General features: G+C 73.1%; 46 protein-coding genes (1 of these 46 cut by a window edge). 18 read left to right on the forward strand and 28 right to left on the reverse strand.

Annotation, left to right across the window (positions count from 1 at the left end; all coding sequences use genetic code 11):
- Positions 1–32: 32 nt before the first annotated feature.
- The 12 genes from ACF1AL_RS36350 to betA all read right to left on the reverse strand — a co-directional run bounded on the left by ACF1AL_RS36350 (position 33) and on the right by betA (position 18,198).
- Positions 33–635 carry a sarcosine oxidase subunit gamma family protein gene (locus ACF1AL_RS36350; RefSeq protein WP_366837370.1) on the reverse strand — a complete coding sequence of 201 codons (603 nt, stop codon included), beginning with the start codon at positions 633–635 and terminating at the stop codon, positions 33–35.
- Positions 628–3,915, reverse strand: a complete 3,288-nt coding sequence (locus tag ACF1AL_RS36355) for a sarcosine oxidase subunit alpha family protein (RefSeq protein WP_391828578.1) — start codon at positions 3,913–3,915, stop codon at positions 628–630. Before ACF1AL_RS36355 ends, ACF1AL_RS36350 begins: the two co-directional genes overlap by 8 nt.
- Positions 3,916–3,926: 11 nt before the next feature.
- A complete protein-coding gene (locus ACF1AL_RS36360) occupies positions 3,927–5,159 on the reverse strand; it encodes a sarcosine oxidase subunit beta family protein (RefSeq protein ID WP_366837368.1) in 1,233 nt (410 codons plus the stop codon).
- Positions 5,156–6,439 carry a serine hydroxymethyltransferase gene (gene glyA / locus ACF1AL_RS36365; protein ID WP_384205281.1) on the reverse strand — a complete coding sequence of 428 codons (1,284 nt, stop codon included), beginning with the start codon at positions 6,437–6,439 and terminating at the stop codon, positions 5,156–5,158. Before glyA ends, ACF1AL_RS36360 begins: the two co-directional genes overlap by 4 nt.
- Positions 6,436–7,296 carry a bifunctional methylenetetrahydrofolate dehydrogenase/methenyltetrahydrofolate cyclohydrolase gene (locus ACF1AL_RS36370; protein WP_391828580.1) on the reverse strand — a complete coding sequence of 287 codons (861 nt, stop codon included), beginning with the start codon at positions 7,294–7,296 and terminating at the stop codon, positions 6,436–6,438. Before ACF1AL_RS36370 ends, glyA begins: the two co-directional genes overlap by 4 nt.
- A 22-nt stretch (positions 7,297–7,318) precedes the next feature.
- Complete coding sequence (locus tag ACF1AL_RS36375; RefSeq protein WP_391828582.1) at positions 7,319–9,757, reverse strand: FAD-dependent oxidoreductase; 2,439 nt, start codon at positions 9,755–9,757, stop codon at positions 7,319–7,321.
- Between the two features lie 220 nt (positions 9,758–9,977).
- Positions 9,978–10,940 (reverse strand): ABC transporter substrate-binding protein, encoded by a 963-nt coding sequence (locus ACF1AL_RS36380; RefSeq protein WP_391828584.1) that lies wholly within the window; start codon positions 10,938–10,940, stop codon positions 9,978–9,980.
- Positions 10,941–10,952: 12 nt separating this feature from the next.
- Positions 10,953–12,929, reverse strand: coding sequence for an ABC transporter permease (locus ACF1AL_RS36385; protein WP_391828586.1), 1,977 nt, complete (start codon positions 12,927–12,929; stop codon positions 10,953–10,955).
- Entirely contained in the window at positions 12,929–14,020 is a 1,092-nt protein-coding gene (locus tag ACF1AL_RS36390; RefSeq protein ID WP_366837362.1) for a glycine betaine/L-proline ABC transporter ATP-binding protein, read from the reverse strand. Before ACF1AL_RS36390 ends, ACF1AL_RS36385 begins: the two co-directional genes overlap by 1 nt.
- Before the next feature lie 20 nt (positions 14,021–14,040).
- On the reverse strand, positions 14,041–15,510 hold the full coding sequence (locus tag ACF1AL_RS36395) for an aldehyde dehydrogenase family protein (RefSeq protein WP_366837360.1): 1,470 nt from the start codon (positions 15,508–15,510) through the stop codon (positions 14,041–14,043).
- A gap of 181 nt (positions 15,511–15,691) precedes the next feature.
- On the reverse strand, positions 15,692–16,525 hold the full coding sequence (locus tag ACF1AL_RS36400; RefSeq protein ID WP_386585106.1) for a 5,10-methylenetetrahydrofolate reductase: 834 nt from the start codon (positions 16,523–16,525) through the stop codon (positions 15,692–15,694).
- A 2-nt stretch (positions 16,526–16,527) separates the two neighbouring features.
- On the reverse strand, positions 16,528–18,198 hold the full coding sequence (betA, locus tag ACF1AL_RS36405; protein ID WP_391698521.1) for a choline dehydrogenase: 1,671 nt from the start codon (positions 18,196–18,198) through the stop codon (positions 16,528–16,530).
- Positions 18,199–18,356: 158 nt separating this feature from the next.
- Here betA and ACF1AL_RS36410 point away from each other — a divergent pair, with 158 nt between their 5' ends.
- Positions 18,357–19,154, forward strand: coding sequence for an IclR family transcriptional regulator (locus ACF1AL_RS36410; RefSeq protein WP_366837357.1), 798 nt, complete (start codon positions 18,357–18,359; stop codon positions 19,152–19,154).
- A gap of 169 nt (positions 19,155–19,323) precedes the next feature.
- Here ACF1AL_RS36410 and ACF1AL_RS36415 read toward each other — a convergent pair whose 3' ends face one another.
- The 5 genes from ACF1AL_RS36415 to ACF1AL_RS36435 all read right to left on the reverse strand — a co-directional run bounded on the left by ACF1AL_RS36415 (position 19,324) and on the right by ACF1AL_RS36435 (position 24,129).
- The gene (locus ACF1AL_RS36415; protein WP_391777666.1) at positions 19,324–20,457 is read right to left on the reverse strand and encodes an aromatic ring-hydroxylating dioxygenase subunit alpha; all 1,134 of its coding nucleotides are present in this window, start codon (positions 20,455–20,457) and stop codon (positions 19,324–19,326) included.
- A 170-nt stretch (positions 20,458–20,627) separates the two neighbouring features.
- Positions 20,628–21,788: an NAD(P)/FAD-dependent oxidoreductase gene (locus tag ACF1AL_RS36420; RefSeq protein ID WP_391828588.1), complete on the reverse strand. Its 1,161-nt coding sequence runs from the start codon at positions 21,786–21,788 to the stop codon at positions 20,628–20,630.
- Positions 21,785–22,147, reverse strand: coding sequence for a bifunctional 3-phenylpropionate/cinnamic acid dioxygenase ferredoxin subunit (locus ACF1AL_RS36425; protein ID WP_366837353.1), 363 nt, complete (start codon positions 22,145–22,147; stop codon positions 21,785–21,787). Before ACF1AL_RS36425 ends, ACF1AL_RS36420 begins: the two co-directional genes overlap by 4 nt.
- Positions 22,148–22,411: 264 nt before the next feature.
- Positions 22,412–23,044, reverse strand: coding sequence for an MBL fold metallo-hydrolase (locus ACF1AL_RS36430; RefSeq protein WP_391828590.1), 633 nt, complete (start codon positions 23,042–23,044; stop codon positions 22,412–22,414).
- A complete protein-coding gene (locus tag ACF1AL_RS36435; RefSeq protein ID WP_384205300.1) occupies positions 23,044–24,129 on the reverse strand; it encodes an S-(hydroxymethyl)mycothiol dehydrogenase in 1,086 nt (361 codons plus the stop codon). The genes ACF1AL_RS36430 and ACF1AL_RS36435 overlap by 1 nt, the downstream gene beginning before the upstream one ends.
- Positions 24,130–24,341: 212 nt before the next feature.
- On the opposite strand from ACF1AL_RS36435, the gene ACF1AL_RS36440 reads away from it, so the two are divergent.
- A complete protein-coding gene (locus ACF1AL_RS36440; protein ID WP_391828592.1) occupies positions 24,342–25,526 on the forward strand; it encodes a hypothetical protein in 1,185 nt (394 codons plus the stop codon).
- Positions 25,527–25,957: 431 nt separating this feature from the next.
- Here ACF1AL_RS36440 and ACF1AL_RS36445 read toward each other — a convergent pair whose 3' ends face one another.
- The 3 genes from ACF1AL_RS36445 to ACF1AL_RS36455 all read right to left on the reverse strand — a co-directional run bounded on the left by ACF1AL_RS36445 (position 25,958) and on the right by ACF1AL_RS36455 (position 27,770).
- A complete protein-coding gene (locus ACF1AL_RS36445; RefSeq protein ID WP_391828594.1) occupies positions 25,958–26,845 on the reverse strand; it encodes a N,N-dimethylformamidase beta subunit family domain-containing protein in 888 nt (295 codons plus the stop codon).
- A 34-nt stretch (positions 26,846–26,879) separates the two neighbouring features.
- Positions 26,880–27,053 (reverse strand): hypothetical protein, encoded by a 174-nt coding sequence (locus tag ACF1AL_RS36450; protein WP_391828596.1) that lies wholly within the window; start codon positions 27,051–27,053, stop codon positions 26,880–26,882.
- 72 nt (positions 27,054–27,125) lie between these two features.
- Entirely contained in the window at positions 27,126–27,770 is a 645-nt protein-coding gene (locus ACF1AL_RS36455; RefSeq protein WP_391698506.1) for a CatB-related O-acetyltransferase, read from the reverse strand.
- A gap of 296 nt (positions 27,771–28,066) precedes the next feature.
- Between ACF1AL_RS36455 and ACF1AL_RS36460 the strand changes: the two genes are divergently transcribed.
- The 3 genes from ACF1AL_RS36460 to ACF1AL_RS36470 all read left to right on the forward strand — a co-directional run bounded on the left by ACF1AL_RS36460 (position 28,067) and on the right by ACF1AL_RS36470 (position 30,513).
- Positions 28,067–28,795, forward strand: a complete 729-nt coding sequence (locus tag ACF1AL_RS36460) for a GNAT family protein (protein ID WP_366837347.1) — start codon at positions 28,067–28,069, stop codon at positions 28,793–28,795.
- Between the two features lie 68 nt (positions 28,796–28,863).
- Positions 28,864–29,958 (forward strand): PP2C family protein-serine/threonine phosphatase, encoded by a 1,095-nt coding sequence (locus ACF1AL_RS36465; RefSeq protein ID WP_391821918.1) that lies wholly within the window; start codon positions 28,864–28,866, stop codon positions 29,956–29,958.
- 171 nt (positions 29,959–30,129) lie between these two features.
- Positions 30,130–30,513: an ANTAR domain-containing protein gene (locus ACF1AL_RS36470; protein WP_391828598.1), complete on the forward strand. Its 384-nt coding sequence runs from the start codon at positions 30,130–30,132 to the stop codon at positions 30,511–30,513.
- 91 nt (positions 30,514–30,604) lie between these two features.
- Here ACF1AL_RS36470 and ACF1AL_RS36475 read toward each other — a convergent pair whose 3' ends face one another.
- Entirely contained in the window at positions 30,605–31,561 is a 957-nt protein-coding gene (locus ACF1AL_RS36475) for a helix-turn-helix transcriptional regulator (RefSeq protein WP_391828600.1), read from the reverse strand.
- 282 nt (positions 31,562–31,843) lie between these two features.
- On the opposite strand from ACF1AL_RS36475, the gene ACF1AL_RS36480 reads away from it, so the two are divergent.
- Together ACF1AL_RS36480 and ACF1AL_RS36485 are read left to right on the forward strand one after the other, a co-directional pair.
- Complete coding sequence (locus tag ACF1AL_RS36480; protein ID WP_391828602.1) at positions 31,844–32,197, forward strand: STAS domain-containing protein; 354 nt, start codon at positions 31,844–31,846, stop codon at positions 32,195–32,197.
- A gap of 389 nt (positions 32,198–32,586) precedes the next feature.
- Positions 32,587–34,569: a beta-N-acetylglucosaminidase domain-containing protein gene (locus ACF1AL_RS36485; protein WP_391828604.1), complete on the forward strand. Its 1,983-nt coding sequence runs from the start codon at positions 32,587–32,589 to the stop codon at positions 34,567–34,569.
- Between the two features lie 70 nt (positions 34,570–34,639).
- On the opposite strand, the gene ACF1AL_RS36490 is transcribed toward ACF1AL_RS36485, so the two are convergent.
- Positions 34,640–35,122 (reverse strand): (2Fe-2S)-binding protein, encoded by a 483-nt coding sequence (locus tag ACF1AL_RS36490; RefSeq protein ID WP_384205313.1) that lies wholly within the window; start codon positions 35,120–35,122, stop codon positions 34,640–34,642.
- 9 nt (positions 35,123–35,131) lie between these two features.
- On the reverse strand, positions 35,132–37,462 hold the full coding sequence (locus ACF1AL_RS36495) for a molybdopterin cofactor-binding domain-containing protein (RefSeq protein WP_391828606.1): 2,331 nt from the start codon (positions 37,460–37,462) through the stop codon (positions 35,132–35,134).
- Positions 37,463–37,661: 199 nt separating this feature from the next.
- Between ACF1AL_RS36495 and ACF1AL_RS36500 the strand changes: the two genes are divergently transcribed.
- Both ACF1AL_RS36500 and ACF1AL_RS36505 read left to right on the forward strand, forming a co-directional pair.
- A complete protein-coding gene (locus tag ACF1AL_RS36500; protein ID WP_386419850.1) occupies positions 37,662–38,876 on the forward strand; it encodes a PucR family transcriptional regulator in 1,215 nt (404 codons plus the stop codon).
- Positions 38,877–38,993: 117 nt separating this feature from the next.
- On the forward strand, positions 38,994–39,746 hold the full coding sequence (locus tag ACF1AL_RS36505) for a hypothetical protein (RefSeq protein ID WP_386914809.1): 753 nt from the start codon (positions 38,994–38,996) through the stop codon (positions 39,744–39,746).
- A 44-nt stretch (positions 39,747–39,790) separates the two neighbouring features.
- On the opposite strand, the gene ACF1AL_RS36510 is transcribed toward ACF1AL_RS36505, so the two are convergent.
- Entirely contained in the window at positions 39,791–41,434 is a 1,644-nt protein-coding gene (locus tag ACF1AL_RS36510; RefSeq protein ID WP_391828608.1) for a sigma-70 family RNA polymerase sigma factor, read from the reverse strand.
- A gap of 508 nt (positions 41,435–41,942) precedes the next feature.
- On the opposite strand from ACF1AL_RS36510, the gene ACF1AL_RS36515 reads away from it, so the two are divergent.
- Entirely contained in the window at positions 41,943–43,451 is a 1,509-nt protein-coding gene (locus ACF1AL_RS36515) for an MFS transporter (RefSeq protein ID WP_391658451.1), read from the forward strand.
- A gap of 180 nt (positions 43,452–43,631) precedes the next feature.
- Here the strand turns inward: ACF1AL_RS36515 and ACF1AL_RS36520 are convergent, their stop codons facing one another.
- The 3 genes from ACF1AL_RS36520 to ACF1AL_RS36530 are packed head-to-tail and all read right to left on the reverse strand — an operon-like array spanning position 43,632 to position 48,689.
- Positions 43,632–46,388, reverse strand: a complete 2,757-nt coding sequence (locus tag ACF1AL_RS36520) for an alkaline phosphatase family protein (protein WP_391698491.1) — start codon at positions 46,386–46,388, stop codon at positions 43,632–43,634.
- Positions 46,389–46,392: 4 nt separating this feature from the next.
- On the reverse strand, positions 46,393–47,751 hold the full coding sequence (locus tag ACF1AL_RS36525; RefSeq protein ID WP_386419854.1) for an ABC transporter permease: 1,359 nt from the start codon (positions 47,749–47,751) through the stop codon (positions 46,393–46,395).
- Positions 47,748–48,689, reverse strand: a complete 942-nt coding sequence (locus tag ACF1AL_RS36530) for an ABC transporter ATP-binding protein (protein ID WP_391698489.1) — start codon at positions 48,687–48,689, stop codon at positions 47,748–47,750. The genes ACF1AL_RS36525 and ACF1AL_RS36530 overlap by 4 nt, the downstream gene beginning before the upstream one ends.
- Before the next feature lie 373 nt (positions 48,690–49,062).
- On the opposite strand from ACF1AL_RS36530, the gene ACF1AL_RS36535 reads away from it, so the two are divergent.
- The gene (locus ACF1AL_RS36535; protein WP_391698487.1) at positions 49,063–49,599 is read left to right on the forward strand and encodes a VOC family protein; all 537 of its coding nucleotides are present in this window, start codon (positions 49,063–49,065) and stop codon (positions 49,597–49,599) included.
- A 140-nt stretch (positions 49,600–49,739) separates the two neighbouring features.
- On the forward strand, positions 49,740–50,234 hold the full coding sequence (locus ACF1AL_RS36540; RefSeq protein ID WP_391698485.1) for a hypothetical protein: 495 nt from the start codon (positions 49,740–49,742) through the stop codon (positions 50,232–50,234).
- A 73-nt stretch (positions 50,235–50,307) separates the two neighbouring features.
- Here the strand turns inward: ACF1AL_RS36540 and rpmG are convergent, their stop codons facing one another.
- Positions 50,308–50,472 carry a 50S ribosomal protein L33 gene (gene rpmG, locus ACF1AL_RS36545; RefSeq protein WP_366841512.1) on the reverse strand — a complete coding sequence of 55 codons (165 nt, stop codon included), beginning with the start codon at positions 50,470–50,472 and terminating at the stop codon, positions 50,308–50,310.
- 181 nt (positions 50,473–50,653) lie between these two features.
- Here rpmG and ACF1AL_RS36550 point away from each other — a divergent pair, with 181 nt between their 5' ends.
- From ACF1AL_RS36550 to ACF1AL_RS36575, 6 genes are all read left to right on the forward strand, one after another.
- On the forward strand, positions 50,654–51,913 hold the full coding sequence (locus ACF1AL_RS36550) for an MFS transporter (RefSeq protein ID WP_391828610.1): 1,260 nt from the start codon (positions 50,654–50,656) through the stop codon (positions 51,911–51,913).
- A gap of 316 nt (positions 51,914–52,229) precedes the next feature.
- A complete protein-coding gene (locus ACF1AL_RS36555; RefSeq protein ID WP_391698481.1) occupies positions 52,230–53,495 on the forward strand; it encodes a diacylglycerol/lipid kinase family protein in 1,266 nt (421 codons plus the stop codon).
- Positions 53,488–54,114, forward strand: coding sequence for a phosphatase PAP2 family protein (locus tag ACF1AL_RS36560; protein WP_391698479.1), 627 nt, complete (start codon positions 53,488–53,490; stop codon positions 54,112–54,114). The genes ACF1AL_RS36555 and ACF1AL_RS36560 overlap by 8 nt, the downstream gene beginning before the upstream one ends.
- 445 nt (positions 54,115–54,559) lie before the next feature.
- Positions 54,560–55,867 (forward strand): uracil-xanthine permease family protein, encoded by a 1,308-nt coding sequence (locus tag ACF1AL_RS36565; RefSeq protein WP_391828639.1) that lies wholly within the window; start codon positions 54,560–54,562, stop codon positions 55,865–55,867.
- Between the two features lie 53 nt (positions 55,868–55,920).
- The gene (locus tag ACF1AL_RS36570) at positions 55,921–57,378 is read left to right on the forward strand and encodes an amidohydrolase family protein (RefSeq protein ID WP_391828612.1); all 1,458 of its coding nucleotides are present in this window, start codon (positions 55,921–55,923) and stop codon (positions 57,376–57,378) included.
- Positions 57,375–57,671, forward strand: partial view of a TSUP family transporter gene (locus ACF1AL_RS36575; protein ID WP_391821904.1) — the start only. The gene runs 414 nt beyond the window's last position; 297 of the gene's 711 nt are visible here — the first part of the coding sequence; the start codon lies at positions 57,375–57,377; its stop codon lies beyond the right edge, outside the window. Before ACF1AL_RS36570 ends, ACF1AL_RS36575 begins: the two co-directional genes overlap by 4 nt.

Here is a 57,671-nt window from a genome sequence, read left to right on the forward strand (position 1 = left end):
ACCGCCGGGTCGGTTCGGTGCCGGTGGCGCGGTCAGCGGTATTCGACGGCCGCGTCCAGCAGCCAGTCGGTCAGATAGCCGGCGAACGAGGAACGCACCAGGACCCAGAAACCGGCCCGGGGCTCGTCGCGGGCCACCAGCACCACCTGGGCGCGGGCCAGCATCGTCTGGGCGCTGCGGCCGGGCCCGAAGGCACGCGGGTGCAGGTCCAGCGAGCAGCCGTGGGCCAGCAGGTCCCGGGCGCGGGGCCCGCCGACCAGCAGGGTGGTGCGCTGGGCGGAGACGTCGGTGACGGAGACGTGCTCGTCCCCGGCCGCCGCGCGGATCCGCTCCTCCAGCGCGCGCTGGGTGCCGGGACGGCCCACCACCAGCCATTCGTCGGGGCCGAGCCACACCACGGTGACCTCACCGGCGTGCACCACGGTGTTGGGTTCCAACGGCAGCTGGAGTCCCAGGGCGAGCCCGACGGCGTCCGCCGCCGGACTCTTGGCGTCGAGCCGGACGTTCACCTGGGCCAGCAGGGGCAGTTCGGCCAGGCGGATCGCGCCCTTGGAGGCGCGGGTCGCGGCAGCCAGGCGGTGGGCGGCGTGCGCCAGGGGGCTGCGCTGCCGTGCGGTCAGGGCGGTGTCAGCCATCGCGGCGGGCTCCCTCGGGGTCGTAGAGGACGGGGCTGGCGACGGTCACCGGGACAAGCCGGTCGCCGACGGGCGCGTAGAGGCGTTCGCCGATGCGCTCCCGGCCGCCCTTGATCAGGGCGAGCGCGAAGGTCCGGCCCAGTGCCGCGCTGCGGTAGCTGGAGGTGACGTGCCCGAGCATCGGCACGGGCGGGGCGGGCAGTTCGCTGTCGGCGACCAGGTGCGTGCCCTCGGGCAGGAACAGGGCCGGGTCCTCGGGGAGCAGGCCGACCAGGTGCTTGCGGTCGGGCCGGGCGGCGTCGGCGCGGGCGTAGGAGCGCTTGCCGATGAAGTCGCGCTTCTTCTTGGACACCACCCAGCTCATGCCGAGGTCGTGCGGGGTGACCGTGCCGTCGGTGTCCTGGCCGACGATCGGGTAGCCCTTCTCGGCGCGCAGCACGTGCATGGTCTCCGTGCCGTACGGGGTGATGCCGTACGGGGCGCCGGCCTCGTACAGCGCCTCCCACAGGGCGACGGCCTCCCACGGCGACACGTTGATCTCGTAGGCGAGTTCACCGGAGAAGGAGATCCGGCACACCCGCGCCTCGATGCCCGCGACGGTGGTGTCCCGCCAAGCCATGAACGGGAAGTCGTCGTTGGCGACGGCCAGCCCGGGTGCGAGGGACGCGAGGACCTCGCGGGACTTCGGGCCGACCAGGGCCACGGTGGCCCACTGCTCGGTCACCGACGTGCAGTGCACCCTCAGCTCGGGCCACTCGGTCTGCAGCCACTCCTCCATCCAGTCCAGGACGGTGGCCGCGTTGCCGGTCGTGGTGGTGACCAGGAAGCGGTCCGCGGCGAGCCGGATGACCGTGCCGTCGTCGAAGACCATGCCGTCCGGGCGGCACATCACGCCGTAGCGGATCATGCCGACCTTCAGGGTGCTCATCATGTTGGTGTAGAGCAGGTCGAGGAAGACGCCCGCGTCCGGGCCCTGGACGTCGATCTTGCCGAGGGTGGAGGCGTCCATGAACGCCACGCCCTCCCGGGCGGCGCGGCACTCGCGCAGCACGGCGCTCTCCATGTCCTCGCCGCTCAGCGGGTAGTACCAGGGCCGCTTCCACTGGCCGACGTTCTCGAAGAGCGCGCCGTGCTCGACGTGCCACTCGTGCAGGGCGGTCGTGCGGACCGGGTCGCTCAGGACGCCGCGGTCACGGCCGGCCAGGGCGGCGAAGGAGACCGGGGTGTAGGGCGGCCGGAAGGTGGGCAGGCCGAGCGCCGAGACGTCCACGCCGAGGAGTTCGGCGACCACGCCGCTGGCCAGAACGCCGGCCGTGCGGCCCTGGTCGCCGCCGGTGCCGGCGGTGGTGTAGCGCTTGGTGTGTTCCACCGAGCGCAGGCCCGCCCCGGTGGCGCGCGCCAGGTCGTCGACCGTGACGTCGCGCTGGAGGTCGACGAACCGGGGGGCGCCCGAGTCGCCGGGGACGGTGAAGACCTGCATGGGCGGGGTGTACGGCTGGGCCGTGACCGCCGGCAGCTCGGGCGTCCGGGCGGTGTAGCCCTGCGCCTCCACGGCCCGGGCACCCGCCGCCGCGCCCTGGGCGAGCGCGGTGGCGAGGTCGAAGGCACCGTTGGCGCTGCCCGCGACCTCGACGGCCTGACGGCCGCTGTCGGGCACGAACGTGCCGAGGGCGTCGTCGTGGCGGAGCTTGCCACCGGACTGGCTGAACAGGTGCGCGACCGGGTTCCAGCCGCCGGAGACCAGCAGCAGGTCGACGGCGAACTCCCGTTGCCCGGCGCTCTCCCCGAACGGGGCGACCGTCACGGCGGTCAGGCGCTCGGCGCCCTCCGTGCCGGTGACGGCGTGTCCGGCGAGCACCTGGATCCCGGCGGCCCGGGCCCGCTCGGCCCACTCCCCCGGCTCGGGCCGGGTGTCCACGATCGCCTCGATGGCCACGCCGGCGGCGGCCAGGTCCAGGGCGGCGGGGTAGGCGCTGTCGTTGGTGGTGAACACGACGGCGTGCCGGCCGGGGACGACGGCGTAGCGGTGCAGGTAGGTGCGGGCCGAGGACGCCAGCATCACGCCGGGGCGGTCGTTGTCGCCGAACGCCAGGGAGCGCTCGTGGGCGCCGGTCGCGAGCACCACGCGGCGGGCGCGGATGCGCCAGACGCGCTCGCGGGAGACGTTCCGGGGGGCGTCGGCGCCCAGGTGGTTGGTGCGGCGCTCGACGGCGAGCAGGTGGTTGTCGTCGTAGTAGCCGAAGACGGTGGTGCGGCGCAGGACGCGCACCTCGGGGGCGAGGTCGAGCCGGGCCCGCGTCTCGGCGACCCAGTCGAGGTGCTCGCCGGTGCCGAGCAGGCTGCCGCCCGCCTCCGGCTGGTCGTCGGCGAGGATGACGCGGGCGCCGCTGTCCGCCGCCGCGGCCGCCGCGGCGAGGCCGGCCGGGCCCGCGCCGACCACCAGCAGATCGCAGTGGGCGTGCAGGGCGTCGTAGCGGGCGGGGTCGGGTTCGGTGGCGAGGCGGCCCTGGCCGGGGAGGCTGCTGGCGACCAGGCCGTCGTACAGCTCGACGGCCGGGGCGGGGAGCATCGGCTCGGGGAAAGGGGCCTCGATCTGGACGACGGCGTTGGGTTCCTCCACGCCGGCGGAGAAGATGCCTCGGGGGCGGCCGAGCTTGATGCTGGTGCCGGCCTGGATGACGCCGTTGGCCAGGAGGGCGGAGGCGAGGGTGTCGCCCCGGTAGCCCTGGTACGCGGTGCCGTCGAAGGTGAAGGTGAGGGGTTCTTCGCGGTGGATGCGGCCGCCGGTGGGGCGGCGGAAGGGCTGGGTCGCGGCGGAGTCGCTGCCGCATGGGATCTCGCCCCCGCCGCCCCTGCCCGTCCCGTCCTGAAGGGGCTCCGCCCCTTCGGCCCCGCCAGGGGGCTCCGCCCCCTGGACCCCCGTCGGCCCTGGACGGGCCTCGTTCTCAACCGCCGGACGGGCTGGATGTGCCGCGCTCGGCTGGGACGCGGCCGGGCTTTGTGCGGGGGTTCTCGGGCGGGGTTCGTCCGTCTTGTAGATCGCCAGGATCTCGTTGGTCGCCGTGTTCCGGATGGCGTTGAACCACCTGCGGCAGCCGGCCGAGTGGCTCCAGCGCTCGGCGAACGGGCCCTTGGGATTGTCGCGGAAGAACAGGTACCGCGCCCACTCCTCGTCGGTGAGGGCCGCGGGGTCCTCCGGGTAGGGCACGTGGGCCTGGCCGCCGTAGTGGAACTCGGCCTCGTCGCGGGGCCCGCACCACGGGCAGGAAATGAGCAGCATGGTTCGGCTCCCTAGTGGGCCACCGCGGCAGCGCCGTGCTCGTCGACGAGCGCGCCGGTGGTGAAACGGTCGAGCGAGAAGGGGGCGTTCAGGTGGTGGGGCGTGTCGTGGGCGATGGTGTGGGCGTAGACCCAGCCGACCCCGGGGGTCGCCTTGAAACCGCCCGTGCCCCAGCCGCAGTTGAGGTAGAGGTTGTCGACCGGGGAGAGGCCGACGATGGGCGAGGCGTCGGGGCTGACGTCGACGATGCCGCCCCAGGTGCGCAGCACGTGGGCGCGGGCGAACACCGGGAAGAGCTCCAGGGCGGCCGCCATCTGCTCCTCGATGATGTGGAACGCGCCGCGCTGGGTGTAGGAGTTGTAGGCGTCGATGCCGGCGCCCATCACCAGCTCGCCCTTGTGGGCCTGGCTGACGTACACGTGGACGGCGTTGGACATGACGACCGTCGGGTGCACCGGCTCCAGGAGTTCGGAGACCAGGGCCTGCAGGGGGTGGCTCTGGAGGGGCAGGTCGATGCCGGCCATCGCGGCGAGGACCGAGGTGTGGCCCGCCGAGCACAGGGCGACCTTGCCGGCGGCGATGGGGCCACGGGTGGTCTGGACGCCGACGACCCGGCCGCCGATCACGTCGAGGCCGGTGACCTCGCAGTTCTGGATGATGTCGATGCCGGCCGCGTCCGCGGAGCGCGCGAAGCCCCAGGCCACGTAGTCGTGCTTGGCGATGCCGGCGCGCGGCTGGTAGGTGCCGCCGAGGACCGGGTAGCGCACGTCGGGCGAGGTGTTGACGATCGGGCAGACGTCCTTGACCCCGTCGGCGTCCAGCCATTCGGCGTCGACGCCGTTGAGCCGGTTGGCCTCGACGCGGCGGACGCTGTCCCGGACGTCCTGCAGGCTGTGGGCGAGGTTCAGCACGCCGCGCTGGGAGAAGAGGATCGGGTAGTCGAGCTCCTCCTCCAGGCCCTCCCAGAGCTTGAGGGCGTGCTCGTAGATGCCCGCACTCTCGTCCCACAGGTAGTTGGAGCGGATGATCGTGGTGTTGCGGGCCATGTTGCCGCCCGCGAGCCAGCCCTTCTCCAGCACGGCGACGTTGGTGATGCCGTGGTTCTTCGCGAGGTAGTGCGCGGTGGCCAGGCCGTGTCCGCCGCCGCCCACGATGATCACGTCGTAGGACGGCTTCGGGTCGGGGTCGCGCCACAGGAAGTCGGGGTGGTCGGGGAGGTCGGCGCCGGGGGTGCGGGGGCTCATCGGGCGTCTCCGTCGTGCGTCAGGTGCGGGTAGAGCGGGTGCTTGGCCGCGAGCGCCTCGGTGCGGGCGCGCAGTGCGGGCACGTCCGGCTCCGGCTGGAGGGCCAGCGCGATGACGTCGGCGACCTCGGCGAAGTCGGCCTCGGTGAAGCCTCGGGTGGCCAGCGCCGGGGTTCCGATGCGCAGGCCGGAGGTGACCATGGGCGGGCGCGGGTCGAAGGGCACGGCGTTGCGGTTGACGGTGATGCCGATCCGGTGGAGCAGGTCCTCGGCCTGCTTGCCGTCCAGCGGCGAGTCCCGCAGATCGACCAGGACGAGGTGGACGTCCGTGCCGCCGGTGAGGACCTTGACGCCGGCCGCGGCGGCGTCGGGCCTGCCGAGCCGTTCGGCGAGGAGGTGCGCCCCGGCCAGGGTGCGGGCCTGGCGTTCGGCGAACTCGGGCGTGGCCGCGACCTTGAAGGCGACCGCCTTCGCGGCGATGACGTGCTCCAGCGGGCCGCCCTGCATGCCGGGGAAGACCGCGGAGTTGATCTTCTTGGCGAGGTCGGCGTCGTTGGTGAGGATGACACCGCCTCGCGGACCGCCGAGGGTCTTGTGCGTGGTCGTGGTGACCACGTGCGCGTGCGGGACGGGGCTCGGGTGCAGTCCGGCGGCGACCAGGCCGGCGAAGTGCGCCATGTCGACCATGAGGAGGGCGCCGACCTCGTCGGCGATCCGGCGGAAGGCGGCGAAGTCCAGCTGCCTCGGGTACGCCGACCAGCCCGCGATGATCATCTTGGGCCGGTGCTCCTTGGCGAGGCGCTCCACCTCGTCCATGTCGACCAGGTTGTCCTGCTCGGAGACGTGGTAGGGCACCACGTTGAGCATCTTGCCGCTGTAGTTGATGCGCATGCCGTGGGTGAGGTGGCCGCCGTGCGCGAGGTCCAGGCCGAGGACGGTGTCGCCTGGCTGGAGCAGGGCGAAGAACACGGCGGTGTTGGCCTGCGCGCCCGAGTGCGGCTGGACGTTGGCGTAGCCCGCGCCGAAGAGGGACTTCACGCGCTCGATGGCCAGGCGCTCGGTGACGTCGACGTGCTCGCAGCCGCCGTAGTAGCGGCGGCCGGGGTAGCCCTCGGCGTACTTGTTGGTCGCGACCGAGCCCTGCGCCTCCATGACCGCGGTGGGCGCGAAGTTCTCGGAGGCGATCATCTCCAGGGTCGACTGCTGGCGGTGCAGCTCGGCCCGGAGGGCTTCGTGGACCTCGGGGTCCAGCTCCGCGAGGCGGGTGTTCAAGGCGTTCATGCGGTGGTGGCGTTCCTCTCGGCGGCCTCGACGACGTTGGCGAGCAACATCGCCCTTGTCATGGGTCCCACTCCTCCGGGCATCGGCGCGAGCCGTCCGGCGACCTCGGCGGCGTCCGGGTGGACGTCGCCGACGAGGCCCTGCTCGGTGCGGGTGATACCGACGTCCAGGACGGCCGCGCCGGGGCGCAGCATGTCTTTGGTGATCAGTCCGGGCGAGCCGGCCGCGGCGACGACGATGTCCGCCTCGCGCACGTGCCAGGCCAGGCCCTTGGTGCCGGTGTGGCACAGGGTGACGGTGGCGTTCTCGGACCTGCGGGTCAGCAGCAGTTCTATGGGCCGTCCGACGGTGATGCCGCGGCCCACGACGCACACCCGCGCTCCGGCGAGCGGCACGTCGTGCCGGCGCAGCAGTTCGACGATGCCGCGCGGGGTGCACGGCAGCGGGGCGTCCACGCCGAGGACCAGCCGGCCGAGGTTGACGGGGTGCAGTCCGTCGGCGTCCTTGGCCGGGTCCATGCGTTCCAGTACGGCGCCCGCGTCCAGGTGGCGGGGCAGCGGCAGCTGGACGATGTAGCCGGTGCAGGCCGGGTCGGCGTTGAGTTCGTCGATGACGTCCTCGACCTGCTGCTGGGTGGCGTCGGCGGGCAGTTCGCGGCGCAGGGAGGCGATGCCGACCTGGGCGCAGTCGCGGTGCTTGCCGGCGACGTAGGACCGGCTGCCCGGGTCGTCGCCGACGAGGACGGTCCCGAGGCCCGGTGCGCGGCCGGTGAGGGCCGTCACCTTGGCGACGCGCTCGGCGAGTTCGCGGCGGATGGCGGCGGCGGTCGCCTTGCCGTCCAGGAGTAGTGCGGTCACCGGTGGTGCTCCTTCCGGAGGGTCAGCCACGCAGACGGGACATGGTCGGGTCGAACAGCGGCTCCTCGGCGACGACCGCCTCGATCCGCTGGTCGAAGTAGCCGATGTGCAGGCGCGTGCCGGGTTCGGCGAGTCCGGCGGGGAGCCAGGCGTAGGCGATGCCCTTGCCGACGGTGTAGCCGTAGGCGGCGCTGGTGACGTAGCCGACGGCGTGCTCGCCGTCGTACACCGGCTCCTTGCCCAGGACGACGGCCCGCGGGTCGTCGATGGTCAGGCAGGTCAGCCTGCGCCGGACGTCGGCCTTGCGCCGCTGGAGCGCCGCCTTGCCGATGAAGTCGTCCTTGTCGAGCTTGACGGCGAAGCCGACGCCGGCCTCGTAGGGGTCGTGCTCGTAGGTCATGTCGGTGCCGAAGGAGCGGTAGCCCTTCTCCAGGCGGAGGCTGTTGAAGGCGCCCCGGCCGGCGATGACGCCACCGAGCGGCTGGGCCGCGGCCCACAGGGTGTCCCACAGCTTCAGGCCCTGGTCGGCGGTGGTGTACAGCTCCCAGCCGAGTTCGCCGACGTAGCTCAGGCGCATGGCGGTGACGGGCACCGCGCCGATGTAGGCGTGCTTGGCGCGGAAGTACTTCAGACCCTCGTTGGAGAAATCCTCCTCGGTAAGGGGCTGCAGCACCTCGCGGGCGAGCGGTCCCCACAGGCCGATGCAGCAGGTGCCGGCGGTGATGTCACGGACCTGGACGGTGCCGTCGGCGGGCAGGTGACGCGAGAACCAGTCGAGGTCGAGGTTGCCGTTGGCGCCGACCTGGAAGCGGTCGCGGGCCAGGCGGGCGACGGTGACGTCGCTGCGGATGCCGCCGTCGTGGTCGAGCAGCAGGGTGTACGTCACCGAGCCGACGGACTTGTCGATCTTGCCGGTGCACAGCCGCTCCAGGAAGGCGGCCGCGCCGGGGCCGGTGACCTCCAGGCGCTTGAGGGCCGTCATGTCGTACAGCGCGACGGTCTCGCGGGTGGCCTGGGCCTCGGCGCCGACGATCGGGGACCAGTAGCGGGCGGCCCAGTCGTTGGGCGTGGGGATGTTCCGGCCCTCCACGAGGGGCGCGTTGGCCTCGTACCACTGGGGCCGCTCCCAGCCGTTGGCCTCCAGGAAGAACGCGCCGTGCGCCTGCTGGCGGGCGTAGAAGGGGCTGGTGCGGATCGGGCGCGGGTCACCGGACGGCTGGAGGGGGTGGAGGATGTCGTAGACCTCGACGAAGTTCTGGCAGTCGCGCGCCAGGACGTACTCCGGGGACAGCTGGTGCGGCTCGAAGCGGTTGACGTCGCACTCGTGCAGGTCGAAGGAGGAGCAGTAGCCGTCGACCAGCCACTCGGCGACGGCCCGGCCGACGCCCGCGGAGTGGGTGACCCACACGGCCTCCGCCACCCAGAAGCCCTTGACCTGCCCGGACTCGCCGAGCAACGGGTAACCGTCGGTGGTGAAGGAGAACAGGCCGTTGATGCCCTCCTCGACCTTGGCCTCCTGCGTCGCCGGGAGCAGGGACTGGGTCTCGGTCCAGGCGGGCTCGAAGTCCTCCTCGGTGAACTTCAGCACCGAGGGCATCTCCTCGGCCTCGTCCACGGAGAGGATGTCGTCGGCGGAGACCGGCATGGGCCGGTGGCCGTAGTAGCCGATGCCGATGCCGTCGTAGCGGTCGCGGTAGTAGAGGTCGGCGTCCTGGTGGCGCAGGATCGGGCGGACGGCCTCCTCGGTCTGGCCGGCGAGGGCGGGCACCGGGCCGGTCCAGGCGAGCTGGTGGGCGAGCGGCGTCAGCGGCAGGTTCATGCCGACCATGCGGGCGATCTTGGGACCCCAGATGCCGGCGCAGCACACGACGATGTCGGCGTCGATCTCGCCGTGGTCGGTCACGACGCCGGTGACGCGGCCCTCGCTCTGCCGGATGTCGAGCACTTCGTGCCGGGCCAGGAAGCGCACGCCGCGTTCCGTGGCCCGGCGGATCTGCGCCTCGACGGCGAGGACGGCCTTGGCGAGGCCGTCCGTCGGGACGAACAGGCCGCCGAGGACCTTGTCGCGGTCGACCAGCGGGTGCCGCTCCACGCACTCGTCGGCGTTCAGCAGCCGGGAGTCGATGCCCCAGGAGGCGAGCCAGCCGTGCCGGCGCTGGATCTCCGCCAGCCGCTCGGGGCTCGTGGCCACCTCCAGGCCGCCGACCTGCAGGAAGCAGGGCTTGCCGTCGACCTCGAGGGAGGAGAACTTCTCGACGGTGTAGCGCGCCAGTTCCGTCATCGTCTTCGAGGCGTTCGTCTGGAAGACCAGGCCCGGGGCGTGCGAGCTGGAGCCGCCGGTGGCCGGGAGGGGGCCCTGGTCGACTACGGTCACCTCGGTCCAGCCGCGGGCGGAGATCTCATCCGCCAGGGCCGCGCCCACGACACCTGCTCCGATGATCACCACTCGGGGTCCCGCCATCGCCCAACCTCCGAACTCAAGACCGCTTCAGTTGCTTTCTGCGCAACTCGATTCAGGTTGCGCAACTCAATGTGCCCGTCGCCGGGATGGGTGTCAAGGGGTGCGTGACGTCGGAGAACGGGCCGTACGACAGGCCGGAAAACGGCGATGCCCGGCGGGCGGCGCGCATGTGTGCGCACCGCCCCCGGGCACCGTGAACCGGCCTTCGCGGCCAGGCGAGTTACCTCAGCCAGGCCTCCACCTTGTCGCGGTTGGCCTCCACCCATTTCTTCGCCGCCGCCTCGTCCGACATCTTGTCGACGGCGATGTACTTGGCGACGAGGTTCTGGTCCTCGTTGGTCCAGTGGAAGTTCTTCACCAGCTGGTAGGCCGGACTGCCCGACTGGGCGAACCGGGTACTGACGATCTTGTCCAGGCCGTAGACGGGATAGTCGCAGGCGATCTTGGCCGCATCCGCGTCACAACCGGCCTTGTACGCCGGCAGCTTGACCTTGACCAGCGGCACCTCGGTCATGAACCACTGCGGCTCGTAGAAGTAGCCGATGAGCCACTGCTTGTTCTTCTCGGCGTTGCGGTACGCCTGGATCAGCGCGGTCTCGCTGCCGGCGTACACCACCTTGTAGTTCAGCTTCAGGTTGGTCACCAGGGCCGCGTCGTTGGTGACGTAGGACGGGTCGCCGTCGAGCAGCTGGCCCTTGCCGCCGGACTCCGAGGTGCGGAAGTTCGCGGCGTACTTGTTGAGGTTCCGCCAGTCGGTGATGTCCGGATGGGCCTTGGCCAGCCACGGCGGCACCCACCAGCCGATGACGCCCTTGTTGCCGGTCAGCCCCGCGGAGACGGCGGTCTTCTGGTCGGTGATGTACTTCTTCTTCAGGTCGTCGTGACCCCAGTTCTCCAGGACGGCGTCGACCTCACCGGTGCCGAAGCCCTGCCAGGCGATCTCCTCCTTCAGGTCCTTCTTGTTGACCTTGCAGCCGAGGTCGTGCTGCGCCACGTACGCGACGACCGCCGCGTCGGCCTGATAGCCCACCCACGGGTTGACGGCCAGGTTGAACGTGCCGCACGTGCCGTCCGCGTTCTTCGCGGCGGACGCGGTGTCGCCGACCTTCGCCCCCACGCACCCGGTGAGGGTCAGCCCCAGGACGGTCAGGCCGGCCGCGCCGGCTCGCCAGTGTCGTGCCATGTGTGGTGCTCCTTATGCCCGGGTGCGTCGCGCCGCAGCCTGAGTGATCCGGTCGAACATGACTCCCAGCAGGACGATGGCGAGACCTGCCGCCAGCCCCTTGCCGTACAGCTGCCCCTGCGAGAACCCGGCCACCACGTCGTAGCCGAGGGCGCCGGCGCCCACCAGGCCGCCCACCACGACCATCGACAGCACGTAGATCAGCCCCTGGTTGGTCGCCAGCGTCAGCGCGCTGCGGGCCACGGGCAACTGCACCTTGGTGATGATCTGCCAGGTGTTGCAGCCGGCCGAGGTGGCCGCCTCCACGGTGGCCTCGGGCACGTTGCGCACCCCGTCCGCGATGATCTTGATGGCGACGGGCGCCGCGTAGACCACGGCCGCCACGATCGCGGTGAACCGGGTGGCGCCGAACAGCGCCAGGAACGGCACCAGATAGACGAACGGCGGCATGACCTGCGCGGCGTCCAGCGTGGGCCGCACCACCCGGTCGACCAGCGCGCTGCGTCCCATCCACACGCCGAACACCGCGCCGAGCAGCATCACCAGCACCGTGGCCACCGCCGTGGAGGCCAGCGTGGTCATGCCGTCCGACCACAGGCCCGTGCCGACGAGCAACCCGACGCACACCGCGGCCGTCACCGCGGCGCGCCAGCCGCCGAGGACCGCGCCGAGCGCGACCAGGACGAGGCCGACGAGCCACCACGGGGAGTCGGTCAGCAGCGTCTGGAAGGGGTTGAGCAGGCCGTTGGTGATGACGTCCCGCACCGCGTTGGTCAGGCCCGACAGGTGGTCCTGGAGCCAGGTGGTGGCGGTGTCGGCCCAGCTCGCGATGTGCGTGCCCACGGTGCCGTCGCCGGGGAACTCGGCTGCGTAGACATAGGTGTGGGAGACGTAGACCAGGAACGCGGTGCCGATGCCGCCCGCCATGAGGAGCGGCCGGCGCCAGCGGGCCAGGGCGCCGCCGGTGCGCCGCGCGGTGTCGGCGCGGCCGGCCGCCGCGGTGGTGACCCGGTCGAGCACGATGGCCATGACGACGATGGCGAGGCCCGCGTTGAAGGCGGTGCCCACATCAAGCGACTGCAGGGCCTGTACGACGGTCTTGCCGAGGCCGGGCGCGTCGATCAGCGCGGCGATGGTGACCATGGCGAGGGCGGCCATGATGGTCTGGTTGACGCCCATGACGACGGTGCGCTTGGACATCGGCAGCAGCACCTTGAGCAGTTGCTGCCGCCGGGTGGTGCCGAGCGAGTCGGCGGCCTCGACCGTGGTCTCGGGCACGGAGCGGATGGCGTGCGCGGTGATGCGGATGGCGGGCGGGGCCGCGTAGATCACGGTGGTGATCACCGCGGAGGCGCCGCCGATGAGGAAGACCAGGGTGAGCGGGGCCAGGTAGACGAAGGTCGGCATCGTCTGCATGAAGTCCAGGAACGGCGTCATGATCTTGTTGAACCGGTCGGAGAGACCGGCCCACACGCCGAGCGGGATGCCGATGAGCAGGGCCACGAGCACCGCCGACAGGGTCAGCGCGAGGGTGTCCATGGACTCCTGCCACAGGCCCTGCAGCCCGAAGAAGGTGAACCCGGCGACGGCCAGCAGGGCGACCCGCCAGTTGCCCACCGCCCAGGACAGGTAGCCCGCGATGCCGACCACGCCGAGCCAGCCGATCTGCGGGACCGGGCGGCCCGCGGTGGGCTGGGAGATCAGCGACTGGACGAAGGTGACCAGGTTGTCGATGGCCAGGCGGATCTCGTTGAAGAAGTACAGGAAGAGCGGGTTGGAGTTGCGGTTGGCCCCGACGGTGTCGTTGACGTCGTTGAGCCAGCGGTGCAGCGAGGTGAGGTCCGCCGCGGCCAGGGTGAGGGTCTGTCGGCCGCGCAGCACGGCGAAGAGCACCAGCCAGGCGACCACGATCGCCCCCACCGCCATCGGGCGGGTGACCTTCCGGCGCCAGGCCGTGACCGGCGCGCTCGTGTCGGCGACGGCGGCCATCAGGCACCGCCCTCCTGCCCGGCGACCACGGCGAGGATCTCCTCGTCGCCGACGATGCCGAGCAGCTTGCCGTTCTCGACGACCTTGACCGGCTTCTCGGCGGCGAGCACCGCGCGGGTCGCCTCGCGCACCACGACGTCCGGGCCGAGTTCGGGGCCGTCGAGGGGGTCGTCGTCCTGCACGGGGCGCATGATCCAGCGCAGTGTGAGCACGTCGCCGCGGGGCACGTCCTGGACGAAGTCGCGTACGTAGTCGTCGGCGGGGGCGCCGACGAGTTCGTCGCCGGTGCCGCACTGGACCATCTTGCCGTCCCGCATGATCAGGATGCGGTCGCCGAGCTTGAGCGCCTCGGACAGGTCGTGGGTGATGAACACCATCGTCTTGCCGACCTCGTGGTGCAGCCGGATGACCTCGTTCTGCATGTCGCGGCGGATCAGCGGGTCGAGCGCGGAGAACGGCTCGTCGAAGAAGAGGACCTCCGGGTCGCCGGCCAGGGCGCGGGCGAGGCCCACGCGCTGCTGCATACCGCCGGAGAGCTGGTCGGGGTAGGAGTTCTCGTAGCCGGCGAGGCCGACGAGTTCGACGACCTCACGGGCGCGCCGCATGCGCTCGCCGCGGCCCATGCCGCGGATCTCCAGGCCGAAGGCCACGTTCTCCACGACCTTGCGGTGCGGCAGCAGGCCGAAGTGCTGGAAGACCATGGAGAACTTGCGGCGCCGCAGTTCGCGCAGCCGCTTGGCGTCGGCGCCGCGGATGTCCTCGCCCTCGAAGACCACCTCGCCGGAGGTGGGTTCGATCAGCCGGGTCAGACATCGCACCAGGGTGGACTTGCCCGAGCCGGACAGGCCCATGACGACGAAGACCTCACCGGGCGAGACCTCGAAGTCGACGTCGCGCACGGCGGCGGTGCACCCGGTGCGGTCCATGAGTTCCCGGCGGGTCAGCCCGCACAGTTCCTCGGACTGCGGCACCTGCTCGGCCTTGGGCCCGAACACCTTCCACAGCCGGCGCACGGAGATGACCGGGGTGCGGTCCTCGGGGTTCTGGGACGTGCGGCGCCACTGCGGCACCTCGGTCTGTGCTGTGGTCACGTTCGACCTCTTTTCGGCGTTCAGCCGCTGAACCAGTGCTGCGGCCGGGGTTGGATGTTCTGCCAGACGTGCTTGGGCTCTCGGTACTCGGCGAGGCCGGTCGGACCCAGCTCTCGGCCCACGCCGGAGTGGCCGAAGCCACCCCATTCGGCTTGCGGTACATAGGGGTGGTAGTCGTTGATCCACACGGTGCCGTGGCGCAGCCGGCGCGCGACGCGCTGGCCCTTGCCGGCGTCCTGCGTCCAGACGGCTCCCGCGAGTCCGTACTCCGTGTCGTTGGCGATACGGACCGCGTCGTCCTCGTCGTGGAAGCGCTCGACGGTGAGCACGGGGCCGAAGGACTCCTCGTGGACCACGCGCATGTCCTGTGTGCATTCGTCGAGGACGGTGGGCAGGTAGTAGAAGCCCTGCCGCAGTGCGGGGTCGTCGGGGCGGGCCCCGCCGCAGCGCAGGACGGCACCCTCGGCGAGGCCGGCGGCGACGTACGCCTCGACCTTCTCGCGGTGCTGTGCGGAGATCAGCGCGCCGGTCTCCGCCTCCGGGTCGAAGGGGCCGCCGAGGCGGATGCGCCGGGCGCGGCGGACGACCTCGTCGACGAAGGCGTCGTGGATCGTGTCCTCGACGACGAGGCGGGCGCCGGCCGAGCAGACCTGCCCGGAGTGCAGGAAGACGGCGGTGAGCGCGAAGTCCACGGCCGCCTCGAAGTCGGCGTCGGCGAAGACGACGTTGGGGTTCTTGCCGCCGAGCTCCAGCGCGACCTTCTTCACCGTCGCGGCGGCGGTGGCCATGATGTGCCGGCCGGTGTCCAGGCCGCCGGTGAAGGAGACCATGTCGACGTCCCGGTGCTCGGCGAGCGGGGCGCCCGCCTCCGCTCCGGCGCCGAGGACGAGGTTGGCGGCGCCGGCCGGCAGTCCCGCCTCGTGAAGCGCCTTCATCAGCAGCACGGAGGTGGAGGGGGTGAGCTCGCTGGGCTTGAGGACGATCGTGTTGCCGGCCAGCAGGGCCGGGGCGACCTTCCACGAGGCCTGCAGCAAAGGGTAGTTCCAGGGGGTGATCAGTCCGCAGACGCCGACGGGTTCGTAGGTGACCCGGCTGATGGCGTCGTCGCGGCCGGTGTCGACGACCCGCCCCGCGTCGGTGCCGGCGATGCCGCCGTAGTAGCGGAAGCAGGAGACGACGTCGGCGATGTCGTACTCGCTCTCCACCAGGCGCTTGCCGGTGTCGAGGGACTCGGCGCGGGCGAACTCCTTCGCGTCGCGCTCCAGGATGTCGGCGGTGCGCAGCAGCAGGGCGCCGCGCTCGCGTTCGGGGGTGTGGGGCCAGGGGCCGGCGTCGAAGGCGTGCCGTGCCGCCGCGATCGCCGCCTCGGTGTCGGGGCGGGTGGCCTCCGAGACCGTCGCGACGAGCGTGCCGTCCGCCGGGCAGCGGATCTCCCGCCGGCCGCCGGCCACGGGGGCCCGCCATTCTCCGTCCACATACAGATCCGCCATGCGCCGACCCTTCAGGATTTCGTTGCGCATTGTGCATTCGATTGCTTGTGGTGGAACACCCTGACCGAACCTGCGGACACCCGTCAAGAGGTCTGCGGATGCCGGTTTGCCGGGCGGACAAGGGGTCCCCGACCGCGCGTCACACACAGGGGGCGCCCGTGTGTCGCGCCGGTGACGTGCTTCAGCCGAGGCGGTCGAGCAGGGCGCGGCGCCACCGCTCGGTCTCCGCGATCTGGTTGAAGGTGAACAGGTGCAGGCCCGCCACCCCCGCCGACGGCGCGGTGAGGGCCGGCGCGGCGCGGGAGAGGAGCTTGTGCGGCGTGTACCCGCCGGGTGCGGCGAACCGTACGAACCACGCGGCGTGCCGGGTGAGGAAGCGCGTCGACTCCCCCACCCCGATCTTCGTCGCCATGGCGAGCAGCTTGGCCCGCTGCACCGGCCCGGCGACGCCGACGTACACCGGCAGGGTGACCTCGCGGCGCCGTATACGGGCGATCCAGTCGCCGAGCACGCGGGGATCGAAGCAGAGGTTGCTGACGATGTACGTGGCGTGCGCCCGCTTGTCCCACATCGCCTGGACGGTGATGTCGTCGGGGAGGAGCGGATGGCTCTCCGGGTAGCCGGTGATGCCCGTCCGCGCGAAGGGCGCGCCCAGTTCGCTCAGCCGGCGCAGCACCGGCAGGGCGCCCTGGTAGGGCCCGGCCGGCGGGTCGGCGTCGCCCGCGGGCACGAAGACGTCGTCGACGCCGGCGGCGCGCAGCCGCTCGGCCACGTCCTTCAGGTGCGTGTCGTCCCGCAGCAGCCGGGCGGGCACGTGCGGGACGACCCGGAAGCCGTGGGCGGCGAGGCGCTCGGTGAGCGCGAGCGTCGGTTCCAGTCCCTTGACCGGCGACGCCGTGACCGTGACCACGACGTCGCGCGGGACATGGGCGAGGACCTTCTCCTCGGTCGTCCTGGCCGGCAGCACCTCGTAGCGCACCCGGCCGAGCAACGACCGCAGGGCCTCGGCGGACACGGTTACCCGGCCTGCTTCTGGGCGTCGCGGTGGCGGTAGTAGGCGGCCTTGGAGGGCTCCAGCGGCTCCTTGCCGAGGATGAGGTCGGCGGCCTTCTCGGCGACCATCATCACGGGGGCGTAGATGTTGCCGTTGGTGACGTAGGGCATCACCGACGCGTCGACCACGCGCAGGCCCTCCATCCCGTGCACCTTCATGCTGAGCGGGTCGACGACCGACAGGTCGTCGGTGCCCATCTTGCAGGTGCACGAGGGGTGCAGGGCGGTCTCGCCCTCCTTGGCCACCCAGGCGAGGATCTCCTCGTCGGTCTCGACGGACGGGCCGGGCGAGATCTCGCCGCCGTTGTAGGGGGCGAGCGCGGGCTGGCCCAGGATCTGCCGGGCGACGCGGATGGCCTCGACCCACTCGCGGCGGTCCTGCTCGGTGGAGAGGTAGTTGAAGCGCAGCGCGGGGTGCACGCGCGGGTCCCGGCTCTTGATCTTCACCGAGCCGACGGCGTCGGAGTACATGGGGCCCACGTGCACCTGGTAGCCGTGGCCGCCGGCCGGCGAGGAGCCGTCGTAGCGGACCGCGACGGGCAGGAAGTGGAACATCAGGTTGGGGTACTCGACGTCGTCGTTGCTGCGCGCGAACCCGCCGGCCTCGAAGTGGTTGGTGGCGGCCGGCCCCTTGCGCATCAGCCACTGCAGTCCGATGAAGGGGGCGCGCCACTTCGCCATGTACGGCTGCATCGACACCGGCTGCTTGCACGCGTACTGGACGTAGACCTCCAGGTGGTCCTGGAGGTTCTCGCCGACGCCCGGCAGGTCGTGGACGACGTCGATGCCGAGCGCGGACAGCTCGGCGGCGTTGCCGACGCCGGAGAGCTGCAGCAGCTGCGGGGAGTTGATCGCGCCGCCGCACAGGATGACCTCGCCGGCCCGGACCTGCTGCGGCGCGCCGCGCCCGCGCCGGTACTCCACGCCGACGGCGCGCTTGCCCTCGAACAGGACACGGGTGACGAAGGCGCGCGTGGTCACGGTGAGGTTGGGCCGCTTCATGACGGGCTTGAGGTACGCCTTGGAGGCCGACAGCCGGCGCCCGCGGTGGACGTTGCGGTCGAACTTGGCGAAGCCCTCCTGCCGGTAGCCGTTGACGTCGTCGGTGGGGGCGTAGCCGGCTTCCTCGGTGGCCTTGAGGAAGGCGCCGAACAGCGGGTTGGCGGCCGGGCCGCGCTCCAGGACGAGGGGGCCGTCGTGGCCGCGGAACTCGTCGTCCGGGTCGGCCGCCAGACAGTTCTCCATCCGCTTGAAGTACGGCAGGCAGTGGGCGTAGTCCCAGGTCTCCATGCCGGGGTCGGAGGCCCAGCGCTCGTAGTCCATGGGGTTGCCGCGCTGGAAGATCATGCCGTTGATGCTGCTGGAGCCGCCGAGCACCTTGCCGCGGGCGTGGTAGATGCGGCGGCCGCCCATGTGCGGCTCGGGCTCCGACTCGTACTTCCAGTCGTAGAAGCGGCTGCCGATCGGGTAGGTCAGCGCCGCCGGCATGTGGATGAAGACGTCCCAGGGGTAGTCGGACCGGCCCGCCTCCAGGACGAGGACGCGGTTCGCGGGGTCCGCGGAGAGCCGGTTGGCCAGTGCGCTGCCGGCTGATCCACCGCCGACGATGACGAAGTCGTAGTGAAGGGGAGCCATGGTGCCTCGTCTCACTCGGTCGCGCCGTTCGGTACGCGACGGATGCTAGTACGGGTATCGCTATGCGCACCAGGTTGCGAACAACGCAACTTGCAAGGTCTTTGGTGTCGGTCACAGTTCCTTGCGGGCGTGTTGTTTACCGCGCGTATAGTTCCGCTATGAGCAACTACAGTCCGGATACCGAAACAAACGGATCGCCGTCCGGCGGTGTGCAGTCCGTCGACCGCGCCATCAGCGTCCTGGAGATCCTGGCCCAGCGGGGCGAGGCGGGCGTCAGCGAGGTGGCCGGCGAGCTGGATGTGCACAAGTCGACCGCGTTCCGCCTGCTCGGCGCCCTGGAGGCGCGGGGCCTGGTGGAGCAGGCGGGCGAGCGCGGCAAGTACCGGCTCGGCTTCGGCATCGTGCGCCTGGCGGGCGCGGTCACGGGACGCATCGACATCACCCAGCAGGGCCGGCCGGTGTGCGAGCGCCTGGCCGAGGAGATCGGCGAGACGGTCAACATCGCCGTCATGCAGGAGCACTACGCGATCAACCTCTACCAGGTGCGCGGCACGGCCGCCGTCACCGCCCACAACTGGGTCGGCCAGCTCACCCCGCTGCACGCCACCTCCAGCGGCAAGATCATGCTGGCGCACCTGCCCGCCAAGGAGCGGGCCGCGCTGCTGACGGAGTCCGGGCTGAAGAAGGTCACCCCGCACACCATCTCCTCCAAGACCCGCCTGGAGAAGAACCTCGCCCAGGCCCGGGAGCGCGGATACGCCTGGACCCTGGAGGAGCTGGAGATCGGGCTGCACGCGATGGCCGCCCCGATCCGCGACCGGGAGGGCCGGGTCATCGCCTCGATCAGCGCCTCCGGGCCCTCCTACCGCTTCACCGAGGACCGTATGCACGAGCTGGCTCCGGTGCTGGTCAAGGGTGCGGAGGAGATCAGCCACCGGATGGGCTACCTGGGCTGAGCGCCCGGCCCGCCGGCCGCGCACCCTCCCGGGCCGCCCGTTCGCCGGTCCGGCCACCGCACGCCCTCCCGGGCCCCGGTCCGGGGCACGACCGCCGCACGGCCCGCGTACGCCCCCCGCGCGGGCCACGGGCGGTCCCCGCCGGCCGGCCGCCTCGGCGGGCCCTGGTTCACTGCGGCTGCCGCGTGCCGAGCCGCTCGTGCACCCACTCGTGGAAGGCGCCGATGTGGTGCTCGCTGGGCACCAGCACGCCGCCCTTGGCGTACAGCCGCGAGCTCATGCCGGGCTGGGTGCGCTCGCAGGCGTCGAAGTCCTGGCGGTTGACCCGGTCGAACAGCTCCACCGAGCGGCTGACGTCCTTGCCGCTCTCCACCACGCCGGGCAGGTAGAGCCAGTCGCACTCGACGATCGTGCGGTCCACGGCGACCGGGTACATCCGGTGGAAGATCACGTGGTCGGGGACGAGGTTGATGAAGACCTGCGGCTTGACGGTGATCGCGTAGTAGCGCCGGTCCTGGTCCTCCGACACGCCCGGGATCCGGTCCAGCCCCTCGGAGCCGTCGACGGTGAAGCCCTTGACCTCCTCGCCGAACTCCGCGCCGTGCCCCACGTAGTACTGAGCCGCGTAGCCGTCGGCGAACTCCGGGAGCACCTCGGTCAGTTCGGGGTGGATGGTGGCGCAGTGGTAGCACTCCATGAAGTTCTCGATGATGAGCTTCCAGTTCGCCTTCACGTCGTAGACGATCCGCTTGCCCACCGCGAGATGGTCGATGTCGTAGGCCTCGATCGCCTGCACGTCGCCGAGGCGCTCGACGACGGCGCCGATCACGTCCTCCTCGAAGGACGGCGGGTTCTCCGCCAGGCACACCCACACATAGCCGAGCCACTCCCGCACGTGCACGCCGACCAGGCCGTACTCCGTGCGGCCGACGTCGGGCATCTTGGTGAGGTTGGGCGCCGCGACGAGCTTGCCGTCAAGGTCGTAGGTCCAGGCGTGGTAGGGGCACTGGAAGGCGCGCTTGACCTCGCCGGTCTCCTCGGTGCACAGCTTGGCGCCGCGGTGCCGGCACACGTTGAAGTAGGCGCGGATCGAGTGGTCGCGGGCGCGGGTGACGAGGATGGACTCGCGGCCCACGTCGACCGTGCGGAAGGCTCCGGGCTTTTGCAGGTCGGAGGCGCGCGCGACGCAGAACCACATCGCCTCGAAGATGCGCTCCTGCTCCAGGGCGAAGAGCTCCGGGTCCGTGTACGAGGAGCCGGGGAGGGTGGCGATCAGGCTGTCCGGCAGGCTGGTCGAGGTCACGGTGCACTCCTCGGGAGAACGTCGTGGGTCGGTGGGTCACGCGCCGGGAAGAGCGACTTCCGACGGCGTCGGACGAGAAGCGTGGTGCGGGGACGAGCTGCGCTGGCGTTGTGTATTAAGAAACGCTGCGTGTGATGTGCAACGCAGCATCGGCGGTCGCGCGAGGGCTGTCAAGAGGTCGCGGCGAGCTGCTTGCGCCAGCGGGTGAACAGCCGCGGCTGGTTCATCCCGAGCGCCGCGACCGGCATGCCGGCCCGGCGGTAGACGGCCAGGAAGCTGCGCTCCCGCGGGGAGCCCTCCTCGACCGTGACGGTGTCCGCGCCGGCCGCGTGGCCGACGAACTGGATCTTCACGCCGTACTGGTCGGACCAGAAGTACGGCGGCCGGGGCAGGCCCGGCTCGCGCGCGCCGTACGCCAGCAGGGTGGCCACGGCGGCGTCGGGCCGCTCCAGCGCTCCCGTCCAGTGCTCGACCCGGCGGTGGGTCCCGCTGCGCGGGTCGTACCAGTTGGCGCAGTCGCCTACGGCGACCACCCCGGCGAGCGTCGTGCGGCCGTCGGCGCCGCAGGTGACGCCGTTGCCGAGGGCGACGCCGGAGCCCTCGAGCCAGTCGACGCAGGGGGTGGCCCCGATGCCGACGACCACGATGTCGGCGGGGACGGTGCGCCCGTCCTCCAGCAGGACGGCCTCGACCCGGCGCTCGCCGCTCAGGCCCTTGACGCCGACCCCGCACAGCAGCCGTACGCCGTGGTCGGCGTGGAGGGCGGAGACGACCGCGCCCATGTCCGCGCCGAGCGGGCCGGCCAGCGGGGTGGGCGCCGCCTCGACGACGGTGACGTCGAGGCCGAGGGCGTACGCCGTGGAGGCGACCTCGGCGCCGACGAATCCGCCGCCGATCACCACCAGCCGTCCGCCGAGGGCGAGTTCGTCGCGCAGGGCGCGGGCGTCGTCCAGGGTGCGCAGCGTGTGGACGCCGGCGAGGCCGTCCGTGCCGGGCAGGGTGCGGGCGGCGGCGCCGGTGGCGAGGACGACGCCGTCGGCGCGGACCGTGCGTCCGTCGGCGAGCCGGATCGCCCGCTCGGTGCGGTCCAGGGCGGTGGCGCGGGTGCCGAGCACCCACTCGGCGTGGAGCTCCTCGTCGTCCCGCTCCAGGGCGAGGTCCGCCTCGCCGAGGGTTCCGGCCAGGAACTCCTTGGACAACGGGGGCCGGTCGTAGGGGCGGTGGGGCTCGTCTCCGATGACGACCAGCCGGCCGTCGTACCCCCGCTTCCGCAGCGAGCGCGCGGCCGACAGACCGGCCAGGGAGGCGCCCACCACGGCGACCGTCCTCACGCGGGGCCTCCGGCCAGGCGGGCGGCGACGCACGGCGGCAGGTTGGGCGCGTCGGTGGACAGCCGGACGAAGATCATGCCGTCCTCGACGACGACCTCGTGGGTGCGGACCGGGAGCTTGGCCGGCGGGGCGTCCACGGCTCCGGTCCTGAGGTCGAACTTCGAGGCGTGCAGCGGGCATTCGACCTCGCAGCCCTCCAGCCAGCCGTCGGCGAGCGAGGCGTCCTGGTGGGTGCAGGTGTCGTCGATGGCGTAGAGCTCGCCGTCGTCGGTGTGGAACACCGAGACCGGCGGGTCGATGTCGAGCCGGTGGGCCTCGCCTCGCGGCAGATCCGCGAGACGGCACGCGGGAATCATCATGACACCTCGGTGCGTATAGCGAAACGGATTGCGATTAGCGCAACGTCAGTCTGCGGGCCGCCGAGAAGCGTTGTCAAGGCATTCACCGTCCCGGTTGCGCGGGGTCGCCCGGCGTTCTCCGGGCATGCCGAAGCGCCCGCGAAGCCGCAGGTCAGATGGGGTGGGGAGAAGAAGACGGGCGCGCCGGCGGGGCGCCTCGCGCGGTGCGGCGACGGCCCTGCCGCCGGAAGCCGGGGCAGGGCCGCTGGGACGCCGTGGGGCGGCTCAGAAGCCGCGGTCGATCCACTCCTGCAGATGCGGCGCCTCGGCGCCGATCGTGGTGGTGTCGCCGTGCCCGGTGTGCACGACGGTCTCGCCCGGCAGGGCGAGCAGACGCTCACGGAGGGAGTCGATGATGGTCGGGAAGTCGCTGTACGACCGCCCCGTCGCGCCCGGACCGCCCGCGAACAGGGTGTCGCCGCTGAACAGCGCGGTGAGACCGGGGGCGTACAGACAGACCGCTCCGGGGGCGTGCCCCGGGGTGTGCAGCACGGTCAGCTCGGTGCCCGCGACCGTGATCCGCTGCCCGTCGGCGAGTTCACCGTCCGGCTTGCGGTCCGGGTGGGTCTGCTGCCACAGCGGCAGGTCGTCCGGGTGCAGCAGGATCGGGGCGCCGGTGCGGTCGGCGAGCGCGGGCGCGGCGTCGATGTGGTCGTTGTGCGCGTGGGTGCACACGATCGCGCGCAGCGTCCGCCCGCCGAGGGCCCGTGCGATGGCGTCGGCGTCGTGGGCGGCGTCGATCACGACGGCCTCCTCGTCGTCGCCGACGATCCACACGTTGTTGTCGACGTCCCAGGTGCCGCCGTCCAGGGAGAACGTCCCCGAGGTGACGAGGCGCTCGATGCGGGCGCCGGCCATCAGAAGACCACCACCGAGCGCAGGACGTCACCGTGGTGCATGCGCTCGAAGGCCTTCTCGACCTCGTCCAGCGCGATGGTCTCGGTGACGAAGGCGTCCAGGTCGAGCCGGCCCTGGAGGTAGAGGTCGACGAGCATCGGGAAGTCGCGCGAGGGCAGGCAGTCGCCGTACCAGGAGGACTTCAGCGCGCCGCCGCGGCCGAAGACGTCCAGCAGTGGCAGCTCCAGCTTCATCTCCGGCGTCGGGACGCCGACCAGCACCACGGTCCCGGCCAGGTCGCGGGCGTAGAAGGCCTGCTGGTACGTCTCGGGGCGGCCGACCGCCTCGATCACGACGTCGGCGCCGAAGCCGCCGGTCAGCTCGCGTACGGCCTCGACCGCGTCGGCCGACTTGGAGTTGACCGTGTGGGTCGCGCCCAGCTTCTCGGCAGTGGCCAGCTTGCGGTCGTCGATGTCCACGGCGATGACCTTGGAGGCGCCCGCCAGCTTCGACCCGACGATCGCCGCGTCGCCGACGCCGCCGCAGCCGATCACGGCGACGGTGTCACCGCGGCCGACGTTGCCGGTGTTGATGGCGGCACCGATGCCCGCCATCACCCCGCAGCCGAGCAGGCCCACGGCGGCCGCCGACGCGGCCGGGTCGACCTTGGTGCACTGACCGGCCGCGACCAGCGTCTTCTCGGCGAAGGCACCGATGCCGAGGGCCGGCGAGAGCTCGGTGCCGTCGGTCAGGGTCATCTTCTGCTTGGCGTTGTGCGTGTTGAAGCAGTACCAGGGGCGGCCGCGCAGACACGCACGGCACTGGCCGCACACCGCGCGCCAGTTCAGGACGACGAAGTCCCCGACGGCCACGTCGGTGACGCCCTCCCCCACGGCCTCGACGGTGCCCGCCGCCTCGTGTCCGAGCAGGAAGGGGAAGTCGTCGCTGATGCCGCCCTCGCGATAGTGCAGGTCGGTGTGGCAGACGCCGCAAGCCTCGATCTTGACCAGGGCCTCGCCCGGGCCGGGATCGGGCACGACGATCGTTTCCAGACTGACGGGGGCACCCTTGCTGCGCGCGACGACAGCACGGACCTGCTGAGCCATGACCACTCCTCGGCTGACAGAGGATCGAGAACGTTGCCTATTGCGGTACGCATCTCGTATTTCGCAACACAGCATCGCGGAGAGGGGGGCGGGGGTCAAGAAGCCGGAGGACGGCGAGCTGCCCGAAACGGCCGCGGCGGAGCCAAGCCCCCTACAGCGAGTGAACCCAGGGCCTAAGCTCAGGCGTTCGATCACTTCTGAGGAGCTGTCACTTGATCAAGCTTGGCACGGTCACGCCCCCGCTGCTCTCGGGCGCCACCCTCGCCTCCGCCGCCAGCGTCGCCCAGGCGGTCTTCTGGGAGTCCGTCGACCAGTACTGGTACGTGTGCCAGCCGGACGACACGGCACAGGACATGGACCGCCTCACCGTCTCCCGGCTCACGGCCGACGGCGCCCTGGTCGACAAGATGGTCGTCGGCCGGGCCGGGCACGGGGCGAACCTGGGCGTCGAACGCGACGCCACCGGCGTCTGGCTGTGGCTGGACGGCATGCCGAGCGGCGGCTGGGCCACGGCCCTGGCCCGCGTCCCGTACGTGCCGAACGGCACCGCCGACGCCTCCGACCCGTCGGTGGTGCGCACCCCGCGCACGGGCGTGTACCGGGTCTCGGCGACCGTCGACCCGACCCGGCGGCAGCTGATCTTCCGCTGGCAGTCCAACGACGCCGCCTCGCCCGAGGCGACCGGCGGCATCGACCGCTACGACCTCGCCGCCGCGGCCGGCGGCCGGTTCACGCCGCTGCAGACCCTCGCCTACGGCGCCTCCGGCAAGACCCTGCAGGGCTACACCAGCCTGGGCGACCACGTGTACCACCTCTACGGCGACCAGGGGCAGGACAACGTCACGGCGACCTGCACGGACTGGGCCTCCGGCAGCCTGCTGCAGTCGCAGCACATCACCGCCTTCCCCGGCCTGCCCTACCGCGAGCCCGAGGGCATCTGCGTCTACGAGAACAGCCCCGGCGACCCGGCCGCCACCCTCGCCTTCGGCATCGCGGCGCGGACCGACGCCGGGGTGCGCCATCTCAACATGGCGCGCTTCCCGCACCCCGGCACCGACCCGTGGGTGCCCGTCCCCTACAACACCGCGCTGTACAAGCCGAACAGCGACAACTACGTCCCGCAGTACCGGCTCGCCGGCGACCAGGTGTTCCTGCACTTCTCGCTGTCCAAGGCGGACGGCACGGCGTGGGGTCAGGGCGAGACCCTCTTCCAGCTGCCGCTGCGGGCCCGGCCGGACCGCACCCAGCGCCTGCTCGGCGTGGTGAGCGGGGCGGCCGTCACCGGCGACACGATGGCCGTCCGCTTCGAGGTGACCCCCGACGGCAAGGTGAGCGTCTGGGACGAGCGCACCCTCGCGGGCTGGATCGGCGGGGACGTCAGCTTCTGGGTGTGCTGAGGAGGGGGGCCGCGTGGGCTTCCAACCCCGGTTACTGACGTGGGGCCGCGTCGGCTTCCAGCCCGGGTTACTGACCGGGAGCCGCTGTCGGCTTCCGGGGCTGCCGGCGGGCGGTCGGGGCCGGTTCCGGGGCTGGTGAACGGCTGCCGTGTCGGTGTCCGGGGGTGCTGACGGGCGGCCGACTCGGATTCCGGGGCTCCTGAATGGCTGCTGCGTCGCTGTCCGGGGCGGTCGCCGGGGGCCGGTGTCGGCGTTTCGGGGCCGCCGCGCAGCGACCCTGAGGCCCCGGAACCTTCGAGTGTCGGCCCACGGCGGACATCGGCCTCCGACGGCCCCGAACCCGGGCTCGTCGGCGTCGGCCGGTCAGGGACCGACGCCGGCGCTCGGCGGCGTCGAGGGGCCCGGCTCTTCCGCGCCGACCGACCGGTCCGTCAGTTCCCTCGCGTGCCGGCCGCGGCGGTCAGGACGCGGTCGAGGTGCCGGGCTGCGGCCTGGCGCGCCGCGTCGTCGACGTGCCCGGGCTCGCTCAGCCGCAGCGGCCGGGACAGCACCGTCGCTCCGGGCGCGCGGCCCACCGCCGCACGCGTGCGGCCCGGCCGGCGGGCGGAGGCGGCCGCGCCGACCAGGACGACGGCGGTGTGGCGGTCCGCCGCCACTCGGCCTGCGCGCAGGTCCTCTTCCGTCGCGTACGCGACGTCGTAGCCGGCCGCCTCCAGCCACCGCGACGCGCTCGTGTCCGTACCGAACTCCTCGGGCAGGCCGAGCCCCGGGTGCGCGGCGCGCGTGGTCCCCAGCGGCACGACCACCAGGACGTCGGAGACCCGCGCGGGATCCCGCACCACGAACGGGGCGTAGGAGCGGAATCCCCCGGCCGTGGTCAGCACGGCGAGGAAGATGCCGGACACCCAGTCGCCGGGCACCGTCGTCCGCCACATCCGGTCCACGGGGACGTCGGCGGCGGTGAGCAGGTGCCGGGCGCGTACCCCGTCGTAGTGGCCGAGGCGGTAGATCTCGACCGTGCAGGTGCGCGCGACCCGGGAGGACAGGCGCAGCCCGAGGGTCTCGCCGGGGGCGACGGAGGCGGTCGTGGCGTACCCCTGGATCTCGGGCCGCCCGGCGCTCACCCCGCGCGTCTCGCGGCGGCCCACGCACCAGTCGTCGGAGCCCGGGGCGCGGTTCTCGCGTACCACGGGGTTGTCGCCGGTCCGCGGTGCGGGCAGCGCCCGGGCCGGCCCGGCGGCCACCCCCTGCACGCCGCCGGCGACGGCGGCCGTGACTCCGGCGGCGCGCAGCACCGTACGACGGGAAAGCTCCGACATGGGTCGACCTCCGGACCGGGTTGTCATGGAGCGATCATCGTACGGTGATCACCAACCCGAAACCGATCAGTACGGCCCCGGTGGCCCGCCCGAGCAGGCGGCGCACCCGGGGCCGCCCGAGCACGTGCCCCGCCCGGGCGAGGAGCGGGACGTAACCGCCCAGCCGGACGAGGGTGATGACGGCGTGCAGGAGCACCAGGAGCGCCATCCCCCACGCCTCCGGGAGGCGGCGGGCACCGTCGCGTGACGGTCCGCGCCGGGTCCCGGACACCGCCTGCGGTCAGGGCCTGGGCGGGGCCGCGGCCACGAGGTCGTCGACACTGCCCGACATGATCGTCCGCACATGTGCGGTGATGTGCTCCAGCGGCCAGTCCCACCAGGCCACGTCGAGCAGCCGGGCGACGTCCCGCGCGTCGTAGCGGGTGCGCAGCAGACGGGCCGGGTTGCCGCCGACGATGCCGTAGTCGGGCACGTCACCGGTGACCACGGAACCCGCGCCGACGATCGCGCCGTTCCCGATCCGGACACCTGGCAGCACCGTCGCGCCGTAACCGAACCAGACGTCGTGGCCGACGACCGTGTCGCCCCGGTTCGGCAGGCCGGTGAGCAGGTCGAAGTGGTCCGCCCAGGAGCCGCCCATGCTGGGGAAGGGGAACGTGGAGGGTCCGTCCATGCGGTGGTTGGCGCCGTTCATCAGGAAGCGCACGCCGGTGCCCAGCGCGCAGAACCTGCCGATGACCAGTTTCTCCGGCCCGTAGTGGTAGAGCACGTTGCGGGTCTCGAAGGAGGTCGCGTCATCGGGGTCGTCGTAGTAGGAGAACTCCCCGACCTCGATGAGCGGCGAGGTCACCAAGGGCCTGAGCAGGACCAGCCGCGGCTGCCCGGGCAGGGGGTTGAGGACGGTCGGATCGGCGGGCACGGGCATGATGAGCGGTCCTCGCGGTCGGGTCGTCGGTGACCGGCCCATGATCGCCGACGAGGACCGTGCGCGACATCGGTTTCCCGCCGCGCGGGCGGCTGCCCGATACGCCCGGCTTCCCCTGCATGACCAGCGACGACAACCCAGCGCGCGCCTTGCGGATTCACGTCATCGGGCCGTCTACTGTCCTTCACGTCCTCGTTGCTCGTACAACGGGACCTCTGACGCATCCTGTCTCCCTCCCCTTCGCACCGGGCCGCCGGTGACGGGAGGGCCCCCATCACCAGAAAGACCGAAGGTCCGTGCCCGTTGCCGTCGTTCTCACCGGTCGCCTGACGCGGCTGGAGCCCCTCGCGACGCACCATGTCGAGGGTCTGGCTCAAGCCGCAGCCGAGGACCGCAGCTCCTATGCGTTCACCCCCGTCCCGCACGGTCTCGACGGCGCCGCCGGCTACGTCGACCGGGCCCTCGTCGAGCAGGCGGCCGGCCGGGCCCTGCCGTTCGCCGTGGTCCGGGCTGCCGACGGACGCGTCGTCGGGGCGACCCGCTTCCTCGAACTCGACTACTGGCAGGGCCCCCTGGTGTGGCCGGCCGTGCCCGGGCGACCCTACGGCGACCCGCTGACCGCCGTGCCGGACGCCGCCGAGATCGGCAACACCTGGCTCGCCGCGCAGGCGCAGGGCACGGGCATCAACACGGAGGCGAAGCTGCTCATGCTGCGGCACGCCTTCGAGACGTGGCGGCTGCGGCGCGTCTCTTTCCGCGCCGACGCCCGCAACCTCCGCTCGCGCGCCGCGATCGAACGCCTGGGCGCCACCGGCGAGGGCGTCCGCCGGGCCCACTCCCGCGGGCTGGACGGGGTCGTGCGCGACACCGCGTTCTACTCGATCCTGGACGAGGAGTGGCCCGCCGTGCGCGCCATCATCGAGCTGCGGCTGGCCGCGGGGCGCACCCGGCCAGCGCTCGGTGTCGTGCGGGGCGAGGGCGGTCCCCAGCCGGGCGGCCTGGACGACCGGCTCGTGCCGGCCTGACCGGGCCGCGGCGGAGGGCCCTCGCCTGTGGTGGCGGCGGGGCCGAGGTGAGATCATGACGTGTGCCCCTGCAGGAGTTGCGGCGTACCGGATCCGGGCGGGCACTGGTCCTCATCCCGATCGGGCTGGTCGTCGCGGTGTGCGTGGTGGACGTCCTCGTACCGGAGGACGTCCACCTGGGTCCCCTGCTGGTGGCGGCGCCCGCGCTCACGGCCGCGTTCGCCGGCCCCCGGCTCACCGCCCTGATCGGTCTGCTGGCCGTCGCGGCCCAGGTCTTCATCGGGGTCGCCCGGGGGGCCATCGGCACCGAGAACCTCGCCCTGCAGATCGGTGCGCTCGTCCTGGTCTCCGCGCTCGTCGTCGTGTTCTGCCTGTTCCGGGAGAGACGTGAGCGCCAGCTCACCGAGAGCCGTACGGTCGTCCAGGCGGTGCAGGAGGTTCTCTTCCCGCCGCTGCCCGAGCGCAGCGGCCCGCTGGAGATGGCCTGTCTCTACCTGGCCGCGCAGGACGAGGCGACGATGGGCGGCGACCTGTACGCGGCCGCGCGCACCCTGGACAGCACCCGGCTGCTGATCGCGGACGTACGGGGCAAGGGCCTGCCGGCGATCGCCCATGCCGCGCTGCTGCTCGGTGCCTTCCGCGCGGCGGCGCACCGCCGGCCCACCCTGCCCGGGCTCGCCCGCCACCTCGACGGCAGCATGCGCTGGGAGTCCCGCCAGTGGAGAGCGCCGGGCGCGCCCGACACCGAGGAGGCCTTCGCCACCGCCCTCGTGCTGGACCTGCCCGACGCGGAGCCCGTCGTCCACCTCGTGGTGTGTGGGCACCCGTCGCCGTTGCTCTTCGGCGACGGACGGGCGCGGCCGCTGCCGCTGCGGCGCATCGCGCCGCCGCTGGGCCTGGGCGCTCTCGCCGACGACGGTGACTACGCCGTCGAGTCGTTCCCGTTCCGCGCCGGTGAGGTACTGCTGCTGTACACCGACGGCATCCTGGAGGCCCGTAACGCGCGGGGCGGCTTCTTCCCGCTGTCCGACCGCGCGGACGCCTGGGCCGGGGAACGGCCGAAGGACCTGCTGCGCCGCCTGCGCGAGGACCTGGTGGCGCACACGCACGGCCGCCTCGCCGACGACGCCGCGGCGGTGACGATCAGGCGGCTGCCCGTGTGAGACGGCCCGAGGTGCGGAACCCGGTGGCCGCCGGACGCTCTCGTCCGGCGCGGGCTTCGTTTTCCGGACTGTCGGGGCGCCAGGATTTCGTTTTGTGCGTTCCCCCTCCCGTCCTGCCGGGGCAGAAGCAGGCTGACCAGCCCTTTCGTCCCTGTCAGGAGCAGCGCCGTCATGACCGAGCACGAGGACCAGGTGCACCAGGACCCGGCACACGAGGATGTGCCGAACGAGGACCAGGTGCGCCGGATCGCCGCGCTGCAGGAGGAAGTGGAGCAGTTGAAGCAGGCCGTCGTCTCCCATGCCGTGGTGGACCAGGCCATCGGGGTGGTGATCGCCCGGGGCCGGCTCCCTCCCGAGACGGCCTGGGACGTGCTGAAGGAGGTCTCCCAGCACACCAACACCAAGCTGCGTGAGGTGGCGGAACACATCGTCCAGTGGCCGCACTGCGCGTGGCTGCCCCCGGAGATCGGCCACGCCCTGTATCTGGCGCTCAAGCGCAGGACCGAGGAACGCCGCGCCGAGGACATGGGCTCAGCCCGACGCGGGGCAGGTTGATGCGAGGCAGCCGGACGCGGGGGCGCAGCCCGACGCAGCACCCAGGACGCGGCGTGCCCTCGGCCGCGGAGCGCGGCCGCGCGTGAGCGGGTCAGCCGCGCAGGGTGCGCGACGGGCTGGTGCCGTAGACCTCGCGGTAGAGGGCGGCGAACCGGCCGGGATGCGCGAAGCCCCACCGCGCGGCGATCTGCCCCACCGTCCTGTCGCCCCCGGGGTCGGCGGCCCGCAGTTCCTGGTGGGCGTGGGCGAGCCGGACGCGGCGCAGATAGGCGAGGGGCGTGGTGTCGAGGTGGCGGCGGAAGGCGTACTGCAGGGCCCGGACGGTGACATGGGCCGCGGCGGCGATCTCGGCCACGGTCAGCGGCTCGTCGGCGTGGTCCTCGATGTACGCGACGGCCCGCCGCAGCGTGGCCGAGTGGGCGTCGGTACGGTCCTGCGCCGTCGCGTCGGTGCGGGCGGTGTTCGGGAAGGCGGCGAGGACGGCGGCCGCGAGCAGCTGGGCGCCGGCCGAGGCGACCAGGGGTTCGGCGGCGGTCGCCGGGTCGGCGAGGACGTGGTCGCGCAGATAGACGATGGTGCTCTTGAGCCGGTCGGCGGCGGCCGGCGAGTGCGGCCGGTGGCCGGTCAGCCGGACGGGTTCCAGGGACGGCCCGGGGCCGGCGGCGGCCACCTGGTCCAGCAGGGCGGGGTCCAGCATCGTGATGTTGTAGCGGGCGCTGCAGATCCGCCCGGCGTACGGCAGGTCGGGGGGAGCGAAGAGCACCATGTCCCCGGGGCCGAAGGCGTCCCGCACCCCCTGGAACACGTGGTCCTGGACCGTGCCCTCGTGGACCATGCACAGGCAGATCCGGCCCAGGGGCGTCACGGCGTAGCTCATGTCGAACCCCAGGTCGAGCTCGTCGACGCTCACCGACGGCATGGCCGTACGGCGGATGTGGGCCCGGCTGTCCTCGGGGGTGTTGCTGCCGATGGTCATGCGGGCGTAGGCCCGGCACAGGAAGTCCTCGGTCTCCTCCAGGTCGTGGCTGTCGAACACCAGTGAGTCCATCGCGTCACCGCCCTGACCGAATGAGAAGACGTGCCACACGCCCGGCGGGACGCCACACGCGCGTGGTCGGCCGGGCCTGCACTTGCGACGCTACCCCGCCCGTGCGCGATCACACGGCCGGGGGTGTGACGTTTGCCGCTTTCCGCACGGATCTCCGGATGTGACCGCGCTCCCGGGTCTGGCGCCGGGTCTGTGCGGGGAAACATCAGGCGAGCAGCGTCGCTGCTCCGGGACCGCACGCACCGCCGGCGGCCGGGGTGGGAGTCAACCGAAGGAGCCACCGTGAACGACGAGGTGTGCATCCGGGTCACGGAGGAGGCCGGCCATCTGCCGGTGGTGACCGTGACCGGTCCGCTGGACCTGTACAGCGGACCCCGGCTGTACCGGCAGGCCACTCGGGCACTGGAGCGGCATACGTCGCTGATCCTGGACCTGGCCGGCGTCACGGTGTGCGACTCCTCCGGCCTGAACGCGGTGCTGCGCCTGTGCCGGCGCGCCCGTGAGGCCCGGGGCCGCCTGCTGCTGGTGTGCCCGCCGGCACTCCTGGAGCGGATCATGCCCCTCGCCGGCCGGGACAGCGCCCCGGTCGTCCACGCCAGCGTCGCGGAGGCCCGCACCACGCACCTCGCGGCCTGAGCCACGCACGGGACCTCGAGGTGCGGTGCCCTGGGGCGCGCGGCGCCCGGCGCCTTCGGTGACCGCCGTGGGGTGCGCGGCCCGGCGGTGCGGGGTGCCTCCCCCAAGCACTACGTGCAGGGGGTACCCCCAGCGCCCACCCGTGCCGCCCCAGCGGCACGACTGCCCGCAGCTACGGCGGGTACGGCAACCGCCCCGCGCGGCTGCGCGGTCCGAGCCGCGGCCCGGCGGCGGGCGCCTTGTCGTACGGCGCGCCTTGCCGTACGGCGGGGGTGAACCTGGTCGTTCAAGTGGCCCCTTCACCGGACGACGCCCCCTTGACAGTGGACAGCAATTCCGCAGTAGCCTTTCGGAATTCCCAAGAGGTCTAGACCACGGAGGTGCTGCCCATGGCAAGGCTCGCAAGACGCGGAATCACCGGTGCGGTGTTCACCCTCGCCGGCGCGTTCGCCCTCGGCGCGCTGCCCGTCGCGCCCGCTTCCGCCCGGCCGGCGTCCGCCGTGACGCGGCCCCTGCCCCCGGTGTCGCCGACGCCCCAGAGCCTGTCCCGGGCCGGCGGCGACGCCGTGCTCACCGGCCGCGTCGCGCTCGTGGTGGACGACGCCACCGACTCCGCCGCCCGCGATCGCCTCGTCGAGGAGGTACGGGGTCACGGCGTCGACCGGGTCGACATCGTCACGCCCGACAACGTTGCCCGCGTGCCCGCCGGCGTGCTGACGATCCGCCTCGGCCCGGCCACCCGGCCCGACATCGCCCGCGCCCTCGGCTCCACCCCCGTGCCCCGGCACGCCGAGGGGTACGCCCTGCGCGTCACCGGCGGCCCCGCGGCCCGGGCCGGCATCGCGCTCGGCGGCACCGACGCCGCCGGGCAGTTCTACGCCGTCCAGACGCTGCGCCAGCTCATCGAACCGGCCGGCACCGGCTGGCGGGTGGCCGGCGCCCAGGTCAGCGACTACCCCTCGATGCCCCTGCGCGGCACCATCGAAGGCTTCTACGGCATGCCCTGGACGCACGCCGAACGCCTGGACCAGATGGACTTCTACGGCGACGTCAAGGCCAACACCTATGTGTACGCGCCCAAGGACGACCCCTACCACCGCGACAAGTGGCGCGAGCCCTACCCCCAGGCGAAGCTCACCGAGCTGGGACAGCTCGTCGACCGGGCCCGCGCCAACCATGTGCGCTTCACCTTCGCCGTCTCCCCCGGCGGCTCCATCTGCTACTCCGCCCCGGCCGACCGCGCCGCGCTGAAGGCCAAGCTCCAGGCCCTGTACGACCTGGGCACCCGCGCGTTCTCCCTGCCGCTGGACGACATCAGCTACACCAAGTGGAACTGCGCCGCCGACCAGCAGGCCTACGGACAGCCCGGCCGCGAGGCCGCCGCGAAGGCCCAGGTCGACCTGCTCAACGACATCCAGCGCACGTTCGTCGCCACGCACCCGGGCACCCAGCCCCTGCAGACGGTCCCCACCGAGTACGGCGACCTCACCGACACCGCCTACAAGCAGACGATGCGGGCCACCCTGGACCCCGCCGTCGTGATCATGTGGACCGGCACCGACGTGGTGCCGCCCACGATCAGCAACGACCAGGCCGACGCCGCCTCGAAGCTCTTCGGCCGCAAGGTGTTCGTCTGGGACAACTATCCGGTCAACGACTACGGCAACACCCGCGGCCGGCTCCTCCTCGCCCCCTACGACAAGCGTGAGGCGGGCCTGTCCGCCCATCTGTCCGGCGTCGTGGCCAACCCGATGAACCAGCCGTACGCCAGCATGGTCGCCGTGTTCGGCACCGCCGGTTTCACCTGGAACGACACCGCCTACGACGCCCGCGCGAGCTGGCCGCGGGCCCTGTCCTACCTCGCCGGCGGCGACCGCCGGGCGACCGTGGCCCTGCTCGTCTTCGGCGACCTGGAGCACATGGCGCCCACCTTCGGGGCCACCCCGTGGCAGCCCCAGGCGCCCGAACTCGCCCGCCGGATCGCCGCCTTCTGGGCGGACTGGAACGCGGGCCGGCGCACCGAGGCGGTACGGGCGCTGCGCGCCTACGCCGAGCGCGTCGAGCAGGCCCCGGACGCCATCCGGGCCGGCGCCGTGCGGCAGGGCTTCGTCACCGACGCCGCCCCCTGGCTGGACGCCACCCGGCTGTGGGGCCGCGCCATGGTCGTCATGCTGGACGCGCTGGGCGCGCAGACCGCCGGTGACCCGGCCCGGGCGCAGTCGCTGCTCGCCGAGTCCCGGGACCTGCAGACGCAGGCGCACGCCGTGCGCGTCCAGCCCGCCCGCAACACCTGGGGCAGCGCCGAGCCGAAGGTGGGCGACGGCGTCCTGGACACGTTTCTGACGGCGGCGGCCGGGCAGGTGCGGCCGTAGGAACGGGCGCGTGCGACCGGGCCGGCGGGCGGTCACCCACCGCCTGCCGGCCCGGTTCCCCGCGCGGGACTCAGCCGTCGTACTTCTTCGCTCCGGCGACGATGGCCTCGCGGATGCGGTGGTAGGTGCCGCACCGGCAGACGTTGCGGATCTCGTCGAGGTCGGCCTCGGTGATCTCCCGGCCCTCGGCGCGGGCCTGGCGGACCTTGGCGACGGCGGTCATGATCTGCCCGGGCTGGCAGTAGCCGCACTGCGCGACGTCGTACTCCAGCCAGGCCTCCTGCATCGGGTGCAGGTCGCGGCCCACGGTGGCGGGCAGACCCTCGATCGTGGTGATCTCGTCGTCCGCGCCGACGGCCCCGACCGGCACCGAACAGGGGTTGAAGGCCTTGCCGTTGATGTGGCTGGTGCAGGCCTGGCAGACGCCGAGGCCGCAGCCGTACTTCGGGCCGGTGACGCCGAGGACGTCCCTCAGCACCCACAGCAGGCGCACGTCGTCCTCGATGTCGACGGTCACCCGCTCGCCGTTGAGGATGAAGGTGTGTTCGGGCACGGGGCTCTCCTAGTGGGCGCGGTCGAGGCCGTCGGTGGGGGACGCGGGGATCGGCGGGGTGGTGGGCAGCGGCTCGAAGCCGAGCGGCCCCGCGTGGTTGACCGGGAAGGTGGTCGGCATGGTGCCGGTGGCGCGGCCGTAGGCGCAGGCCACGGCGGCCGCCGCGCCCGCCACGGCCAGCTCTCCGGCCCCGCCGGGCTCACCGGTGGTGGGCGGCATGACGACGATCTCCAGCTCGGGCGGGGTGTTCCACTGCCGGGTGTAGAAGTAGTTGTCCCAACTGCCCTCGAGGAAGTGCCCGTTGTCGAGGTGCAGTCCCGAACTGAGCGTGATCGCGATGCCGTCCATGATGCCGCCCATCATCTGCGCCTGCAGTCCGCGCGGGTTGACGGCCAGGCCGACGTCGACGGCGCACACGACCTTGGTGACGCGCGGGCCGGTGTAGCCGTCGCGGACGGTGCGGCCGGTGGTCTGCGGGCGGCAGTCGATCTCGGCGAGGACGGCGACCCGGGCGTGGTACTCGGGGTGCAGGGCGATGCCCTGGGCGGTGCCCGCCGGCATGGCGCGGCCCCAGTTCCCCACCTCGGCCACCTTGTCGAGCACCGCCCGGCCCCGGTCCTCCTTGAGGAACTCGCGGCGGAACCGGTACGGGTCCTTGCCCATCCGCCGGGCCAGCTCGTCCACGACCAGCTCCTGCGCGCAGCGCACGTTGGGCGAGTAGATGTTGCGCATCGAGCCCGTGGGGAAGCCCTTGTCGGTCTCGCCGAGCAGCTGGGTGACGACACCGAAGTGGTAGGGGGTCTGCTGGGTGAGCGCGAAGATGGTCTCGGAGAAGGTGAGGTCGCCGACCGGCAGCGAGGCGGCCTCGGCGGTGATGATCTCGCCGACGCCGTGGCCGAAGTCGGTGGCCACGGAGGTGTGCCGCTGGTCGTAGGTGAGCACCTGGCCGAGCGCGTAGGTGGCGCGCACCCGGGAGGTGGCCATGGGGTGGGTGCGGCCGTGCCGGAAGTCGTCGGTGCGGTGCCACATCAGCTTGACCGGCTTGCCCATCGCCTGCGAGATCTCGGCGGCCTCGGCTGCGGCGTCGTGGAAGAGCTTGCGGCCGAAGGACCCCCCGCCCTCGGTGACATGGACCTTCACCGCAGTGGCGGGCAGCCCCAGCCGTGCCGCGATCTGCTCCTGGGCGGTGATCGGGGCCTTGAAGCTGCCCCAGATCTCGGCCGAGCCGGGTCGTACGTCGGCGATGGCGCAGTTGGTCTCCAGGGCGCTGTTGCTCGCGAAGTGGAAGGTGAAGCGGGCGTCCACCGCCTTGGTGAGCAGGTCCAGGGCCGGGAGCGGGAGTTCGGCCCGGCGCAGCTCGTCGTGGACGGTGGCGTCGCTCTTTCCCTCCGCAGATCCCGGTCCCCAGGACACCTGCAGCGCGCGCACGGCGTCGATGCACTGCCCGAAGGTGCGGCCGCGCACGGCCACGCCAAAGGAGACGGTGACGACGTCGGTGATGCCGGGCATCGCCCGCACCCGGTCGAGGTTGGCCACGGAGCGGACCGTGCCGTTGATCGTCGGCGGCCGGCACACCATCGTCGGCAGGGCGCCGGGGACGTGCAGGTCCATGGCGAACCGCTTGCGCCCGGTGACCGCCGCCAGCGCGTCCACACGCCGCTGCGGGGTGCCGATGACCCGGAACGCGTCGGCGTCCTTGAGGGCGACCGTCACCTGAGCGGTCGTCACCGCCGCGGCCTTCTGCGCCAGATCGCCGTAGGACAGGCTGCGTCCGGTCGCCGACGACACGACGGCGCCGGCCTTGGTGGTGAGGGTGTCCAGACTCTCCCCGAGTTCGAGTGCCGCCGCCCTCAGCAGCCGGCCGCGGGCCACGGCGGCGGCCACACGGATCGGGGTGAAGGTCGAGATCGTCGTGTTGGAGCCCCCGGTGAGCTGGTTGAACAGCAGCTCCGGCCGGGCGTCGGCGAGCGTGACGTGGATCCGCTCCAGCGGCAGGTCCAGTTCCTCGGCGATCAGCATGGCGCTGGAGGTCGTGATGCCCTGCCCGACCTCCGCGCGCGGCAACGCGAAGGACGCCGTGCCGTCGGCCTCGATCCGGATCGTGATCAGGTTCGCGGTCGGCAGGGTGGCGTGGGTGAGCATGTCGTTGAGGTCGTAGATCTCCGCCGGCCCCGGCAGCGAGGGCACGGCCGCCGCCTCGGCGGGAGCCAGCGCGGCCTCGCCGAGTTCCGCGGCGACGGTCAGGGTCGAGGCGGCCAGCACATAGCCGAGGAATCTGCGGCGCCCGATCCCCGCCGGGCCGCCGGGCCGCTCCTCCGGGTCCCTCACCTGTCCTGCCACAGCGTCTCCTTCGCTCCGCCACCACGCGCGCACACGACTTGTGCACACGACCTGCGCGCACGCCTCACGCGTGCGGCCGCCGGGCGGCACCCTGCCGGTGATTCCACCGCTCACCACCGCTTTCGCCTATGGGCGGGGGACGGGAAAAGGGCCCGCCGGACTGTGCCGGCGCACAATCGGGCCGCACTACACTGCGCCCGTGACACCTCAGCTCAAGGCCGGCGACCGGGTCGTCGCACTGGTGGGCGCCCTGCTGGCCGACGTGGACCGGCTCGCGGACGATCTCACCGACCGGATCCTCGGCGGCGAGCACGCGTACGCCGAGAGCACGCCGCTCGGCCGGGAACAGCTGCGCGCCGTGGTACGCGACAACCTGGCCACGATGTTCACGGCGCTGCAGGGGCGGCCGACGACGCTTCAGGCGCCGCGGGCCGCCGGCCGGCTGAAGGCCGAACAGGGCATCCCGCTGGCCGCGCTGCTGCACGCCTACCGGCTCGCCGGGCGCTTCATCTGGGACCGGCTGCTGGCGGCCGCCGTGGACGAGCAGAGCACCGTGCAACTGCTGCACATGGCCTCCGACATGTGGGCCGCCATCGACGACTACTCCAGTGCGGCCGCCGACGCCTACCGGGCCGCCGTCGAGGAGCGCTCGCGCCGCGACGCGGCGGCCCGCGGCATGATGCTGACCACGCTCCTCGACGGCCGGGCCGGCACCCACGCGGCCGCGTGGGAGATCGCCCGCGTCCTGGACCTCGACCGGCAGGGCCCCTTCCTCGTGGTCTGCGCCGAGGTCCACGACCGGGTCGAACCCCTGCCGAGCGTCCGCGGCCGGCTCGCCGCCGCCGGCATCGGCTCGGAGTGGCTGCAGCAGATAGGGGCCTGGGTGGGTCTGCTGTCCCTCCCCCACGAAGGAGCCCTCACGGTGGCCGTCGACCGGCTGACCGCGATCGCCCTGTCCCGGGTCGGGGTCAGCCGCGCCTTCACCTCCCCGGTCAACGCCCCCGCGGCCTGGCGGCAGGCCCAACTGGCCGTGCAGTGCCTGCCGTACGGCACCCACGGCACCCATCTGTACGGCAGCGCGCCCGTGTCCCTGCTGGCCGCCGCCTCGCCCGACACCGCCCAGGAGGTCGCCCGGGCCGTCCTCGGGCCGGTCCTCGCCCTGCCGCCGCGGGAGCGGACCGCGCTGCTGCGCACCCTGGACGCCTGGTTCGCCGTGGGCGGCTCGACGTCGCGGGCGGCCGACCGGCTGCACTGCCACCGCAACACGGTCCTGTACCGCCTGGGCCGGGTGGCCGACCTGACCGGCCGCCGCACCACCGACGCCGCGTCCTGCGCCGAGCTGTACCTCGCCCTGGAGGCGGTGCGGCTGAGCGGCCGGCCGGAGTCGGAGGGCCTGTCCGGCCCGTCACGCTGACGGCGCGGCCGCGAGCGCGGGGGCGGTGCCATACGGGGGAGGTATCGGCGCCGGCGGGCAGGGCGGCGGCCCGGGTGGTTATGCATCACTCGTCCACGCCCCCCGTCGGAGGTCGCAGTGAACCGCAGAAGGGCCCTGGCCTTGCTGGCCGGCGCGGCCGTGTGTGTCGGAGTGCCGGGCACCGCCGGGTGCGAGCGGGAGGCGGCGCGCGCGTCCGCGCCCGCCGGCCCGCCGGCCGGTGGATCGGCCGCCCGCCCCGCTCCCCCGCGTCCCGTCTTCCGTCCGCTGCCCGGCATCGGGCCCGCCACGCTGGCCCGGATCCCGGCGGACACCCGGCAGGTGCTGGTGGTCACCGGCCGGGGGGTGGACACGAACGACGCCCGGGCGGTGCTCTACGAACTGACGCCCGGCCAGGGATGGATCGCCGCGGCGGGGCCCTGGCCGGCCCGCAACGGCCTGCGCGGCTGGACCGAGGACCACGACGAGAACGACCTGCGCACCCCGATCGGGGTGTTCCCGCTCAGCGACGCCGGAGGGCTGCTGCCCGACCCGGGCACCCGGCTCCCCTACGACCAGGACGAGGGCTTCACCGCCTCCGGCACCGGCCATCTGGGCGAGCCGCTGGAGGGCTCCTTCGACTACGTCATCGCCATCGACTACAACCGCCTCCCGGGCAACAGCCCACTGGACGCGACCCGGCCGATGGGCGACGACAAGGGCGGCGGGGTGTGGCTCCACGTGGATCACGGCGGGCCGACCAACGCCTGCATCGCCCTGGACAAGGCGTACATGCTGGCGCTGCTGCGCGTCCTGGACGCGGCCCGGCATCCGGTGGTGGTCATGGGCCCGGAGGCCTCCCTGCGGGCGTAGCCACCCGAAGACGGCACCGGACCGACCCCCGCCCGAGCACACCCCTAGAGCACGCTCCCGAAGTCCTGGGTCCACCACGGGCCGCCGGTGCCGTCGTGGATGCCGATGCCGATGTTCTTGAAGGAGCAGTTGAGGATGTTCGCCCGGTGGCCGGGGCTGTTCATCCAGGACGTCATCACCGAATCGGCCGTCTGCTGGCCCTTGGCTATGTTCTCCCCGTACGTCGACCAGCGGTATCCGGCGGCCGTGATGCGCTTGCCGGGGTCCGTGCCGTCGGGGCTGACGTGGTCGAAGTAGTCCCGGGCGGCCATGTCGTCGGAGTGGGCCTGGGCCGCGTCGCGCAGCCGGCCGTCCTGGGTGACGGGGGCGCAGCCGGCCGCCTGCCGTTCCTTGTTGACGAGCGCGACGACCTGCGAGGCCAGGTCGGACCCGGCGGCCTGGGCGGCCGCGCCGCGGGCCGGCGCCGGCGCCGACGTGGCCCGCAGCGCGGCGCTCGGCGTCGGACGGGTCGTGCGCGGGCTCGGGGAAGGGCCAGCGGTCGCCGACGCGGAGGCGGACGGGCGGGGCGTGGTGCTCGGGCGGGCGCTCGCGGGGCGGCTGGGCGAGGGGCTCGCGAGCGGCCCGGAGGTGGCCAGGTCGGGCACGACCGCCTGGTCCGCGCTGCGGGCCGTGCTCCGCTCCTCGGTGCCGCCGCCGGGCAGGGTGGTGAGGTAGGCGAGGCCGCCGCCGGCGAGGCAGGCCGCGACGACCGCGCCGCCGGCCGCCCGCCGGCGCAGCCGCCGTCTGCGGCGCGCCGCACCGCGGCCGGATCGGTGCCGCCCCGGCCGCGTCGCCACCGGGCCGGCCGACGGGCTCGCGCCGGCCGGGTCCGTCCACGCGGCCGGGGCGGCGGTGCCGGCGACCACGCGGACCCGCTCCAGCAGCAGCGGCGCGACCGGGACGAGCGCCAGGCCGGCGAGCAGTCCCTCGGCGGGCATCAGCCCGGTCCACAGACCCGAGCAGCGCGCGCAGCCGCGGGCGTGCCGGGCGATCCGCTTGCGCCACAGCGCGGAGGGGCGGCCGTCCCAGCCGGTGAGGGCGGCGTGCAGTTCCGGGCAGCGCGGCCGGGCGTCCAGTGCCCGGACGACCACCCGGGCGGCCTCCAGCTGGGCCTTCATCCGCTGCACGCGCACCGCGGTGTGCTGCGGGCTCAGTTCGAGGGCGGCGGCGACCTCGGCCCGGGTCAGCTCGCCGGCGGTCTCCAGCCACCACAGCGACAGCAGGCCCCGGTCGTCGGGCTCCAGCCAGCGGGTGGCGCGCGCGGTCTCCTGCCGCTGGCCGGACAGCTGCAGCCGCACGATCGTCAGGTCGACGAAGTCGGCGCCCGGGTCGGCGACGTCCCAGGCCTCCTCCACCGGTTGCCGGACCGCCTGGCGGGCCTGCCCGTGGGCCCGTACCTGGTTCATCGCTATGGCCACCAGCCAGGAGCGGAAGCGCTCCGGCTCGCGCAGGCCGTCCAGCGAGTCCAGGGCCCGCAGCATGGTGTCCTGCACGACGTCGTCCACGTCCACGGAACCGTTCAGCGCCCGGCCCGCGATGTTGTAGACCAGCGGGAGGAACGCTTCGACCAGCGTGTCCTGGGCCCGCTGGTCGCCCTCCCGGGCGGCCGTGACCAGTGCGGCGACCTCCACCGTGTTCCGTGTGTTCATGCGCAGCTCCCCTGCCGTCGACGTGGATCGTTGTGGTCCGTCACATGGGAGATCCCTGAGGGAGCACCGGATAACGGTTCTTCGGCCAAACGTGCGAAGAGAAATTCACCGCATCGGCGCACCGCGTGCAAGGAAGAAGGTCACACGGGGGTGCGCCGCCCGGTGGTGGGGCCGCGGGGCGCGTCGCGTCCGATCGAGTGGAGGCCGGGCCGGCGGCGAAGCGACTCGGCCGGCAGCGGCGTTGAGCAGGACCCGTCAGCACTGCCTCTCTTGTCAAGGAAGGAATCCGTCCATGCGACGTACCGCTCTGCTCGCCCTCTGCGCCCTGATCTCCGCCGCGGCCACCGGCTTCTTCACCACCGCCGCGATCCAGAGCCGCTGACCGCATCCCCGGTGCCCGCGCGCGGGGCCGGCACGCGATTCTCCGGTTGCGGTCCGCGGTGTGTGCCCGTACTCCGGTGGGGGAACCTGTTTCGTCTCCGGTGCGGCCCTGGTGAGAGGAGCCCTTGTGACTGCGCAGGCGTCAGCGGCGAGCGACCGGGACCCGGACGCCGGGTACCGGCCTGACCCGCACCGCTGGCGCGCGCTGTGGGTCACCCAGGTGGCCGGATTCATGAGCCTGCTGGATGTGACGATCGTGGCGGTCGCGCTGCCCACGATCCAGCGCGACCTGCACGCCTCTCCGGCGCAGGTGCAGTGGGTGGTGTCCGGGTACGCGCTGAGCTTCGCGCTGGCCCTGGTCACCGCGGGCCGCCTCGGTGACGCGCTGGACCGTCGGCGGATCTTCCTGCTCGCGCTCAGCGGCTTCGTCGTGTTCAGCGCGGCCTGCGGGGCGGCCCCCGACATCACCCTGCTGGTGGTGGCGCGCCTGGCCCAGGGCCTCGCGGCCGGGTTCATGGCCCCGCAGAACTCCGCCCTCATCCAGCAGATGTTCCGCGGCGCCGAACGCGGTCGCGCCTTCGGCTTCTTCGGCGCGACCGTCGGCGTCTCCGCGGCCGCCGGCCCGATCACGGGCGGGGCGATCCTCGCCCTGGCCTCCGGCGCCCAGGGCTGGCGGTGGATCTTCTACGTCAACGTGCCCATCGGCATCCTCGCGGTGCTGCTCGGCCGCCGGCTGCTGCCGCGGACCCGGCGCGCCAAGCGCGGGCACCTGGACCTGCCCGGCGTGCTGCTGCTCGGGCTCGGCGTGCTGGCGCTGATGTATCCGCTGGTCCAGGCGGACTCCGGCGGCATCGGCAGCCTGTGGTGGCTGTTCCTCGCCGGTGCGGCGGTGCTCGTCGTCTTCACGTGGTGGCAGCACCGTCTCGTCGCGCGCGGCATCCCGCCGCTGCTCGACCCGCGGCTGTTCACGACCGTGCGCGGGTACGCCGTGGGGGCCGGCGTCGGCACGCTGTACTTCGTCGGCTTCAGCGGCGTCTGGCTGGTGTTCGCCCTCTTCTACCAGCACGGGCTGGGCTTCTCGCCACTGCGCTCCGGTCTGGCCGTGACGCCGTTCGCGGTGGGCGCGGCGTGCGCGGCCGTGATCTCCGGGCGGCTGGTGGACCGGTTCGGCCGGCTGCTGACCGTGTGCGGCCTGGGCGGGGTGATCGTGGGACTGGGCGGCACCGCGCTGCTGCTGCACTTCCTCCCGCTCGACGTGGCGCCCTGGCTCGCCGCCCCGCTGCTGCTGATCGGCGGGCTCGGCAGCGGGTCCGTGGTCTCCCCGAACATCACCCTCACCCTGCGGGACGTGCCCGTGCGGATGGCGGGAGCGGCGGGCGGGGCGCTGCAGACCGGTCAGCGGCTCGGCGCGGCCGTCGGCACCGCCGCCCTGCCCGGCCTGTTCTACGTGGTCCTCGGCAGGAGCCACGACTACCGGCACGCCGTCGTCACCGCGCTGGCTGCCGGGCTCGTCGGCATGGCCGCCTCGCTGGCGCTGGCGGTGTTCGACTGGCGGCGCGACTGCCGGACGCGGAGCTCGCACGGCTCGTGCCCGGACGAGGTGGCCCACGACCCGGTGCACGCCCCGCACCCCTGACCGGGCCGTACGGCACCCGCGCGGGCCGGGACCGCCGGTCGGGCCGTGCGGGTCGCGGGCCGGGACAGACGTACGGCACCGCGGGCCGCGACACACATACGGTGCCGCCGGCCGGACAGGGGAAGGCCCCCGGTCGGCGGTGTCGCCGGCCGGGGGCCTTCCCCGGGGTGTTCAGTGCCGTCAGCCGTCGGACTCCGACGACGGGATGGCGGCGCCGGGCACGTCCTGCGGGGCGTAGAGCTTGCTCTCGCCCGGGTAGGGCGTCTTCCACTCGTGCGTCTGGTACCAGGTGAAGTGGTTCATCTGCGCGGGGTTGGCGAAGTCCGGCACCGCGTGCGGACCGGTCAGGCGCTGCTTCGCCTTCCAGGCGTCCCACTGGGCCGCGAGCTGCCGCTTGTCGTCGGGGACCTTCGCCGACGGCACGGCGGCCGCCTTGGGGTTCTGCGCCGCCGGGGTGTCCGTGCCGCACGGCGGCGGGGTCTTCAGGCCGTCGGTCAGCGAGGCCCGGTTGGGCAGCGCCTTGAACGGGGTGAGGTCCGCCTGCCCGGTGAAGGCGCCGCGCATGGGGGTGGCCGCGCTGTCCTTCTGGTTCATCGGGTGGATCCCGAGGATCTGCTCGATGGTGCGGATCATCGTGATCTGCGTGTAGTAGTGGCTGTCGACCACGCCGTGCCGGGCCCAGGGGCTGATGATCTGGATCGGGGCGCGGTGGCCGTCGACGTGGTCGAGGCCGGCCTGCGAGTCGTCCTCGACGACGAAGATCGCCGAGTCCTTCCAGTACTTGCTGTGGGAGATCTCGTCGACCACCCGGCCGACCGCGAGGTCGTTGTCGGCCACCTGGGCCGTCGCGCTCGCCGGACCGCCGGTGTGGTCGTTGGAGAACCAGAACATGTTCAGGTTCGCCGGGCCGTTCTTCTCGAAGTCCTGCTTCCAGATCTGGAACTTGTAGACGTCCGGGACGTCGAGGTCGAACATCGGGAAGCCGGGTACGGAGACGGCGTTCAGCGACGGGATCGCCGAGCCGGTCTGGATGGGGTAGGCGGTCGGCTTGCCGGTGGCGGCCATGTCCTTGGCGTCGCAGTACAGGTTCTGCCAGGTCGCGCCGGCCGGCTTGCTCTCGATGGACTGGAACTCACCGAAGTCGCGCACGCTCTTGCCGGCCGCCTGCGCGCCCGTCCAGAGGAACCCGGACCGCTGGTGGCCGAGCGCGTCGTTCTCGGTGTCGTAGCTGCGCTGGTACTCACCGGCCGAGGACTCGGTGTACTCCGGGTCGTCGGCCTGCATCAGCCAGTTGTGGCCCTCGGCGGAGTTGGTGCCGATGTCGTAGGTGTTGTCGTACAGGCCGAACTGCCGCGCCAGGGCGTGCTGGTTGGGCGTCACGTTCTCGCCGAACTGGGTCACCGACGGGTCGCCGTTGCCCTCGGGCATGTCGCCGAAGACCTGGTCGTAGGTCCGGTTCTCCTTGACGATCAGGAACACGTGCTTGATCGTCGAGGGGTCGCCGAGCCGCTGCGGGACCGGCACCGGCCTCGCCGGGCGACCGGCCTGGTTGTAGGCGATCCGGGCGCCGTTCCAGCCGTTCTGCTCGAAGACCTTGGCGGTCTGGGCGCGGGTGACGCTGTCGTCGGGCAGCGTGAAGCGCTGCACGCTCGACGTGGTGTCGTGGGTGCCGTGCCCGGCCTTGGTGGTGGGGCGGCGGGCGTCGATGCCCCGGGTGTTGGAGACGACGACCTGGTCGCCGACGGTGGTGATCTCCGCCGGGAAGTAGTCGGTGGGCAGCAGGCCGACGTAACTCACCGGCTCCTGCGCGCTGGTGTACCGGTAGACGGCGACCGCGTTGGCGCGGCCCAGCGTCACCAGCAGGTGGCCGTCGTCGGTGAGGGTCACCGCATCGGGCTCGTAGCCCACGGAGGCCTCGGGCCAGGGCTGGGTGGCGATCGTCTGCACGACCTTGTCGCGGGCGGTGTCGATGACCGAGACGTCGTTGGTCGCGGTGTTGGTGACGAACAGCGCGCCCTTCTTGGCGTACAGGGCCGTCGGGTGCAGGCCGACGTCGATGCTCGCCGGGTCGGCGGACGGGTGCGCCAGGTCGATGACGCTGACCGTGCCGGTGGTGGTGGCGCCGGTGTCCGGGTCGGCCGGCACCTGCGTGCCGTAGGAGTTCATGGTGGTCTCGCCGGGCTTCGCCGGGCGGCCGCCCTCGTTGCTGACGTAGAGCTTGTCGCCGACCCGGACCAGGTCGCGGGGCGCGTTGCCGACGGCCCAGCTCTGCTGGATCGCGCCGGTGGCCGCGTCCAGGGCGACCACCCGGTTCTGGCCGTTGACCGCGGCGTACACGGTGGAGCCGTCGGCGGAGAACACGGCCTCGCCGACGAGCGCGTGCTTCGTGCCGTCCGCCGGGATCGCCACGGTCGTCGGATCGGTGACGGTGCCGTCGGCGTTCACGGTGAACCGGGTGTAGCCGTCGGTCTGGCCGAGCCACAGCTGCTTGCCGTCGGGCGAGTAGGTGGGGCCTTCCTGGCCCACGCTGTTGCTCTTCAGGCGGGGGCTGGACGTCGCGGCGGTGCCGACGACCTGCTGCACCTTGAAGTTCTTCAGGTCGACGAGCGCCAGCGCGCTGCCCCCGTCGGTGACGGCGGCGGCGAGGTGGGAGCCGTCCGGGCTGACCGTCGACGACATGATCTTGCCGTCGTTGAGGACGAGGCGGTCGCCGTACGGGGCGATGTACTGGTCGCTGGAGATGACCTGGCCCCGGTCGGTCGTCTGGCCGACCTGGTCGGTGCCGAACTGGTGGGTCTGGGCGTAGGCGACGCCGGCGGCCACGACGGCGAGCGCGGTGGTGCCTGCCGTGACCAGGGGTATCCGGCGGCCTATGCGTCTGGCGAGAGGACCGGAGGGGTCCTTCTCGACACGCCGGCGACGGCGTGTTACCTGCATGGGTTCATCCCTTCGAGGAGGCGGGGAGAAGCTCGACGTTGCCGTCGAACTGCCACAGGGGGTTCGGCGCGTCACCGGTCGCGGTGCGCACCAGGAAGTAGCCGTTGACTTCCTTCGGCCCGTCACCGTCGGCCATGAAGCGGCCGTCGGCGGTGACGTCGAGCTGGTAGACGGCGGTGCCGGCGGCCTGGATGCCGGGCAGGTGCCAGGTGACGACGCAGCGCCAGTCGTTGCCGGGTCCCTCGGCGGCGACCTTGAGGCTGCCCTTGGTGCACGCGGCCGTGGCCCTCAGCGCCGCCTCGGTCACGTCCGGCCGGTTGAGCGCCCGCGTCTGCATGCGGTACAGGTGCGCGAACTCGGTGGCCAGGGAGCGCTGGAGCTTGTCCTGCGTGATCCCGGTGCCGCCGGCCCCGGTCGTCGTGGCGACGGCCACCGCGCCCGCGGCGACCAGCACGACGAGCGGCAGGACACCGGCGGTGAGCGCGCGGCGCGCCGATCCGTCGTAGGCGGGGTTGGTGAAGTCCCGCCGTACGAAGAGGACATACGCGAGGACCGTCGCGGTGAGGGCCCACACCAGGCTGACGGCGACGCCGATGAGGAGCGGAGCCGTCTGCGGGGGACTCGTGAACAGCCCGTTCCAGGAGAGGAAGGCGTATCCGGGCAGGGCGAGGCGTACGGGGACGGGCAGCGGGAGCATCTGGGCGAGCTGCATCGCCAGGGCGACGAGCGCGGGCAGCAGCAGCCCCATCGGGGAGCGGCCCAGCAGGACGGAACCGAGCAGCCCGATCGCGGCGAGGGCGAGGGTTGGGGCGAGCGCGCAGGCCCAGGCGAGCAGGACCTTCGCGGCGGTGTCGCCCGGGCTCAGCAGATGGCCGTCGAGGCCGACCAGCGGCTGGTTGCCGACCGCGAGGAGCCCGCCGGCGATGCTGGAGGCGACCAGTCCGGCCACCATCAGCAGGACGACGGTGAGTCCTGCCAGGGCCTTGGCCGCGAAGATGCGCCGGGGCGAGCGCACCGCCACGAGCAGATGGCGCCAGGTGCCGAGCCGGTCCTCGGCGGCGAACACGTCACCGGCGACGACCGAGGTGAGCAGCGGCAGCGCCCAGGTGCCCGCGAAGCCGAGCAGGACCAGCGGTCCGGCCCAGCCGGTGGCGTGCATCCAGCGGCCGAAGAGCGTGTCGACGGGCAGGGTGCTCTGCCGGCTCACCGCCGCGACGAAGAGGCCGGGAGCGAGCCAGCAGGCGAGGACGAGCAGCCGGATCCGCCACTGCGAGACCAGCTTGACCAGTTCGAAGCGGTAGCCGCGCGGCACGGACACGCGCCGGGTGATGGCAACGCTGTCATCGGTGAGGGTCGTGGTCATCGGCCGGCCTCCTGCCGCTCGGTGAGGGCGAGGAAGGCGGCTTCGAGCGGCGAGACGACGGGAGCGAGTTCGCGCACCGCGACGCCGGCGTGCACGAGCGCCGCGACCAGGGCGTCCAGGGCGGACACGGGCGCGCGCACGACGAGCGCCTCGCCGCCGGGCCGGGGCGTGGTGCCGTCGACGACGTCGACTCCGTCCGTGTCGTCGGCGAGCCGGCGGGCGGCCTGCGGGTCGGAGGTCAGCAGCCGGTAGTCGAGTTCACGGTTCTCGGCGGCGAGTTTGGCGAGCGGTCCGGAGAAGACGACGCGCCCGGTGGCGAGGATGGTGACCTCCGAGCACAGCGCCTCCAGGTCGTCCATGCGGTGGCTGGAGAGCACGACGGCCGTCCCCTCGGCCGCGAGGCGGGTGAGGACGCCGTGCACGTGCCGCGCGCCCGCCGGGTCGAGGCCGTTGGCGGGTTCGTCCAGCACGAGGAGCCGGGGCCGGGTGAGCAGGGCGGCGGCGAGCCCGAGGCGCTGGCGCATGCCGAGGGAGAAGCCGCGCACCCGGTCGTCGGCCACGTCGGTGAGCCCGACCTGGTCCAGGACGTCGGCGATGCCGGCCGACCTCTTGTCGTGGCCGCGCAGGGCGGCGAGCGCGGCGAGGTTCTGCCGGGCGGTGAGCGAGGGGTACAGGCCGGGCCCGTCCACGAAGCCGGCGACGCCGTCCGGGGCCGCGAGCGCCCGGCCGAAGGGGACGCCGAGGATCTCGAGGCTGCCGCCGTCGGCGACGGCCAGGCCCAGCAGGAGGCCGAGCAGAGTCGTCTTGCCGGCGCCGTTCGGTCCGGCCAGGCCATGGATCTGACCTTGTGTCACATCGAGGTCGACGCCGTCGAGAGCGACGACGTCACCGAAACACTTGGTGATCCCGCGGGCCCGGACCACGTGGTGTGTGCCCATGAGTCCCTTTCTTCGCAACGCTCAGGGACCTTACGGAGGCACACGGCCTCGGTGACGACAGTCGGTTGAACCTCGATCGAATTAATTGTCAAGGCATGGACAAGAAAGGCGGCGCGAACAGGGCGGCAACCGGATCGACTTGGACAAATCACTCGACCACCGAACCGGGGCGCGCGCCCCGTCCCCCCGCCTTCGGACACGGATCGCCCCGCCTGATCGCCTGGGGCGCGAACTCGGGCGCCGACCTGGCGGGCCCGGGCCGGGAGCGTCACAGCCCCGGGGCCGCAACCGGGGCGAGGTGTCTAGGTCAGACCCTGGCCTAGATGGCTCCTACCGTCGGTCGTGTCCGTGAGGTCGACGAAAGGGAGTCCCCATGTCCGAGCTGAGCAGCGTCGCACCCGCCGGGTACACCGCCGTCGCCCCGTGGGTCGTCACGGAGGACACGGGGGCGTTCCTCGACTTCGTCGCCGAGGTGTTCGACGGCGTGGAGCTGGCGCGGGTGCGGACCGAGGACGGGGCCGTGGGGCACGGGGAGATCCGGATCGGGGACACCGTCGTGCTCGCCTTCGACCGGCACGCCGACTGGCCCGCCCTGCCGAGCCTGCTGCGGGTCTTCGTCGCCGACGCGGACGCGGCGATCGCGCGGGCCGTCGCGGCCGGCGCGCAGGTCGTCACGCCCGTGTCGGACAGTGCCTTCGGGCAGCGCGGCGGACGCGTCAAGGACCCCCTCGGCACCATCTGGTGGGTCGTCACCCGCGTGGAGGACGTGCCCGAGGAGGAGATGTGGAAGCGGCTCCAGGAGCCGCGATACGCCGAGGCCATGCGCGTCGCCCAGGAGACGCTCGACGCGGAACTCGGGGGCCGGCGCACGGGACGCAGCAGCGCACCGGTTCGCGGCGAGACCCACTGACCCGCCGCACACGGCTGCGGCGCCGCAACCGACCCGCCGCCTGCGGCCGCCCCACCCGACGCCCTCACCCGGCATCGCCGTACCGAGCCCACGCGGCCGTCGCCGTGACAGCCGGCTGCGACGGCCCTACTGTTCCCGGCATGCCCGACGCGAGTGCCGACGCCACGACGCCCACGCCCAGCGCGGTGCGGCTCACCTGGTCACTCGCCGGCAGTGGCTGGGCCACGTGCACCCTGGAGACGGCCGACGGCACGGTCGAGGTCCTCGCCTCCCGCATCGGCAACGCTCCGGAGGACCTGCTGACGGCCGTGGCGCGCCTCGTCGCCGGCGCGGCCGAGACACGCGCGCAGTTCGAGGCCGAGCCGACCGCCTTCCGCTGGATCTTCCGGCGGGACGGGCACGACGCCCGGCTCCGCCTGCTGGAGCTCCCCCACGGCCGCTCACCCGACAGCGCCGGAACCGTCCTGTGGTCGGGACGCCTCGGCGTCGACGCGGTCGCGCGGGCCGTGACGCGGTGCTTCGACGAGGTCGTCAGGGTGCACGGGGAGAGCGGATACCTGAGCCGGTGGGGCGCGCCGTTTCCGCGGTGGGAGCTGGAGGCCCTCAGGCGGCTCCGCCGCGACGCCCAGCCGTGAGGCCGGCTCCCTCGCGCCGAACGCCGGCGGGCCCGGCCTCGTGGGAGGCTCGGGCCCGTCGGTGGTGGTCCGGTCAGCGTTCCTCGCGGAACAGGACGTGCTGTCCGGCCACCGGGTCGTACTTGCGCAGGACCAGCCGGTCGGGGTCGTTCTGCCGGTTCTTGCGCGTCACGTAGGTGACACCGGTCCCTGCCGTCGACTTCAGCCGGACGACGGGACGCACGGTGCTGCGTGCCATGGGGTCCTCCTCTCGCGGACCGGCACCCCGGACGATCTTGAGCGGTGCATGCCAGTCACAGGGGCTGCAACGCCGGAGGGGGTCCGGGCATTCCCGTGGCGTCCGGACGGCGGCCGCGCGGCTCACCCGCCCGTGCCGTACCTCGAGCCGTGCTCATGAGTCCGCCCGCAGCATGGCAACCGTGATCGCACCCCTGACGTACCGCTTCCGCGCCCTGCGCACCCGCAACTTCCGGCTGTTCGCGGCCGGGCAGATCGTCTCCGTGGCCGGCACCTGGATGATGGTCGTCGCGCAGGACTGGCTCGTGCTCGGCCTGACCGGCGACTCGGCCGTGGCCCTGGGGACGGTGACGGCGCTGCAGTTCACCCCCATGCTGTTCACGCTGTACGGCGGCCGCCTCGCGGACAGCCACGACAAGCGGACGCTGCTGACCGCGGCCAACTGCGTGTCGGCGGCGCTCGCGCTGCTCCTGGCGCTGGCCGTGTTCGCGGACACGGTGGCCCTGTGGCACATCCACCTGTTCGCGCTCGGCCTCGGGATCGTGAACGCCGTCGAGGTCCCCGCCCGCCTGGCCTTCATCAGCGAACTCGTGCCCCCGAGCGTGGTGCCGAACGCCTCCGCGCTGAGCGCCGCGTACTTCAACGTCGCCCGCGTCCTCGGACCGGCCCTCGCCGGGCTGCTCCTGACCGCCTTCGGCACCGGCTGGGTGATGCTCGTCAACGCGCTCAGTTACCTGGCCACCGTGACCGGGCTGCGGCTCATGCGCCCCGCCGAACTGCTGCGCCCGCCCCGGGAGGCCGGCCGGGCGCGGGTGGTGGACGGGCTGCGCCACACCCTCGGGCGGCCCGACCTGGCCGTGCCCATGGCGCTCGTCGCGGTCGTCGGGCTGTTCGGCCTGAACTTCCAGCTGACGCTTCCCCTCCTCGCCAAGACGGTGCTGCACACCGGCGCGTCCTCCTTCGGCCTGCTGACCACGGTCTTCGCGGCCGGGTCGCTGCTGGGCGCGTTCGCCGCGAGCGGGCGCAGCAGCCGCCCGTCCGCGCTGCTGGTGACGGGCGCCGCGATCGCGTTCGGGCTGCTGGAGGCGGCCGTCGGCTGGGCGCCCTCCCCCGCCGCCGCGGTCGTGCTGCTGTTCCTCACCGGGTTCGCCACGATCTGCTTCGCGCAGGCCGCCAACCACCGTGTCCAGCTGGGCAGCGACCCCCGCTACCGCGGGCGGGTGCTGGCGCTGTACACGCTGGTGATACAGGGCTCGACCCCGCTCGGCGCCCTGTGCGTCGGCTGGCTCGGCGACCGCTGGGGCGCCCGCGCCGCCTTCGTCGTCGGCGGGCTGGTGTCGCTGGCCGCGGGTCTGGTCGCCCTCGCCGTCGACCGGGAGGGCCGGCGCCCGGCCACCCGAGCGGCCCCGCGCACGCCGGCTGCCGAGGACGCACGGCCGTGAGGTCATGACGGCGGCCGCGGCGGGCATACGGTGGTCAGGACGACCCCGCGGGACACACGGCACGCCGGCGGCATCGCGCCCCGCCGACGCACCGCGGACCGAGCGCCCCGGCCGGGACGGCATGTCCCCCGGACGGACCCGCCGGGGCGCTGCGCACTCCGGGAGTGCGCACGCTGGGAAGGTCAGCGAGCCGGGATGACGTACACCGCGCCGGGAGGACGCCGTCGACACCACCCGCAGCACCCACCGCCGCGAGGGCGCCGTCGCCCGGCTGCTCGCGCGCTGCGCCCTGCTGACGGCGCTCGGCGCGGTCGTCGTGCTGCTGGTCACGGTCGGTGGGCGCGGCCTGCTGATCGTCGTGGCGGGGCTCGCCGGCCTGGTGGTGTGCGCCGCCGGCCTGTGGTGGTTCCTGGCACACCGGGGCGCGGTACGGCTGCTGGGGGCGCTGTTCGTGGTGGGCGCGCCGGTCGGTGTGCTCGTCCTCTTCGCGCAGGGCGACCTCTGGCAGACCGCCCTGGCCTCCAGCCTGTGCTGGGCGGCGACCCTGGCCTGTGGCCGGGCGGCCCTGCGCCGGGCGCGCCCCGAACTCCCTCAGCAGGCGACCCCGGCGCGTCCGCCGGCGCGGCCGGTGCTCATCATGAACCCGAAGTCGGGCGGCGGGAAGGTCGGCCGCTTCGGGCTCGCCGAGCGTGCGCGGGAACTCGGCGCACGGGTGATCCTGCTGGACCCGTCCGCCCCGGCGGACGTCGCCGCGCTGGCCCGCGAGGCCGTGGCCGGCGGCGCCGACCTGCTGGGCGTGGCGGGCGGCGACGGCACCCAGGCGCTGGTCGCGGCGGTCGCCGCCGAGCACGACCTGCCGTTCCTCGTGATCAGCGCGGGCACCCGCAACCACTTCGCGCTGGACCTGGGCCTCGACCGCGACGACCCGTCCCGTTGCCTGGACGCGCTCACCGACGGCGAGGAACTGCGCGTCGACCTCGGCGACGTCGCGGGGCGGCCCTTCGTCAACACCGTGTCGTTCGGGGTGTACGCCGACGTCGTGCAGCGCCCCGAGTACCGCGACGACAAGGCGGGCACGGCACTGAGCCTCATGCCGGACCTGCTGGCCGACAAGGCGACGGGCCGGCTGGACGCCCGCGCCGACGACACCGCGCTCTCCTCCCAGCAGGCCCTGCTGATCAGCAACAACCCCTACGCCCCCTCCGACGAACTCGGCGGGGGCGGCCGCCGGATCCGGCTGGACCGCGGGGTGCTCGGCGTGCTCGCCTTCCGGGTGGAGGGCCCCGCCCAGGCGGCGGACCTCGCCCTGTGGGGCTCACGCTCCAAGGGCCTGACCGTCCTGACCTCGCACCGGGTCGAGGTGACCTCCGCCGCGGACGAGATCGCCGTGGCGGTGGACGGCGAGGCGCTGCGGATGCGCACACCGGTCGTGTGCACGCTGCGGCCCGGCGCGCTGCGCGTGCGGGTGCCGCGCGACCGTCCCGGTGTCGTGGTGCCCGCGCCCCCCGTCGACTGGCGGGTGCTGATCGCGCTCGCCCTCGGCCGCACGCCGCGAACACCCGAAGGAGCAGACCATGGCTGACCGCGACACCACCCCGCCCGCCGCACCGGGCGACCCGGCGACGGCCGGGGCCCGGGCCACGGTGACCGCCGTGCTCCGCGACCTGCGCGCGATCGACGGCGCCCTCTACGCGGCCGTGGCCGCCACCCGCACCCCCACGCTGGACCGCACGCTGCGGCGGCTGTCGCACGCGGCCGACCACTCCAAGATCTCGCTGACCGTCGCCGCGGGCCTCGCCCTCGTGCCCGGCCGGCCCCGGCGCGCGGCGCTGGCCGGCGTCGGCGCGGTGGCGCTCGCCTCGGCGGCGGCGAACCTGCTCGGCAAGCGGATGGTGCGCAGGCGGCGGCCGGACCGCGAGCAGGCCCGGGTCAGCGTGGACCGGCACGTGCCCATGCCCCAGTCGGCGTCCTTCCCGTCCGGTCACACGGCGTCGGCGACGGCCTTCGCTACCGCCGTGGGTGTCGTCCTGCCCGCGGCGGCGGTGCCGCTCGGGGCGCTGGCGGTCGCCGTCGGCTACTCCCGCGTGCACACCGGCGTGCACTATCCGGGCGACGTGGCGGCGGGCAGCGTCCTCGGCTTCGCGGCCGCGGCGGCCTCCCTGGCCGTCGTCCAGCGCCCACGGCCGGGCTCCCGGGCGTAGGCGAGCGGTGCGGCTCGCGGGCCTGAGCGGCACCTGGCCACCCGGCTCGCCTGCGTGAGCAGCACCGAGCGGCGCGGCTCGCCGGCGTGAGCGACGCCCAGCCACCCGGCTCGCAGCCTGCGCACCATTGGCGCCCGGGCTGTCGGGTCCGACCGGCACACAGCCACCCGCCTCGTCGCCCGAACGGCACCGACCGTCCGCTCTCCGCAACCTCTTGACTCCCCTCCCCACCCCCCACATACTGGCGGCCAAATCGATTTGGCCAAATCGATTTGGCCGCCGTCCGGGCCCATCGTGAAGGCCGAACTCCGAGCGAGACGACCCCGAAACGGAGTCCCCCGTGTCGCTACGCACCGCTCCCCGCCCCGCCCCGGACCCCGACACCGACGCGCACGCCGAGGCCCGGCGCCGCCATCCCGTCGACACCTACCGGCCGGTCCACCGGATGCTGCTGTTCGGCATCCAGCACGTGCTGGTCATGGCCGCCACCCCGATCTCCAGCGTCTTCCTGGTCAGCGCGACGCTGCACCTCACGCCCGCACTGACCGCCAACCTGCTCTCCGCCGCCTTCGTGCTGTCCGGAATCGGCTCCCTGCTGCAGTCCCTCGGACCGTGGGGCTTCGGCGCGCGCCTGCCGTTCGTCATGCTGCCCGGCGGCGCCCCGCTGGTGCTCTTCCTCTCCATCGCCGACGAGCACGGACTGCGCACGGCCACCGGCGCGGTGATCCTGACGGCGGTCTTCTGCTTCGTCGTCCTGCCGCTGTTCTCCCGGCTGCTGAAGTTCTTCCCGACCCTCGTCATCGGCACGATGATCGTCATCGTCGGGGTGAACCTGGTGAAGGTCGGCGCCCTGCTGATCACCGGGCGGCCCGGCACCAGCGGCTTCGGCGAGCCGCACGCCCTGCTGCTGGGGCTGGCCACGGTGGGCTTCACCGTCGTCGCCTACGCGCTGCTGCGCGGCACGCTGCGCCAGCTCGCCGTGATGCTGGGCCTGCTGGCCGGCACCGCCCTCGCCGCGCTGCTCGGCCGGGTCCACCTGGACGGCGGCAGCGGCGGGCTGCTGCACGCGCCGGCGCTGATGCCTTTTGGCACACCGCAGTTCAACCTGGTCGCGGCGCTGCCCCTGCTGGTCTACAGCCTCGCCTCGATGGCCGAGGCCACCGGCCAGACCGTGGTCAACAGCGAGGCCGTCGGCCTGCGGCCCGACGCCCGCCGGGACGCGCCCCGCACGATCCGCGGCGACGCCGTCGTCTCGCTGGCCGGCGGCTTCTTCGGCCTGCCCCTGATGGTCACCAGCGGCGAGAACATCGGCATCGTCAAGCTCACCGGCGTACGCAGCCGCTTCGTCACGGTGGCCGCCGGACTCGTCCTCATCGCGATCGGCTTCCTCGCGCCCGTGGCCCGCCTGGTCAACGCCATCCCGGCGCCCGTGGTCGGCGGCACCGCCCTGGTCGTCTTCGGCGTCATCACCGTGCTCGGCGTCCAACTGCTCGGCCGCGCCGGGCTGGACGACCACACCGACACCTTCATCGTCGCCGTCGCGCTGGCCGCCGGCCTGCTGCCGATCCTGCTGCCCGGCGTGTACGGGCAGCTGCCGCCGACCCCGCGCATCCTGCTGGAGAGCGGCGTCGCCGTCGGGGCGTTCACGGCGGCCCTGCTGCACGCGCTCTTCCACCGCACGCCGTGGGTCTCCCGCCCGGCGAAGGCATCGGCACCTCCTGCGGCCGAGCCGCTCGCGGAGCCCCAGACCTGACGGCCCATCAGAGACCTGTCCTCCCACCGCAAGATCCCCGAGACAAGGACGCCATGCACTCCCTGCCCCTTCCCGGCCCCGGCCCGCTGCTGCGCGACGACGGTCCGCTGCTGCTGGTCCCCGACACCGTGCTGCTCCCCGACGGCCCCGCGCAGGACCACGCCGTCGTCGTGGACGGCACCGCCTTCACCGACGTGGGACCGGCCGCGCGCGTCCTGCGCGACCACCCCGCACTCGCTCCGCTGCGGCTGCCCGGCTGCGCGCTGCTGCCCGGCTTCGTCGACGCCCACCACCATCTCACCCAGAGCTTCGGCGCCGCCCTGGCCTTCGGTGAGCCATCGGAGATCTTCCGCCGGGTGTGGGTACCGCTGGAGGGCGCGCTCGACGAGGAGTCGGCGTACGTGGCGGCCAAACTGGCCGCCTGGGAGGCGCTGCGCGGCGGTTTCACCACGGTCGCGGACGCCGGCACCCGTGCTCCCGTCGACGTCGAGGCGGTGGCGGGCGCCGCGCGCGACACGGGGCTGCGCTGCGTGCTCGGCGTGATCTGCAACGACGCCGGGGAGGACGCCGTGGACGACGTCCTCGCCCGGGCGGGCAAGCACCTCGCCCGCTATGCGAGCGACCCGCTGGTGCACCCCTCGCTCGCCGTCTCCATCCCGGAGGCGGCGACCGAGCAGACCCTCGCGGACGTGGCCCGCCTCGCCGCCGAGGCCGGCGCGGTCCTGCAGATCCACGTCAACGAGCACCTCGCCGCGGTCGAACGCTCTCTCGTACGGCACGGACTGCGCCCGCTGGAGCATCTGCACCGCCTGGGCGTGCTCGGCCCGCACCTGCTCGCCGCCCACGCCACCCTGCTGACGCCGCGTGAGCTGGGCCTGCTGCGCGACACCGGCACCGCCGTCAGCTACAACCCCGTGGCCAGCGCCTGGAAGGGCAACGCGGTCGCGCCCGCGCTGCTCATGGCCGAGGAGGGCATCCGCTTCGGCCTCGGCACCGACGGCACCCGGGGCGACGCCTTCCGGCTGCTGGACGCCGCCGAGACCGCCCAGCGCCTCACCCACGGTCTGGCGACCGGCGACTCCTCCTGCGGCGGCGGCTGGACCTGGCTCGACCACGGCACGCGGCTCGGCGCCGACGCGGTCGGGCTCGGCACGGGCTCCGGGGTCGCCGGGGTCCGCACCGGTGCGGTCGCCGTCGGCTCCGCCGCCGACTTCCTGCTCGTCGACCTCACCGTCCCCGAGCTGTGCCCCTCGCACGACCTGCCCTGGGAGCTGCTGCGGCGCGGCAACCGCGACCAGATCACCGCCGTGTTCACGGCCGGGCGGCTGCGGCTGTGGCAGGGCTGGCCACCGGACTGGGACGGCCGGGCCCTGCTGGCGAAGGCCCGCGAACTCGCCCACGACGTGGTGCGGCGCGCGCCGATCGTACGGGTGCACCGGCCCGCCGCCGAGGCCGCGACGGCCGGGCGATCCGCCCTGCACGCGGCCGGCGCGCGGGGGGTGAGCGCGTGAGCGGCGACACCCTCGCCCTGCTCGCCGTGACCGTGGCCGTCGCCGCGTTCGTGCAGGGCGCCAGCGGTCTCGGCTACGCCCTCATCGTCGCGCCGGTCGCCGGCATCGCGGACCCGGGGCTGCTGCCGGTCTTCCTGCTCGCGTCGATGATCCCGCTGAACCTGTACGTGGCCTGGCGGGAGCGGTTCAGCATCGATCTGCGCGGCGCCGGCTGGATCACGGGGGCCCGGCTGGCGGCCACCCCGGCGGGGCTGGTACTGCTCGCAGCCGTCCCCGAGCACGACCTCGGCCTG

It is taken from the genome of Streptomyces sp. NPDC014801, from assembly GCF_043082085.1.
In the GTDB taxonomy this organism is placed as follows: Bacteria; Actinomycetota; Actinomycetes; order Streptomycetales; family Streptomycetaceae; genus Streptomyces.

Bases quoted from the DNA above. Each gene is read 5' to 3' on its own strand.
- ACF1AL_RS36350 (WP_366837370.1), bottom strand. From the start codon at position 635: ATGGCTGACACCGCCCTGACCGCACGGCAGCGCAGCCCCCTGGCGCAC.
- ACF1AL_RS36355 (WP_391828578.1), bottom strand. From the start codon at position 3,915: ATGCTGCTCATTTCCTGCCCGTGGTGCGGGCCCCGCGACGAGGCCGAG.
- ACF1AL_RS36360 (WP_366837368.1), bottom strand. From the start codon at position 5,159: ATGAGCCCCCGCACCCCCGGCGCCGACCTCCCCGACCACCCCGACTTC.
- glyA (WP_384205281.1), bottom strand. From the start codon at position 6,439: ATGAACGCCTTGAACACCCGCCTCGCGGAGCTGGACCCCGAGGTCCAC.
- ACF1AL_RS36375 (WP_391828582.1), bottom strand. From the start codon at position 9,757: ATGGCGGGACCCCGAGTGGTGATCATCGGAGCAGGTGTCGTGGGCGCG.
- ACF1AL_RS36380 (WP_391828584.1), bottom strand. From the start codon at position 10,940: ATGGCACGACACTGGCGAGCCGGCGCGGCCGGCCTGACCGTCCTGGGG.
- ACF1AL_RS36385 (WP_391828586.1), bottom strand. From the start codon at position 12,929: ATGGCCGCCGTCGCCGACACGAGCGCGCCGGTCACGGCCTGGCGCCGG.
- ACF1AL_RS36395 (WP_366837360.1), bottom strand. From the start codon at position 15,510: ATGGCGGATCTGTATGTGGACGGAGAATGGCGGGCCCCCGTGGCCGGC.
- betA (WP_391698521.1), bottom strand. From the start codon at position 18,198: ATGGCTCCCCTTCACTACGACTTCGTCATCGTCGGCGGTGGATCAGCC.
- ACF1AL_RS36410 (WP_366837357.1), top strand. From the start codon at position 18,357: ATGAGCAACTACAGTCCGGATACCGAAACAAACGGATCGCCGTCCGGC.
- ACF1AL_RS36425 (WP_366837353.1), bottom strand. From the start codon at position 22,147: ATGATGATTCCCGCGTGCCGTCTCGCGGATCTGCCGCGAGGCGAGGCC.
- ACF1AL_RS36430 (WP_391828590.1), bottom strand. From the start codon at position 23,044: ATGGCCGGCGCCCGCATCGAGCGCCTCGTCACCTCGGGGACGTTCTCC.
- ACF1AL_RS36435 (WP_384205300.1), bottom strand. From the start codon at position 24,129: ATGGCTCAGCAGGTCCGTGCTGTCGTCGCGCGCAGCAAGGGTGCCCCC.
- ACF1AL_RS36445 (WP_391828594.1), bottom strand. From the start codon at position 26,845: ATGTCGGAGCTTTCCCGTCGTACGGTGCTGCGCGCCGCCGGAGTCACG.
- ACF1AL_RS36450 (WP_391828596.1), bottom strand. From the start codon at position 27,053: ATGGCGCTCCTGGTGCTCCTGCACGCCGTCATCACCCTCGTCCGGCTG.
- ACF1AL_RS36455 (WP_391698506.1), bottom strand. From the start codon at position 27,770: ATGCCCGTGCCCGCCGATCCGACCGTCCTCAACCCCCTGCCCGGGCAG.
- ACF1AL_RS36470 (WP_391828598.1), top strand. From the start codon at position 30,130: ATGACCGAGCACGAGGACCAGGTGCACCAGGACCCGGCACACGAGGAT.
- ACF1AL_RS36475 (WP_391828600.1), bottom strand. From the start codon at position 31,561: ATGGACTCACTGGTGTTCGACAGCCACGACCTGGAGGAGACCGAGGAC.
- ACF1AL_RS36485 (WP_391828604.1), top strand. From the start codon at position 32,587: ATGGCAAGGCTCGCAAGACGCGGAATCACCGGTGCGGTGTTCACCCTC.
- ACF1AL_RS36510 (WP_391828608.1), bottom strand. From the start codon at position 41,434: ATGAACACACGGAACACGGTGGAGGTCGCCGCACTGGTCACGGCCGCC.
- ACF1AL_RS36520 (WP_391698491.1), bottom strand. From the start codon at position 46,388: ATGCAGGTAACACGCCGTCGCCGGCGTGTCGAGAAGGACCCCTCCGGT.
- ACF1AL_RS36525 (WP_386419854.1), bottom strand. From the start codon at position 47,751: ATGACCACGACCCTCACCGATGACAGCGTTGCCATCACCCGGCGCGTG.
- ACF1AL_RS36530 (WP_391698489.1), bottom strand. From the start codon at position 48,689: ATGGGCACACACCACGTGGTCCGGGCCCGCGGGATCACCAAGTGTTTC.
- ACF1AL_RS36535 (WP_391698487.1), top strand. From the start codon at position 49,063: ATGTCCGAGCTGAGCAGCGTCGCACCCGCCGGGTACACCGCCGTCGCC.
- ACF1AL_RS36540 (WP_391698485.1), top strand. From the start codon at position 49,740: ATGCCCGACGCGAGTGCCGACGCCACGACGCCCACGCCCAGCGCGGTG.
- rpmG (WP_366841512.1), bottom strand. From the start codon at position 50,472: ATGGCACGCAGCACCGTGCGTCCCGTCGTCCGGCTGAAGTCGACGGCA.
- ACF1AL_RS36560 (WP_391698479.1), top strand. From the start codon at position 53,488: ATGGCTGACCGCGACACCACCCCGCCCGCCGCACCGGGCGACCCGGCG.
- ACF1AL_RS36565 (WP_391828639.1), top strand. From the start codon at position 54,560: ATGCTGCTGTTCGGCATCCAGCACGTGCTGGTCATGGCCGCCACCCCG.
- ACF1AL_RS36570 (WP_391828612.1), top strand. From the start codon at position 55,921: ATGCACTCCCTGCCCCTTCCCGGCCCCGGCCCGCTGCTGCGCGACGAC.